Below are 57,185 nucleotides of genomic sequence, written 5' to 3' on the forward strand. Positions count from 1 at the left end.
GCCAGATCCCGAGGAAGCTCTGCCCGATGCCGATCTCGTTATGCAGCGTCAGCATCGGCACCAGCGCCAGTTGCAGCGGCACCACCAGCAGCCCGACGACAATGGCCACCAGCCAGCCGCGCCCCGGGAAATCCATCCAGGCCAGCGCGTAGGCGGCGAAGGCGGCAATCAGGATCGGGATCACAGTCGCCGGGATCGTCACCGTCAGCGTGTTGATAAAGGCCTGATCCATATTGTTCGAGGTCAGGATCGTCTCGTAATTCTGCAAACCGAAATCGGGCGGCTGTGTCGACACGACATAGAGCGCCGGCGCCCGCCTCGGCTCGCTGGCCTGCCGCCAGACGTAATCGCCATTGGGCTGCATGGTCAGCGCCCGGTCGATCGTATAGCTCTGCACCGCGCGCCCGTCCTCGTCGGTCTCGGGGATCTCGGGCGTGCCGTCCACGGGCCAGGCGGTCTCGTAATTCTCGGTATCCGGCTCGCCCTCCTCGTCCAGCACTTCGAGCTTCAGCCGGCCATAGGTCTGGCCCGCCTCCGCCGCGCCCGGGTCGCGCGAGGTGATCCCGAAGGCGGCGACAGACCCGCTGCCATCCGCACCAAAGACATTGCCCGAGACCACGTAGAGATCCCCCTCCTGCGTCACGTCGCCCATCTCGGGCGTGATGCGTACCGCCTGTTCCACCGGGAACAGCGCCAGCCACCAGCCGGTTTCCGAGATCTGGTCGCGGTCGCGGAAGGACGACACCAAAAGCCCGATGGTCGGGATCAGCCAGAGTACCACCAGCACCAGCACACTGAGATTGGTGACGATGGAGAGCCCGCTTTTCTTACCCGCGATATTGTCCATCTTTACAGCTCCCTGCGTGCCTGGCGGATGTTCCAGATCATCACCGGCGTGACGATCACCATGATCACAAAGGCCACAGCCGTGGCGCGGCCGTCATCGCGGAACATGTAATCCATCATGTAGCTGGGCAGGATCTCGGTATCGAAATTGCCCCCCGTCATCGTGTAGACGATGTCAAAGACCTTGAGCGTCAGGAAAGTGATGGTGGTCCAGACCACCACGATGGTGCCGGCGATCTGCGGCACCTTGATGCGAAAGAAGATCTGGAACGGGTTGGCGCCGTCGATGATCGCCGCCTCGATGGTTTCCTCGGGAATGCCGCGCAGCGCCGCCGACAGGATCACCATGGCGAAACCGGTCTGCATCCAGACCATGATGAACATGATGAAGAAGTTGTTCCAGAACGGGATCTGCATCGGGTCCACCGGGGCGGCGCCGAAATAGTCGCGGATGGCGTTGATGATGCCGATATCGGGATCGGCGGCATAGACGAATTTCCAGATCAGCGAGGCGCCGACAAAGCTGATGGCCATGGGCATGAAGATCAGCGATTTCGCGATATTGCCCCATTTCAGCCGGTCGGTGAGCTGCGCCACCAGCAGGCCGAAAAACGTCGCACCGGCGGGCACGAAGACCACCCAGAGGAAATTGTTGAAGAGAGCGACGCGGAACCCGTGCTCGGCAAACATCTGCACGTAATTGCCGAAGCCCACGAATTCATTGCCCGAGCGGTTGTAGAGCGAGCGCAGAAAGCTGCCCACCACCGGATAGACGAGATAGAGCCCCAGCGCGAGGATCGCCGGCAGCAGGAAGAGCCAAGGGCGCACCATGGTGGCGCGGCGGATATTGCGGCCCTGATCGTCGGTTTTCGGGGGAAAGATCACGCGGTCGAGCAGGATGTTCGAGGCGTAGAAATAGCCGATACAGCCGCCCACCCCGATAATGATGGTGAGAATGCCCTGAACGATTGGCGACATGCGCGATCTCCTCCCTGAGCCATGACCCGCGCCCCTTGGGAGCGCGGATCATGAAGCTTGAGTTAGTGCAAAGGCTTACTTGATCGAGTCCCAGCGCGCCTGAATTCCCGCAGCGACATCCTCGGCGGACTCGCCGGTGACGTAATCCACCATGCCGGTCCAGAAGGCGCCGGCGCCGATCTCGGCCGGCATCAGGTCGGAGGCATCGTAGCGGAAGGTCGTGGCATTCGCGATGATCTCGCCCATGGCGCGCTGCGCATCGGTGGCATAGACATCGAGATTGACGCCCGCATGCGCGGTCAGGAATCCGTCCTGCGCCATCCACAGCTCATGCGCGATGGGCAGCTTGAGGAATTCGAGCATCACATTCGTCGCCTCGGACGGGTTGGTGATCGAGAACAGCGTCCCGGCCCCCAGCACCGGGCTGCCGAGATCGTTTTCCTCGATCGCCGGGAAGTAGAAGAAATCCGCATCTGCGCCCAGTTCTACCTCGTCGGGGAAGAAGGCCGGAATAAAGCTCGCCTGGCGGTGCATGTAGCATTCCGGCGGCACCGCGAAGAGCCCGTTGGGGCTGTCGCGGAAATCGGTGGTTGCCACCGCCTGCGTGCCGCCCTGCACGAAATCGTCGTTGAGCGCGAACCAGCCGAACTCTTCGATGGCGCCGACCACGGCCGGATCGTCGAAGGGGATCTCGTTATCGACCCACTGGTCGTAGACAGACGGCTCCTGAGTGCGCAGCATCATCTCCTCGACCCAATCGGTGGCGGGCCAGCCGGTGGCGGCGCCAGAGCCCAGGCCGATGCACCAGGGCGTGCCGCCATCGTCGACGATCTGCTGGGTCAGCTCCTTCAGCTCCTCCATGGTCTCGGGGATCTCGTATCCCATCTCGTCGAAGGCGATGGGCGAGTACCAGACGAGGCTTTTCAGATCGACGCGGAAGAACAGGCCGTAGAGGTCTTCCTCCCCGTCCGGGCCCTCATAGGTGGCCAGATCGACCCAGCTGTCGCCGGCCGCGAAATTCTCCGCCACCCAGTCGCCCATCCCTTCGGGCATCGGCGTCAGAAAGCCCTGGCTGGCCATGTCGGCGGCGAGCCCCGGCTGCGGGAAGACCGCGAGATTGGGCGCGGTGCCGGCGCGGGCCGAGATCACGATATCCTGCTCGAAACTGTCGGAGCCGGAATAGTTCACCGTCGCGCCGGTGGCCTCCTCGAAATAGGAAAAGACCACATCGACCTTTTCCTTTTCAAAGCCGGTCCACGGGCCGGTGATCTCGACCGTCTGGCCGCTCAGATCGTAATTCTCGGCAAAGGCCTCGTAACCGTCCCAGTGAAAGCCGCCCTCGCCGGGCGTGAACATCATCTGTGCCTGCGCCGTGCCCGCCGTCAGGGCCATCACCGCGACACCGTTGAGAAAAGTCCGCTTCATGAAGTGCAATCCTCCCGTTGTGTGCGGCCGCGACCGCACCGGATTTCGCTCAAACACCGGTCAAACCTGTGTCAAAGCGCTTTGAAGATACCCGAGCGTCCCGCGATTCAAACCACATGTCAATCTGAACCCGCCGGTTTTTTCGTCATAAATTATGCTGCGCCGCAGCTTTTGCAGGCGCCCAGAAAACCCCTTTTCGCAGATCACCTTTTGCGGTTACGGTGCTTGACACCCGAAGCGCTTTGGACTCGCAGGACGATGAATCTCAAGATGCTCGCCGCCCATCTCGGTCTGTCTCAGACCACGGTCAGCCGCGCATTGAACGGCTATCCGGAGGTCAGCGAAGAGACCCGCAAGCGCGTGACCGAGGCCGCGCGTGAGCTGAACTATTCGCCCAATGCCCGCGCCAAGGGGCTGGCCACCGGACGGGCGATGGCGATCGGCCACGTGATTCCGATCTCGACCCAGCACGAGATCGTCAATCCGGTCTTCGGCGATTTCGTCGCCGGCGCCTCGGAGGCCTATCTCAAGGCGGGCTACGACATGACCCTGTCGCTCACCGGCGACGAGGACGAGGCGCAGAACTATCGCCGCCTCAAGGCCAAGGGCAATGTCGACGGCATCATCCTGCACGGCCCCAAGATGAAGGATGCGCGCATCCCCTTTCTGACCGGGCTCAAGATGCCCTTTGTGGTACATGGCCGTGCCTCGGAGCTCGACCAGCCCTATTGCTGGGTGGATGTGGACAATGCCGGCGCGTTCCGCCGCGCGACGAATTTCCTGCTCGATCTGGGTCATCGGCGCATCGGCCTGATCAACGGGCTGGAATTCATGGATTTCGCCCATCGCCGGCGCGAGGGCTATGAAGAGGCGCTGGCGGCACGCGGCCTTGCCCCCGACCCAGCGCTGGGGCGCAGCGGCGAAATGACCGAGCCCTACGGCTATCTCGCGGCCCACGACATGCTGGCGCTCGCCGACCCGCCGACAGCCTTTCTCACCGCCTCGCTGATCACCGCCATCGGGGTGCGCCGCGCCATTCACGAGACCGGTCGCGAGATGGGCCGCGATGTCTCGGTCGTCACCTATGACGACGATCTCAGCTATCTCTCGAACGGGCGCGACGTGCCGATCTTTACCGCCATACGTTCTTCGGTGCGCGATGCCGGGCGCATCACCGCCGAGATGCTGCTGCGCCATGTGGCGACCCCCGCGCTGCCGCCCGAAACCACGCTGCTCGAAGCGCAGCTGATCATCGGAGGCTCTACCGGGCCAGCTCCGGCAAAACATTAGGATCGAGCGACATGCAACTGAATCGCAAGGACTTCCCCGAAGACTTCCTCTTCGGAACGGCAACCTCGAGCTATCAGATCGAGGGGCACGCCTTTGGCGGCGCCGGGCGCACCCATTGGGACGATTACGCCGACACGCCGGGCAATGTGGTACGCGCCGAGAACGGCGCCACCGCCTGCGATCACTATCACCGCTATGCGGAGGATCTCGACCTCGTGGCCGCCGCCGGGTTCGACGCCTACCGCTTCTCGATCTCCTGGGCGCGGGTGCTGCCCGAGGGGCGCGGCACGCCCAACCGCGAGGGGCTCGATTTCTACGACCGGCTGACCGATGCCATGCTGGAGCGCGGACTGAAACCCTATGCCACGCTCTACCACTGGGAGCTGCCCTCGGCGCTTGCCGATCTCGGCGGCTGGCGCAACCGCGACATCGCGCACTGGTTTGGCGATTTCACCGAAACGATCATGCGCCGGCTCGGCGACCGGATAGACACCGTCGCCACCATCAACGAGCCCTGGTGCGTCGCCTGGCTCGGCCATTTCCTCGGCGGCCACGCGCCGGGGCTGCGCGACATCCGCGCCGCCGCCCGCGCCATGCACCATGTGCTGCTCGCCCATGGTCGCGCCATCGAGGTGATGCGCGGGCTGGGGATGGACGGGCTCGGCGGCGTCTTCAACCTGGAATGGGCGCATCCCGCCGATGACAGCGAAGAGGCCTATGAGGCCGCCGCGCGCTATGACGGGATCTACAACCGCTGGTTCATGGGCGGCGTGTTCAAGGGGCAATACCCGGATATCGTGCTGGAGGGGCTGGCGCCGCATATGCCCGAGGGCTGGCAGGACGACATGGGACTGATCTCGCAACCGCTCGACTGGTGCGGCATCAACTACTACACCCGCAAGCTGCTCGCCCCCGCGAAAGGCCCCTGGCCCTCGCTCCAGGAGGTGCGGGGCATCCTGCCCAAGACCTATATGGACTGGGAGATCTATCCCGAGGGGCTGCTGAACTTTCTCGAACGCACCGCAAGCGAATATACCGGCGATCTGCCGATCTATGTGACCGAGAACGGCATGGCCTCGCATGACGATCCGGTGGCGGGCGAGGTGCAGGACGAGCACCGCATCGCCTTTATCGAGGCGCATCTCGCCGATGTTCGGCGGGCGCTGGCGCGCGGGGTGCCGGTGAAGGGCTATTTCGTCTGGTCGCTGCTCGACAATTACGAATGGAGCTTTGGCTACGACAAACGCTTCGGGCTGGTGCATGTGGATTTCGACACGCTTGCACGCACGCCGAAAGCCTCCTACCACGCGCTGAAGAGAGCGCTAACAGGAGAGTAGGCATGAGCGACGGGATCACGGCGGTGCTGGCGGATATCGGCGGCACCAACACGCGCGTCGCGCTGGCGCATGGGGCGGATGTGGAGACCGGCAGCATCCGCCGCTTCCGCAATGCCGAACATGCCGGCATCGGCGATGTGCTGCGCGCCTATCTCGCCGAGGAACAGGTTGCGCCGCAGGCGGTCTGCGTCGCCATGGCCGGCCCGGTGCGCGACAGCGCCGGCACGCTGACCAATCTCGACTGGGAGGTGAACCGCGAGATCCTCGCCGAAGCCACCGGTGCCGAGACGCTGGCGGTGCTGAACGACCTTCAGGCGCAGGGCCATGCCTTGGGCCACATCGCGGCGGACAAGCTCACCACCCTCCTGCCCGGCCAGCCCGCCAGCCCGCAATCCGCGCGGCTGGTGATCGGCGTCGGCACCGGCATGAACGCGGCGCCGGTCTATCGCCTCGGCGACCGCACGCTGGTGCCGCCCTCGGAGGCCGGCCATGCCACGCTGGCGCTGCGTTCCGACGATGAGCTGCGGCTCTTTCAATATGTGTCGCGCAAGCATGACGGTGCCGGAGTCGAGCATTTCCTCTCCGGGCGCGGCTTCGAGCGGATCTGGAACTGGCTCTGCGACGAGGACGGCATCGAAGACGAGAAACCCGCCGCCGAGATCATGGCTCTGATGGAATCGGGCGACGCCCGCGCCACCCGCGCGGTCGAGACGTTCTCGATGCTGCTGGGCCGGGTCTGCGGCGATCTGGGGCTGGTCACCCTGCCCTTTGGCGGCATCTACCTCGTCGGCGGCGTCGCGGCGCATTTCGGCCCGCATCTGATGAAGTGCGGCTTTGCCGAGGGCTTCCGCGACAAGGGCCGGTTCAGCACATTCATGGATCAGTTTCCGGTGCATCTTGTGACAGACGACTATGCGGCGCTTACAGGATGTGCATGCCACTTAACCGAACAGATGCAAATGCAGGGCTAATACCGGTCCCAAACTTGCCTTTCATAAAATAAGCCTATTGATACCCTAACACTCACGCCAGAGTGCAAGATCCATAATCGAGCGAGTTCAGAACGATGCTTCAGATGAAGACACCGCCCCTCCGCGACGCCATTCTGCGCCATCTGACCTATTCCTTCGGCAAGGATCCCGAACACGCCATCCTCGAAGACTGGCGCATGGCGCTGAGCTATGCGGTGCGCGACCGGATTGTCGACGCCTGGTTCAAGGCCACGGGCACGACCTACGACACCGGCGCCAAGCGGGTCTATTACCTGTCGATGGAGTTCCTGATCGGACGGCTGCTCGAGGACGGCATCGTCAATCTGGAACTGGTCGACGAGGCCAAGGCCGCGCTGGCCGAGTTCTCCAAGGATTATCACGAGGTGCTGGCCGACGAGCCGGACGCGGCGCTCGGCAATGGCGGGCTCGGCCGGCTCGCCGCCTGTTTCCTCGAAAGCCTCTCGACCATCGGTTGCCCGGCGCATGGCTACGGCATCCGCTACGAGCATGGCCTCTTCAGGCAAAGCTTTGTCGACGGGCGCCAGGTCGAGCAGCCTGAGCTGTGGCTGGGCCAGCGCCACGCGTGGGAGTTCGAACGCCCCGAGGTGCGCTATCGCATCGGCTTCGGCGGCCATATCGACACCCGTGGCGAGACCGTGCGCTGGTATCCCGCCGAAGAGGTCGAGGCGGAGGCTTTCGACACGCCCATCGTCGGCTGGCGCGGGCACTGGGCCAATACGCTGCGGCTCTGGTCGGGCCGCGCCATCCACCCTTTCGATCTCGACGCGTTCAACCACGGCGATTACGCCCGCGCCGCCGCCCCCGAGGCGCTGGCGCGCACCATTTCGCGCGTGCTTTATCCCGACGACACCACCGAACAGGGCAAGGAGCTGCGGCTGAAGCAGGAGTATTTCCTGACCGGCGCCGCGCTGCGCGACATCCTGCGCCGCTTCAACAACCAGTTCGGCGATCTGCGCAAACTGCCCGAAAAGGTGGCGATCCAGCTCAACGACACCCACCCGGCCATCGCCGGGCCGGAGCTCGTGCGCATCCTGCACGACGAGCGCGGGATCGAATTCGACGAGGCGATGGAGATCGCGCGCGGCACGCTCTCCTACACCAACCACACGCTGCTGCCCGAGGCGCTGGAAAGCTGGGACGAGTCGCTCTTTGGCCGGCTGCTGCCGCGTCACATCCAGATCATCGACCGGATCGACAGCACGCATGCGCACAAGAACCCGTCGCGCACGCAGTCGATGCGGGCCGATCATCAGGTGAAGATGGGCCAGCTCTCCTTTGTCATGGCGCATCACGTCAATGGCGTCTCGGCGCTGCATACCGAGCTGATGAAGACCACCGTCTTCGAAGAGCTGCACCGCCTGCACCCCGAGCGCATCGTCAACGAGACCAACGGCGTCACGCCGCGCCGCTGGCTCCTGGCCTGCAACCCGCGCCTCGCCGGGCTGATCACCGAATCCATCGGCGAGGATTGGGTCGACGATCTCGAACAGCTCGAAAAGCTCGAACCCTATATCGAGGATGCCGGCTGGCTCGACCGCTACGCCCGGGTCAAGCGCGACAACAAGACCGAGCTGTCGAACTGGATGGGCCAGACCTACGGGCTGCATGTGAGCCCCGACATGATCTTTGATGTGCAGATCAAGCGCATGCACGAATACAAACGCCAGCATCTCAACATCCTCGAGACCATCGCCCACTGGCAGGAGATCCGCGACAATCCCGATGCCGGCTGGGTGCCGCGGCTGAAGCTCTTTGCCGGCAAGGCAGCGCCGGGCTATTTCTTTGCCAAGGACATCATCCGCCTGATCAACGATGCGGCGGCGGTGATCAATTCCGATCCGGTGACCAGCAAGTATCTCAAGGTCGCCTTCCTGCCGAATTACAACGTCTCGCTGGCCGAGCGGCTCATTCCCGCCGCCGATCTGTCGGAGCAGATCTCCACCGCCGGCAAGGAGGCCTCGGGCACCGGCAATATGAAATTCGCCCTGAACGGCGCGCCGACCGTCGGCACGCTCGACGGTGCCAATGTCGAGATCCGCGACCATGTGGGGGCCGAGAACTTCTTCCTCTTCGGCCTGACCGCCGAGGAGGTGGTCGAGCGCCGCAGCGTCGAAAACCATGCATGGAAAGCGGTCGTGGCCGATCCGCGCCTCAAGCGCGCGCTCGACGCGATCCGCGAGGGTCGGTTCTCGCCGTCGGAGCCCGAGCGCTATCATGGCGTGGTCGATAATCTGCAAGGCGCCGATTACTTCCTCGTCTGCTCGGATTTCAGCGATTACTGGCGCGCGCAGCGCGAGGTGGATCAGGCCTTTGCCGAGCCCACGGGCTGGGCGCGCATGGCCGCTTACAACACCGCGCGCTCGGGCTGGTTCTCGTCGGATCGCACGATCCGGGGCTATATGTCGGATATTTGGCAGGCAAAGAGCCTGCTCGACATCTAAGCCGCTAACAGGCGCCGCCGGGCATTGCAGCCCGCGCGGATCGCACTAAAGTCCGGGGCATGACCGATGCAAATCACCCCACCGCCCCGGACTTTCAACGCCTGATCAACGGGCATCACGACGATCCCTTCTCCATTCTCGGACCGCATTCGCAGGACGGTGCGCGCAGCGTCACCGCCTTCGATCCCGGCGCCGAGGAGATGTGGGCAGTGATCGGAAAAAAGGCCCACCCTCTGGCGCCCGTCGATGGCGCGCCAGGAGTGTTTCGCGGCAAGGTTCCGGGCGACAAAGCCTATTTTCTGCGCGGTGCCGCCGGCGGCAACAGCTGGGAATTCGAAGACGCGTACCGCTTCGGCCCGGTGCTCGGCGAGATCGACGAGTATCTGCTCGGCGAAGGCAGCCATTTGCGGATCTGGGAGGCGCTCGGCGCCCACGTGATCGAGCATGAGGGCGTGCGCGGCACGCAATTCGCCGTCTGGGCGCCGAACGCTAAGCGCGTCTCCGTCGTAGGCGATTTCAACTGGTGGGACGGGCTGCGCCACACCATGCGCCGGCGCGGCGCCACCGGCGTCTGGGAGATTTTCATTCCCGACGTCGGCGACGGCGCGCTCTACCGCTACGAAATCGTCGGGCCGGACGGCCAGCTCCAGCCGCGCAAGGCCGACCCGGTGGGCTTCGGCTCCGAACACCCGCCCGCAAATGCCTCCATCGTGCGCGACATCAATGGCTATGGCTGGTCGGATGGCGACTGGATGACCTCGCGCCAGGCGGCGCAGAACCGCGAAGCGCCGATCTCCGTCTACGAGGTCCACCTGCCCTCCTGGCGCCGCAAGGACTGGGGCCGCCCGATCTCTTACGTCGAGGCGGCGACCGAGCTGGTCGAGTACGTCAAGGAGATGGGCTTTACCCATATCGAGCTGCTGCCGATCAGCGAATACCCGTTCGACGGCTCCTGGGGCTATCAGCCCATCGGCATGTTCGCGCCCACCATCCGCTGCGGTCTGCCGCATGAGTTCCGCGATCTGGTCAATGCCGCGCACCGCGCCGGGCTGGGTGTTATTCTCGACTGGGTGCCGGGGCATTTCCCCTCCGACCCGCATGGGCTGGGCAAGTTCGACGGCACCGCGCTCTATGAGCATGCCGACCCGCGCGAGGGCTTCCACAAGGACTGGAACACGCTGATCTACAATTACGGTCGGGCGGAGGTGTCGAACTTCCTCACCGCCAACGCGCTCTACTGGCTGGAGGAATACCATGCCGACGGGCTGCGGGTGGATGCGGTGGCCTCGATGCTCTATCGCGATTATTCGCGCCAGCCGGGCGAATGGGTGCCCAACAAGGATGGCGGGCGCGAGAATTACGAGGCCATTTCCCTGCTGCAACGGATGAACACCGCCACCTATGGCGAAAATCCCGGCATCATGACCGTGGCCGAGGAAAGCACCGCCTATCCCGGCGTATCTCAGCCGGTCGATCAGGGCGGGTTGGGCTTTGGCTTCAAGTGGAACATGGGGTGGATGAATGACACCCTGGAATACGTCAAGAAAGACCCGATCTACCGCCAGTATCATCACCACCAGATGACCTTTGGCCTGGTCTATGCGTTTTCCGAGAATTTCATCCTGCCGATCAGCCATGACGAGGTGGTGCACGGCAAGGGCTCGATGATCGGCAAGATGCCGGGCAGCGACTGGGAGAAATTCGCCAATCTGCGCGCCTATTACGGTTTCATGTGGGGCCATCCGGGCAAGAAGCTGCTGTTCATGGGGCAAGAGATCGCGCAGTGGTCGGAATGGAACCACGACGACCAGGTCGACTGGGATTGCCTGCAAAACCCGGCCCATGCCGGCATGCAGGCGCTGGTGCGCGATCTCAACCATCTCTACCGGGACACGCCGGCGCTGCATGCCAAGGATTGCTATGCGGACGGGTTCCAGTGGATCTGCGGCGACGACGCGCAGAATTCCGTTTTCTCCTGGGTGCGACGGGGTGCGCCCGGAGATCCCGAAGTTGTGGTCATCTGCAACTTCACCCCGCAAGAGCAAGGGTCGTATCGCATGGGGATGCCTGCGACCGGACGCTGGCGCGAGGCTCTGAACAGCGATGCCGAGATCTACGGGGGCGGCAATCGCGGAAACTACGGCGCCGTCGAGGCGCATGCGGGGGACCATCACGGCCAGCCGGCCTATGCCGACGTGACGATCCCGCCGCTCTCGACGCTCTATCTGATACGGGACAGTTGATATAAGTTTTACAATCGGTTGTCAGAACTCGGGGCACGACAACCTCTCAACATGAAGAGGATCTGACATGCCATGGAGAAACCAGAGGCTTGCGGGGCGAAGCATGGCCTTCGTCCTCGCGGGCGGGCGCGGTTCGCGCCTGCACGAGCTGACCAATTACCGCGTCAAACCCGCCGTCTATTTCGGCGGCAAGACGCGGATCATCGACTTCGCGCTGTCCAACGCGATGAATTCCGGTATCCGCAAGATCGCGCTGGCCACCCAGTACAAGGCGCATAGCCTGATCCGGCACGTCCAGCGCGGCTGGAGCTTTTTCCGCGCCGAGCGTCACGAGTTCCTCGACATCCTGCCGGCCTCGCAGCGGGTTTCCGAGGGCATGTGGTATCGCGGCACGGTCGATGCGGTGGCGCAGAATATCGACATCATCGACAGCTATGACGTGGATTACATCGTGATCCTGGCGGGGGATCATATTTACAAGATGGATTACGAGCTGATGATCCGTCAGCATGTGGAGACAAAGGCGGATGTCACCGTCGGCTGCCTCACCGTCGACCGTCCCGAGGCCAGCGCCTTTGGCTGCATGGCGGTGGACGACAAGGACCGCATCACCTCCTTCCTGGAAAAGCCCGTGGATCCGCCCGGCCTACCCGACGATCCGGAAAAGACGCTGGTTTCCATGGGAATCTATGTGTTCGACTGGAAATTCCTGCGCGAGCGGCTGGTCGAGGATCTCGACAACGACGCCTCCAGCCACGATTTCGGCAATGACATGATCCCCGAGATCGTCGCCAAGGGCACCGCGCAGGCGCATCGCTTCGAGGATAGCTGCGTGCGCTCGCGCCCCGGCGCGCCGGCCTATTGGCGCGACGTCGGCACGATAGATGCGTTCTGGAAGGCCAATATCGACCTGACCGATTTCACCCCCGATCTCGATCTCTGGGATACGGACTGGCCGATCTGGACCTATTCCGAGCTGCTGCCGCCGGCGAAATTCATCCATGACGAGGAAGACCGGCGCGGCTCCGCCGTCAGCTCGCTGGTCACCGGCGGCTGCATCATCTCGGGCACCGAGATCCGCGAGTCGCTGCTCTCGACCATGTGCCACACCAATTCCTATGCCTCGCTCTATCGCGCCGTGGCGCTGCCCTATGTCTATGTCTCGCGGCACGCGCGTCTTAAAAACGTGGTCATCAATCGTGGGGTACATATCCCCGAGGGGCTCGTCGTCGGCGAGGATCCCGAAGAAGATGCCAAATGGTTCCGCGTCAGCCCCGGCGGCGTGACCCTGATTACCCAGCGCATGCTGGACCGGAGAGAAGCCGAAAAATGACAAGAGTCCTGTCCGTGGCCTCGGAATGCGTCCCCCTGATCAAGACCGGGGGGCTCGCGGATGTGGCCGGCGCCCTGCCCGCCGCGCTGGCGCCCCACGGGGTCGAGATGCGCACGCTGCTGCCGGGCTACCGCCCAGTGATGCAGGCGATCACGCGGAATCACCAGGTGGCCGAATGGGACGATCTCTTCGGCGGCTTCGCCCGTGTCTTTCGCGGCAAGCTCGGCGAGCAGGTGGTCTATGCGCTCGATGCACCGCATCTCTACGACCGTGACGGCGGCCCCTATATCGACGCGCAGGGCCGCGACTGGCCCGACAATCCCGAACGCTTCGCCGCGCTCTCCAGCGCCGCCGCGATGATCGCCGCCGACGGGATCGAGGGCTGGACACCGCAGATCCTGCATTGCCACGACTGGCAGGCGGGTTTTGCGCCGCTCTATCTGCGCGAGCTCGGCGCCGGCGACCGGGTCGCCTCGCTGATGACGATCCACAATATCGCCTTTCAGGGTATCACCCGCGCCTCGATGATCTCTGCGCTCGGCCTGCCGCGCTCCGGATTCAACGAGAAGGGTTATGAATTCTGGAACAATATCAGCGCCCTGAAGGCCGGTCTTGTCTATGCGGATAAACTGTCCACCGTCTCGCCCACCTACGCGTCAGAGCTGATGACGGAGGAGTTCGGCAACGGGCTCGACGGTCTGCTGCGCGAGCGGCAGGAGGATCTCGTCGGCATCCTCAACGGCATCGACGAGGCGCTCTGGACACCGCCCTACAAGACCCCCGTCGGCAAGGCCAAGCACCGCGCCGCCCTGCGCGAGGAGATGGGCCTGCCCGACTGGCCCGGCCCGGTCTGCGTGCTGATCTCGCGGCTCACCTCTCAGAAAGGCCTCGACATCCTGCTTCAGGCGCTACCCGCGCTGCTCGATCGCGGCGGTCAGCTGGCGCTGCTCGGCACCGGCGAACGCGAGCTGGAACGCGCCTTCATGGCCTATGCCGAGGCGCATCCGGGCGTCGCCGTCACCATCGGCTATGACGAGTCCCTGGCGCGGCGGCTGGTCGCCGGCGGCGACGCCATCCTCGTGCCCTCGCGATTCGAGCCCTGCGGCCTCACCCAGCTTTACGGGCTGCGCTACGGCACGCTGCCGCTGGTGGCGCTCACCGGCGGTCTCGCGGATACGGTGATCAACGCATCGCCTGCCGGATTGGCAGCGGGTGCCGCAACCGGGCTCCAGTTCCACCCGGTGACCGCGCAGGCCCTTGCGCAGGCCCTCATGAAACTGGTCAAACTTTATGAGGACCGTGCAACCTGGACCAAGATGATGAAAAACGCCATGGCAGCCCCGGTCAGCTGGGAGCATTCCGCCGCCGATTACGCGACGCTCTACCGCGAGATGGTCAAAGCTGAATGACCGGCCCCGAGATTCTGGCAGGACATGCCGCGCCGCTGGGCGCCACGTTCGACGGCGACGGGGTGAATTTCGCCGTCTTTTCGCAACATGCCGAAGCGGTGACGCTCTGCCTCTTCGACGAACACGGCACCGAAAGCGCCCGCCTGCCGCTGCCCGAACGCGACGGCGATATCTGGCACGGCCGGGTGCCGGGGCTGACCCCGGGCCAGCTCTACGGCTTTCGTGCCGACGGGCCCTTTGCCCCGCGCGACGGCCACCGCTTCAACCACGCCAAGCTGCTGATCGACCCTTACGCGCGCCGCCTCACCGGCCATCCGGTCTGGCACGATGCGCTGATGGGCGGGGCCGAGGCGCCGGACGAGCGCGACAGCGCCCGGTTCATGCCGAAATGCGTGGTCGAAGACCCGAGCTACGACTGGGGCCGCCACAGCGCGCCGGACTGGCCGCTTGAGGAAAGCGTGATCTACGAGGCCCATGTGAAAGGCCTGACCAAGCGCTTTCCTCGCGCCGACCATGCCGGCCATTTCCTCGCGCTCGCCTCCGACCCGGTACTGGAGCATCTGGTCAAACTCGGCATCACCGCCATCGAACTACTGCCGGTGCAGGCCTTTCTCAACGACCGCTTCCTGATCAAGAAGGGGCTGGTCAATTACTGGGGCTACCAGACGCTCGGCTTCTTCGCGCCCGAGCCGCGCTATCTCAGCCAGGGCCGGCTCTGGGAATTCCAGTATATGGTGGCGCGGCTGCATTCCGCCGGGATCGAGGTGATCCTGGACGTGGTCTATAACCATAGCTGCGAAGGCGACGAGAACGGCCCGACGCTCGCCTTTCGCGGGCTCGACAACCGCTCGTATTACCGGCTGCATGACGACAAGCGCTACTACATCAACGACACCGGCACCGGGAACACGCTGAACCTCGAACATCCGATGGTGCTGCGCATGGTGATGGATTCCTTGCGCTACTGGGCGACGACCATGGGGGTGGACGGGTTCCGCTTCGATCTCTGCTCGACGCTGGGGCGTACCTCCAACGGCTTCGATCCGAACTCCGCCTTCTTCAAGGCGATCCGGCAAGACCCTGTACTTGCGAGCAAGAAGCTCATCGCCGAGCCCTGGGATATCGGCCCGGGTGGCTATCAGCTCGGCAGCTACCCGCCGCCCTTCGCCGAGTGGAACGACCAGTATCGCGACAGCGTGCGCCGGTTCTGGCGCGGCGATGTCGGCCATGTTCCGGTGCTGGCCGACCGCATCACCGGCTCCGCCGGGCATTTCGATCATTCCGGACGCGCGCCCACCGCCTCGGTCAACCTGCTGACCGCGCATGATGGCTACACGCTCAACGATCTGGTGAGCTATGTTGAGCGTCACAACGAGGCCAATGGCGAGGACAACCGCGACGGGCACGGCGAGAACTATTCCGATAACTTTGGCGTCGAAGGCCCTACGGATAATGAGGAAATTCTCACCGCCCGCGCCTTGCGGCGACGCAACATGATGGCGACGCTGCTGTTCAGTCAGGGCACGCCGATGATCCTCGCGGGCGACGAGCTGGGCAATTCGCAGATGGGCAACAACAACGCCTATGCGCAGGATAACGAGATCGGCTGGATCGACTGGGAAAATGCCGACGAAAAGTTCATGGCCTTCACCCGCTGGCTGATCAGCTTCCGCAAATCGCACCCGATCCTGCGGCAAAAGCGCTATCTGCATTCGCAACCGCGCAAGGTCGATGGCGTGCCCGATCTGTTCTGGTGGCGCCCGGACGGCACCGAGATGACCCGCGCCGACTGGACCAACGGACATTTGCAGGTGCTCTGCGCCGAGCTCCGCATCGCCAGCGGCACGCCACGCTATGCCCAGCGGGAAGAGGCGATCTATCTCGCCTTCAACGCCGGTGACGAGGTGCAACTGACGCTGCCGGGCCTGCCCGCCGGCTTTCGCTGGGTGCGCCATGTGGACACCGCGCAACCGCTGGCACCGGCGGAGCCGGTGGGGCTGAGCATGACCATGGCGGCCAATTCCGTGCTGGCGCTGGTGGAGGAACCGGGATGAGCGACCCTACCCTCGACACCCGCGCCAGAAAAGCCGGAATCATTGCTGAATTCAGGGATTTGTTCGGCAATATTCAGGTCGCATCTGACGAAAGCAAATTGGCCATTCTCGCCGCGATGGGGCTTTCGGAGGCAGATGACATGCCCGAGCCCGCGCTGCCGCGCTGGCATGTGTGCTCCACCGATGAACCGCCCGCACTGGCGGTGCCGGGCGCGTGGCGCATCGTGCTGGAGGATGGCAGCGAGCGCGAGGGGCGCGGCCCGCTGCCGGCACTGCCGCTGGGCCGGCACCGGCTGGAGAGCGACGGCGCGCGCTGCTGGCTGCTCTCGGCGCCGCCCCGGCTGCCGCTGCCACGGCATCTCTGGGGGCTGATGGCACCGCTCGCCTGCCTGCGCAGCACCGCACAGGGCGGGATCGGCAGCTATGACGATCTCGCGCAGCTCGCCGAGGGGCTGGCGGCACAGGGCGCCGCCTTTGTCGGCGTGAACCCGATCCATGCGGGCTTTCCCGCCCATCCCGACGGGTTCAGCCCCTACACCCCCTCGCATCGCCGCCGCTTTGCGCCGCTCTACCTGCCCACCGCCGCGCGGGCGCCCGAGCCCGGACCGCTGCTGATCTTCTCCGAAGAGCTGCCCGCGCGCATGCAGGCGCTGGAGGAGGAGTTTCGCGCCGCCCCGCCGGGCGCCGCCTTTGAGCGCTATCTCAGCCACGAGGGCGAGGCGCTGCACCGTTTCGCCACCCATCAGGCGCTGTCGGAAAAGCTCGGCGCCTATTGGGACAGCTGGCCCGCGGCCTATCACGATCCGCAAAGCCCCGAGGTGGCGCAGGCGGCGCATGATCTGGCCGAACGCGTGCGCTTTCACGCCTGGCTGCAATACAAATCCGAGGGCGCTCTGGCCGAGACCCAGAGCCGCGCCAAAGGTGCCGGCATGGATCTGGGGCTCTATCTCGACCTCGCGGTCGGCACCCATCCGCATGGCGCCGAGACCTGGGACGACCGGCAGAGCTTTGCCTTCGGCGCCAGCCTCGGCGCGCCGCCGGATGCCTTTGCGCCGCAGGGGCAGAACTGGCATCTGGCGCCCTTCAACCCCGCGCATCTGATCGACACCGGGTTCGAGGCGCTGGCGCTCACCCTGCGCCAACAACTGCGCTTCAGCGGCGCGCTGCGCATCGACCATATCCTCGGCTTCGAGCGGGCCTTCTGGGTGCCCGATGGCGACCTGCCCGGCGCCTATGTCGCCATGCCGCGCGAGGCGATGCTGGCGGTCGCGCGGATGGAGGCGGCGCGCGCCGGCGCCGTCATCGTCGGCGAGGATCTGGGGGTGATCCCCGACGGGCTCCAGCAGGCGCTGAGCGACAGCGGCATTCTCGGCTGCCGGCTGATGTGTTTCGAGCATGATGGCGATCCGCCCTGGTATCGCGCGCCCAAGGACTATCCCGAGGGGGTCATCGCCAGCTTCTCCTCGCACGATCTGCCCACATGGAGGGGCTGGCGCGAGGGGCGCGAGATCCTGCTGCGCCGCGAGATCGGCATCCTCCCGCCGGAGCATGTGGACGGCATGCTCTCGTGGCGCGGTCGCGAGGTCGAGGGGATGGACGGCGCCACTTCGCCCTATCGCAATGGCTATGGCCCCGAGGCGCCCGAGGCGATGGCCGCGCTGCTGGCGGAAACCGCCGCCTGCATGACGGCGTTACAGGTCGAGGATATTCTGGGCATGGACAATCAGCCGAACCTGCCGGGAACGGTGTCCGAATATCCGAACTGGCGCCAGCGCCTGCCCGTCTCGCCGGAAGAGATCGCCGCCTCGCCGGTGCTTGCAAACGCCGCCCGGATCATGAAACGTGCCGGGCGATAGGAGACCTGACTTATGACCACCATTCGTACCGTCCCGACAGAGCCGATCGAGGGCCAGAAACCGGGCACTTCGGGGCTGCGCAAGAAGACTCCCGTCTTCCAGACCCACCATTATCTTGAAAATTTCATTCAAAGTATCTGGAACGGCATCGGCGGCGTTGCGGGCAAGACGCTGGTTCTGGGCGGCGACGGGCGGCATTTCAACAGCCAGGCGGCGCAGGTGGTGCTGCGCATGGCCGCCGCCGGCGGCGCGAAAAAGGTGATCGTCGGCAAACGGGCGATCCTGTCGACCCCCGCCGCGTCGAACCTGATCCGCACGCGCGGCGCCGATGGCGGCATCATCCTCTCGGCCAGCCACAATCCCGGCGGACCCGAAGGCGATTTCGGGGTGAAATACAACACCGCCAATGGCGGCCCGGCGCCCGAGGGCGTGACCGCAAAGATCTTTGACGCGACCAAAGAGATCGCCGAATTCGCCATCACCGAGAGCCAGGATATCGGATTGCGCATGACCGATACGGTGAGCCTGGGCGAGATGGAGATCGAGATCGTCGATCCGGTCGACGATTATGCCGCGCTGATGGCGAAGCTTTTCGATTTCGACGCCATCCGCGCGCTGTTCCGCTCCGGCTTCCGCATGCGGTTCGACGCGATGCACGCGGTGACCGGCCCCTATGCGACGCGCATCCTTGAGGAAGTGCTGGGCGCACCGCCGGGCACGGTGATCAACGCGATCCCCCTGCCCGATTTCGGCGGCGGCCACCCCGATCCGAACCCGACCTGGGCCAAGACGCTCTGGGATGAGATGATGAGTGAGACCGGACCGGATTTCGGCGCGGCCTCCGATGGCGACGGCGACCGCAACATGATCGTCGGGCGGCAATGCTACGTCTCGCCCTCCGACAGCCTCGCGGTGCTGGCGGCGAATGCCACGCTGGTGCCGGGCTACAAGGACGGGCTGAAAGGCGTCGCGCGCTCCATGCCCACCAGCGCCGCCGTGGACCGGGTCGCCGAAAAGCTCGGCATCGACTGTTACGAGACGCCCACCGGCTGGAAGTTCTTCGGCAACCTGCTGGATGCGGGCCGCGCCACGCTCTGCGGCGAAGAGAGCTTTGGCACCGGCTCCGACCATGTGCGCGAAAAGGACGGGCTCTGGGCGGTGCTGTTCTGGCTGAACGTGCTGGCGGTGAAAAAGCTCTCGGTCGCCGAGCTGATGGTGGCGCATTGGGCCGAATACGGGCGCAACTACTATTCCCGCCACGATTACGAGGCGGTCGACAGCGACGCCGCCAGCGGGCTGATGGAGCATGTGCGCGGCCAGCTCGCCACCCTGCCCGGCCAGAGCTTTGGCGCGCTCACCGTCGAGAGCGCCGACGAGTTTGCCTATGACGATCCGGTGGACGGCTCGCGCGCCGAGGGCCAGGGCCTGCGCGTGGGCTTTGAAGGCGGCGCGCGGCTGGTGCTGCGGCTTTCCGGCACCGGCACCGAGGGCGCGACGCTGCGGGTCTATCTCGAAAAGCTCGAAAGCGATCCGGCGGCCTTCGGCCTCGATCCGCAGGAGGCGCTGGCCGAGGTCATTGCCGCCGCCGAGGCCATCGCCGAAATCACATCCCGCACCGGACGCGACGCGCCCGACGTCATCACCTGATCGCGCATGGACACGCTTCGCGCCATTCTGCTGATGGTGCTTGCCATGGCCTTGCTCGCCTGTAGCGACGCCTTTCTCAAGCTCGCGTCGCAACACGCCCCTGTCGGGCAGGTCATGGCGATGCTCAGCCTCGGCGGCACTGCGCTGTTCATCGTCTTCGCCCGGCTGCGACGGGTAAAGCTGCGCCTTGCGGAGGTGTTCGAGCGAATCGTGATCCTGCGCAACGCCTTCGAGATCATCGGCGCCGCCGGCATGATTGTAGGACTGTCGAAGATCCCGCTGTCGCTGATGGCGGCGATCATGCAGACCGCCCCGCTGGTGGTGACCGTGGGCGCCGCGATCTTCCTCCGCGAGCCGGTAGGCTGGCGCCGCTGGACCGCGATCGGCGTCGGGCTGGCGGGCATGCTGATGGTGATCCGCCCCTTCGGCGCCGAATTCACCGGCTGGGAGATCTTTCCGGTGATCGGCGTCACAGGGCTCGCCGCGCGCGATCTGGTGACGCGCATGGTGCCGCAGCGCATCCATTCGCTGGCGGTCTCGACCTATGGCTTCGCCGCGATCTTCCCGGTGGGGCTCGCGCTGATGCTGATCTCTCCCGCGCCCTTCGCGGCCTCGCCGCCGGTCTTTCTCTACATGGCCGGGGCCATCGCGGTGACCACGGCGGGCTATCTCTCGGTGACCACGGCGATGCGTATGGCGACGGTCTCGGCAGTGGCGCCGTTCCGCTATACGCGGCTGATCTTTACCACCGGGCTGGGCATGGCGATCTTTGCCGAACGCCCGGACGGATGGACGCTGGCGGGATCGGCGCTGATCCTTGGCGCGGGGCTCTACAGCTATCTGCGCGAACGCCGGCTGAGCCGCGCCGCCATGCTGTAAGTCGCCCGGCTCAGTGTGCCGGCCCGTTCAGAACCGCGATCCCCGGCGGCATCTGCCGATCACTGCCATCGACCGAGACCGTCTCGCGCATGCGCGGCAGCGCCTGCGGCATCTCACGTTGAACCCAGGCGATGAGCTTTTCGCGGATCTCGCAGCGCAGCTCATAGGTGACCGGCGCGTTCCCGGCCGAGGCCAGCACCCGCACCTCCATCACCCGCTCGCGGAAATCGGTGACCTGCACCGCAAAGACCTCGCCATCCCAGCGCTCCGAGCCCTCGACCACCCGTTTCGCCTCTTCCCGAAGTGCCGAAATATCGGCCGTGTGGTCGAGATAGAGCATCACCACCCCGATCAGCGACGAGGTGTCCCGCGTCCAGTTCTGAAACGGCTGCTCGATGAAATACGAGAGCGGCACCACCAGACGGCGCCAGTCCCAGACCTTGATCACCACATAGCTGCCGGTGATCTCCTCGACCTCCCCCCACTCGCCCTCGACGATCACCGCGTCACCGATGCGGATCGGCTGCGTCACGGCAAGCTGCACCCCGGCGATGAGGTTCTTCAGCACCGGTTGCAGCGCGAAACCGACAACAATGCCGGCAGCCCCCGCCGAGGCCAGCAGCGACACGCCCCATTGCCGCACGCCCTCGAAGGTCATCAGGATCGCCGAGGCCGCGACCACGGTGATGATCCAGCCCACCAGCCGCACCAGGATGCGGCTTTGCGTGACATGTTTGCGGGCGAGGTAACTGTCCTCCGCCCCCAGCGTGAACTTGCGCAGATGCACCGTTGTCCAGATATGCAGCGCCGTGTGCAGCACCCAGGCGACCAGCACCATGAAGGCGATGAGCAGCGCGTGCTGCGCCAGATCCGCGCCGTCCGGATCGAGCGGCGCCACCGCCACGCCCACGGTCAGCGCCGCGACCACCAGCCCCAGCCGCAAGGGCCGGCGGGTGCGTGCGACGAGGCTGCGCCAGAACAGATCCTTCTTGGCCACCGTCCGGGTGAGCAGCGCAAAGACCACGCGAAAGGTCATCACCCCGACCAGAAAGGCCAGCCCCAGCACCGCCAGCGGCATCGCCCAGTCCGGCAGCACCGGCAGCAGCCGCTCGATATCGCTGGTGATCACCTCGACCTGCTGTTCGAGCTGTTCCAGTTCCTCTTCCATGACGCCTCCTGTCCCGGCGGCGCCCCTTGGGCGGCCGGCGGATCCGATCCGTTGTCATTCCTGCGTTGCAAAAGAGTTAGCTGCGCTGCGGCATTTGGCAAAGCAAACCGTGCGCACCCTGCCTCTGTTAGCGCAATCTGCTGCCAGTCCGGGCCGTTAGCGCCAGCGCAAGTTTACATTCGTGCCCTGCCTGCTATAGCTCGCCAGAACCTATGCTGGACCTAAGGGACGGACCTTCATGAGCACCATCATCGACATTCACGCCCGCGAGATCCTCGACAGCCGGGGCAATCCCACCGTCGAAGTCGACGTCACCCTGGAAGACGGCGCCATGGGCCGTGCCGCGGTGCCCTCGGGCGCCTCGACCGGCGTGCATGAGGCGCATGAGCGCCGCGACGGCGACAAATCGCGCTATATGGGCAAGGGCGTTCTCGAGGCGGTGGCCGCGGTCAACGGCGAGATCGCCGAGGCGCTGGTGGGCTTCGACGCCACCGAGCAGCAAGCCATCGACGGCGCAATGATGGAGCTCGACGGCACCGACAACAAGGGCCGGCTCGGCGCCAACGCCATCCTCGGCGTGTCGCTGGCGGTGGCCAAGGCGGCGGCGGAATTCACCGCGCAGCCGCTTTACCGCTATGTCGGCGGCACCTCCGCCCGCGTCCTGCCGGTGCCGATGATGAACATCATCAATGGCGGCGAGCATGCCGACAACCCGATCGACATCCAGGAATTCATGATCATGCCGGTGGCGGCGGAGAACATCCGCGAGGCCGTGCGCATGGGCTCGGAAGTGTTCCACACGCTGAAGAAAGAGCTTTCGGCGGCGGGCATGTCCACCGGTCTCGGCGACGAGGGCGGCTTTGCCCCCGAGCTGGGCTCGACCCGCGACGCGCTGGATTTCATCCTGAAGAGCATCGAAAAGGCCGGCTACAAGCCCGGCGAGGACATCTACCTGGCGCTCGACGCCGCCTCGACCGAGTATTTCAAGGACGGCAAATACGAGATGAAGGGCGAAGGCCTGTCGCTCACCTCTGCCGAGAATGTCGATTATCTCGCCAAGCTCTGCGCCGATTACCCGATCATCTCCATCGAGGACGGCTGTGCCGAGGATGACTGGGACGGCTGGAAGATCCTCACCGAGAAGCTGGGCGACAAGGTGCAGCTCGTGGGGGACGACCTCTTCGTGACCAACCCGGCGCGTCTGGCCATGGGCATCGAACAGGGCGTGGCCAACTCCATGCTGGTCAAGGTGAACCAGATCGGCTCGCTGTCGGAGACGCTGAAGGCGGTCGATATGGCCCATCGCGCGCGCTACACCAATGTGATGTCGCACCGCTCGGGCGAGACCGAGGACGCCACCATTGCCGACCTCGCCGTCGCCACCAATTGCGGGCAGATCAAGACCGGCTCGCTGGCGCGCTCGGACCGGCTGGCCAAGTACAACCAGCTGATCCGCATCGAGGAACTGCTGGGCGACGTGGCCGAATATGCGGGCAAGTCGATCCTGCGCTGAGGCCGGGATCAAATCTCTTCGAAGAGATTTGCAAATTCCTTCCAAGGAATTTGCGCGGGGCGGCGACCGAAAGGCGCCGTCCCGATGCGTTTACGAGGCCGCCTTTTCTTCGACAGCCTCCGCCAGCGCCTCGGCCCGCGCCGCCATCTCGGCCAGGGTTTCCGTCACGCTCGCGGGAATGACCGGCACCTCAATCCGCTCCGGCTCCGGCGCCGGACGGTTGCGCAGGTCGCGCAATTCCTCGGCCATTTCGCCCAGCTTGTCCTCGGCGGCGCGCAGCCGGTCCTCGAGACCCGCCGTCTTGTCTGCCAGCATCAGCCCGGCCATCAGCAGCATACGCGATTCCGGCATGCGCCCGATCTGCCCCACCAGCACCTGCGCCTCGGTGTCGAGCATCCGCGCGGCGGTGAGCAGATACTGCTCCTCGCCCTGCTGACAGGCGACATCGAATGTCCGGCCGCCGATGGTGATCTGCACTTCGATCTGGCTCATTGTACCGCCTCCTCACCCGATGCCGCATCCATACCGGCGGCCTCCGCCAGCACCGGCTCCAGCGCGCCCAGCACGGCGCGCATCTCGGCCTCCTCGGCGGCACGCGCGGCGCGCAGCGCCTCCAGCTCCGCCAGCATCGCTTTGTTGATCAGATGCGGCTCGCCGAGATTCGCCTCGAGCGCCGCGCGCATCTCTTCGTTGGTGCGGCGCAGCATGTCGTTCGACAGGCGCAGCCGCTGCAATTCCGTGTCGAGCTCGGCCATCCCCTCGCGCTGCGCAGCAAGCTGTTCCTGAAGCGCCGCATCCGGGGCGGGCGCCGGCGTCGCCTGCTCCTCCAGCCGGGCATGCAACATCTTCACCCGCTCCTCGAGCTGGGCATTGGCCATCTTCTCCTCATCGAGCGACAGCTGAAGAGCGGCGATCTCCGCCTCAGCCGCGCCACTATCGGCAGCCTCTTCAGGCGTTTCCGGCACGGCGTCAGGAGCCGGCACGGATGCGGCGGACAAGCCTTCCACCCCCTGCGAAATACGGTCCAGCGCCCGCGTGATGCGCGACTGCAACTCGTCGATCTGGGTCATCTTGCCCTCTCTGCTATCTGCCCTCAGGGCCTGTCTCGCCGCCAGATACGAATCGGCACCGCCCCGTTTCCGTCCAGTTTAGCAAGCGCAATCAAAAATTGCGCCCCCTTATGTTCCAAGGTGTTATAGGGCAGAGTTCATCCGATGCCAGTGCAATGATTGCGCAATAGCTTGAACTTCGGGGGAACGCTGCTATTAGCCCGGAAACGCCTATGGGAGAGAGAGGACGCCCCCGTGGATATCACTGCCCTTCGCGACGCACATCCCGATCACTGGATGCGCGCAACCGCCATCCGCGCGCTGACGCTCGACGCGGTGGCCGCGGCCAATTCCGGCCATTCCGGCATGCCCATCGGCATGGCCGACGTGGCCACGGTTCTGTGGTCCAAGCACCTGAAATTCGACGCGAAAAACCCGGCGTGGCCGGATCGCGACCGGTTCATCCTGTCGGCGGGCCACGGCTCGATGCTGATCTATTCGCTGCTCTATCTCAGCGGTGACGAGCAGATCACGCTCGACGAGGTCAAGAATTTCCGCCAGTGGGGCTCGCGCACCGCCGGACACCCGGAAAACACCCATGCCGCCGCCATCGAGATGACCACCGGCCCGCTCGGTCAGGGCATCGCCACCTCGGTCGGCTTCGCCATGGCCGAGGAAATGCTGCGCGCCCGCTTCGGCAAGGGCGCGGTCGATCACCATACCTATGTGATCGCCGGCGACGGCTGCCTGATGGAAGGCGTCAGCCAGGAAGCCATCGGCATCGCCGGGCGCTACGGGCTCGGCCGGCTGATCGTGTTCTGGGACAACAACGACATCACCATCGACGGCAAGGTTTCGCTCTCCGACCGCACCGACCAGGTCCAGCGCTTCAAGGCCGCCGGCTGGCATGTGCAGGAGATCGACGGCCACGATCCCGAGGCCATCGACGCCGCCATCGTCGCGGCCAAGGCCGCCCGCGATGTGCCCTCGATGATCGCCTGCAAGACCCATATCGCCCTGGGCCACGCCGCGCAGGACACCTCCAAGGGCCATGGCGCGCTGACCAATGCAGAGCAGAACGCCGAGGCCAAGGCGCTCTGGGGCTGGACCACCGGCCCGTTCGAGGTGCCCGCCGAGATCAAGTCCTGGTGGGAAGAGGTCGGCAGCCGCGGCGCCACGGCGCGCGGCGAGTGGGAAACCCGCCTCGCCGCCCTGTCCGAGCGCAAGCAGGCGGAATTCGCCCGCGTCACCGCCGGTGAGGCACCGAAAAAGCTCTCCTCGGTGATCCGCGCGCTGAAGAAGCAGAACTCCGAAGCCGCGCCCAAGGTGGCGACCCGCAAGGCCTCGGAAATGGTGCTGGAAGTGGTCAACCCGGTGATGCCCGAGACCGTGGGCGGCTCTGCCGATCTCACCGGCTCGAACAACACCAAGACCGGCGACATGGGGGTGTTCGACACCACCGATCGCAAGGGCCGGTATGTCTACTGGGGCATCCGCGAGCACGGCATGTCAGCGGCGATGAACGGTCTGGGCCTGCATGGCGGGCTGCGCCCCTATGGCGGCACCTTCATGGCCTTCACCGATTACGCCCGCCCGGCGATGCGCCTCGCGGCGCTGCAAAAGACGCCGACGGTGTTCGTCATGACCCACGACAGCATCGGGCTCGGCGAGGACGGCCCGACGCACCAGCCGATCGAACATCTGGCAATCTCGCGCGCCACGCCGAACATGCTGGTCTTCCGCCCCGCCGACGTGATCGAGACCGCCGAGGCCTGGGAGATCGCGCTGACGCAGACCGAGACGCCTTCGGTGCTGTCGCTGACGCGGCAGAACGTGAAAACCGTGCGCACCCAGCACAAGACCAACAACCTCGTCGAGAAAGGCGCCTATGTGCTGGCCGATGCCGAGGGCAAGCGTCAGGTGATCCTGATGGCCACCGGCTCCGAGGTCGAGATCGCGCTGGCGGCGCGGGATCTGCTTCAGGCCGAAGGCATCGGCACCCGCGTGGTCTCGATGCCCTGCTGGGAGCTTTTCGAGGCGCAGGACGAGGCCTATCGCAAGCGCGTGCTGCCGGGAGGCCCGGTGCGCGTGGCGGTCGAGGCCGCGGCGCGGTTCGGCTGGGACAAATGGCTGCTCGGCGAGCGCGGGCGCGAGGCCAAGGCGGCGTTTGTCGGCATGGAGAGCTTCGGTGCGTCGGCGCCTGCGGATGTGCTCTACGAAAAGTTCGGCATCACTGCCGAGGCCGTGGCCGAGAAGGCCAAGGCGCTGCTCTGAGCTCTGAAAGCAGCCCCCGGGAATCTTCGGGGGCTGCCTTCATTGCGAGATCAATCCCCTCTCCACTGGCCCGGAATCAAGGGCGTAGCCCGCCGGGCCCAGCGGTTGCCCGTCCCGGCGGGCTGCCGCTTTGGTGAAGCTGGTGCTCGGCTGAGAGATCTTTCGGATCTGGCAGGGATAAATCAAGGAATTCAGACACTCGGTGCGGCACCCCACGGGCAGCCGCCGGGCCTGGCTTGCGCTGCGCTCATAGTCTCTGAGGGCAACTTCCAATAGAGATGCCGCATCCGTGCGGTCCAAGAGTGCAAAGGCGGCTGGTGTGACCGCCTGTTTCATCGATCATGTGACCATCAATGCGCCGCGCGCTTCCCGGCAAAGAGCGGCATCACCAGCTTGGTCACCACCGGCACCAGCACCACACCCCAGATCAGCCCCAGCACCCCGTCAATCGTGGCCGTGGTCGTCCAGAGCGCCGCGCCTTCGAGCTCCGACCCCACCAGATGCGCCACCGCCTCGGCGGCGTGGTGGATCGTCTCCTCCGGCAGGTGCCAGCCCATCTGCGCCAGCGAATGCACGATGATCGAACCGCCGACCCAGAGCATCGCCACGGTGCCCACGGTTGAGAGCAGTTTCATCACCCAGGGCATGCCCTTGACGATGCCGCGCCCCAGTGCCCGCGTGACGCCCAGCCGACCCACCTGGGTCAGCCACAGCCCGACATCGTCCATCTTCACGATCACCGCCACCGCGCCATAGACCAGTGCCGTGATGCCGAGCCCCACAAGCGCCAGAACCACCGCCTGAATCCAGACCTCGCCGCTCTCGATGGTCGAGAGCGCCAGTGTCATGATCTCCGCCGACAGAATGAAATCGGTTTTGATCGCGCCCTTGACCCGCTGTTCCTCGAGATGCGCCGGATCGCCGACATCGTGGCTGCCATCGGGTCCGCCGGAATGGTCGTCATGCGGCATCAGCACATGCAGGATCTTTTCCGCCCCCTCGAAACACAGGTAGGAGCCGCCCATCACCAGCAGCGGCGGCACCAGCCAGGGCGCGAAGGCCGCCATCAAGAGCGCCGCCGGCAGCAGGATCACCAGCTTGTTGAACACCGAGCCGCGCGCGATGCGCCAGATGATCGGCAGCTCGCGCGCCGCCTCGAAGCCATGCACGTATTTCGGCGTCACCGCCGCGTCGTCGATCACCACGCCAGCGGCTTTGGAGCCGGCCTTGGCGGCATGTGCCGAGATATCGTCGACCGAAGCCGCCGCGATCTTGGCGATGCCCGCCACGTCGTCGAGAAGCGCCAAAAGCCCGCTCATGCCTGTCTCCTGTCCTGCACCGGCCAAAGCCTAGCGCGCCCCGGCAAAGCTGCAAGCCATGGTCCGGAACGCGGGCCAGATATCCCGCGTCCGCGATGTTATCGCAACCCCTGCCCGCCTGCTGCGCAACCGTTAGCGCAACCCTTAATATTTATCGCTAACATACTGTCATGGAACGGCTTTTATGGATTGGAATCTTGGCATACGTCCGTATACACAGCGCAGCGAACGGATAATCTAGGAGACCCGCCCATGACCGTCACCGTCGGAATCAACGGGTTCGGCCGTATCGGCCGCTGCACTCTGGCCCATATCGCCGAAAGCGCGCGCAACGATGTGCAGGTGGTGCGGATCAACGCCACGGGCCCGATCGAGACGGCGGCGCATCTGATGCGTTACGACAGCATCCACGGGCGCTTTGCAGGCGAGGTCAAGGTGGTGAACGGCAGCGCGCTCGATCTGGGCCGCGGACCGATCGACGTGATGTCGACCTATGACACATCCGAGCTCGACTGGTCGGGCTGTGACGTGGTGCTGGAATGCACCGGCAAGTTCAACGACGGCAACAAGGCGGTGCAGCACATCCATCAGGGTGCCAAATCGGTTCTGATCTCGGCCCCTGCCAAGAACGTGCAGAAAACCATCGTCTACGGCGTCAATCACCGCGATCTAGTGCAGGGCGACGTGATGATCTCGAACGGCTCCTGCACCACCAATGGGCTCGCGCCGCTGGCCAAGGTGCTCGACGAGGCCATCGGCATCGAGAGCGGCGTGATGACCACGATCCACAGCTATACCGGCGACCAGCCGACGCTGGACCGCCGCCACAACGATCTTTATCGCGCGCGTGCCGCCGCCATGGCGATGATCCCCACCTCCACCGGTGCTGCCAAGGCCATCGGCGAGGTGCTGCCCAATCTCAAGGGCAAGCTCGACGGCTCGGCGATCCGCGTGCCCACCCCGAATGTCTCGGCTGTTGACCTGACCTTCCAGGCCTCCAAGGACGTGACCGTCGAGGACGTGAACGAGGTTGTGCGCGAAGCCGCTGCCGGTCGCATGGGCATGGTGCTGAGCTACGACCCGGAGCCCAAGGTCTCCGTCGACTTCAACCATACCACGGCAAGCTCGATCTTTGCGCCCGACCAGACCAAAGTGGTCGGCAAGCGCACCGTTCGCGTGCTCGCCTGGTATGACAATGAGTGGGGCTTCTCCGCCCGTATGGCCGATGTGGCCGCGGCCATGGGCCGCCTGCATCACTGACCCGAACGGGTCCGGGCCCTGTCCCACCCTGAGAGGCGGCGGAGGGGAGACCGCCGCCTCTTTTCCGTTTCACGACAGCTTGTCGATCCAGGCATCGAAGCTGGCCATGAAGTTGGCGAGAAACGCCTTGGTGTCGGCATTCGTCACATTGCCGCTGTCGTCGAAGAGATCTGCCAGCCTGCCGATATAGGCTTCGGGCTGATGCATCGGCGCGGCGTTCAGAAACACCAGAGACTGACGCAGATGGTGGTTGGCGCCAAAGCCGCCGATGCCGCTGGGCGAGCCGGTGGCGATGGCTGTGGGCTTGCCGTCCCAGACGCTTTCGCCATAGGGGCGCGAGCCGACGTCGATGGCGTTCTTCAGGCTCGCCGGCACCGAGCGGTTGTATTCCGGCGTCACGAACAGCACCGCATCTGCGCGCGACACCGCATTGCGGAACGCCGTCCATTCCTCCGGCGGATTGCCGTCGAAATCCGGGTTGTAGAGCGGCAGTGCACCGGTGCCCACAAAGGTGAACTCCATGCCCTCGGGCGCGAGCCCGGCAAGCGTCTGGGCGAGTTTGCGATTGTCCGAGCCCTCGCGCAGAGAGCCGACGATCACGGCGATATGTTTCGACATTGTAGCCTCCAAAGTCCGATGCACAAAACATGGCCCCAAGGCGCCGTGCCGGGTAGGCCGATCCGCGCACCGGGTCTGTGCGTCATGTGACCGAACGCCTGGACGCCGGGCGCGTTCCACGCCACCCTTCTGCGCGCGATGCACAGCCTGTCGGGCCTGCGATACAATTCGGGCTGGACGGCGCACGCGCCCTTGGATAGATCAACCGGCATGTCGCGAGCTCATTGGCCAACGACATGTGCGGGCGTGGCGGAACCGGTAGACGCGTCGGATTCAAAATCCGGTTTCCGAAAGGAAGTGTGGGTTCGAGCCCCACCGCCCGCACCATTATTATGGGCCTACCGCCTTCGGCTACTTGAGGCTCGTATAGCAGGCCTATCGCCTTCGGCTGCTTGAGGCCGGTCGGTCGCTCATAGCTTTTCGAAATCTGAAACGGGTCGAGTGAGCTGCTCCCGACCAGCGCGCGGTTTTGCCCCTCATATGCCGAAGAGCGCGGAGGCGCCTCCGCGAAAGCGTTATTCCGAGGTTTCGACGATCAGCAGGTCGCGCTCTGAGGCGTCGCGCGCATGGCTCAGCGCTTCCTGATATTCCGGCGAGTGATAGCAGGCCTCGGCGGCCTCGACGCTGTCGAACTTCGCCACCACGTTGCGCGGCCGGTCGGTGCCTTCGAGCTGCACATAACGCCCGCCGCGCGCGATGAAACGCCCGCCATGTTTGGCGATGGCCGGGCCTGCGAGCTTGGCGTATTTACCATAGGCGTCTTCGTCGGTGACGCTCACATGGGCGATCCAGAGTGCCGGCATGATCAGATTCCTTCTACGATGACGATATCCCGCGTGCTGGCACGCAGGGCGATGGGCAGGATCGCCTGATAGTCGGGCGAGTCGTACCAGGCCCGCGCGGTCGCCGCGTCCGGAAAGGCGATCACCACATGACGGCCCGGCCCCTCGCCCTCGACAAAGCTCTGCGGCCCGCCTTTCACCAGAAACCTCCCGCCCGCCTTTTCGGCGAGCGCGACTGTCTGCGCGGCATAGGTCGCGTAATCCTCCGGATCGGTAACCTCGATGCGGGCGATCAGATAGGCGGTCATGCGCTCAGCCCGCCAGCACGGCTTCCGCCGCCGCGATCGCCGCATCTGCCTCCGCCGCATCCTTGGCACCGCCCTGCGCCAGATCCGGACGACCGCCGCCGCCCTTGCCGCCAAGCGCCGCAACCGCCGCCTTGACCAGATCCACCGCCGAAACCTTGTCGGTCAGATCCCCGGTCACGCCGGCGGCCACCGCCACCTTGCCGCCGGTATCGGCAATCAGCAGTACCGCGCCTGAGCCCAGCCGCGCCTTGTGCTCGTCGATGAGCGGCGGCAGATCCTTGCCCTGCACGCCGGTCAGTACCTGCGCCACGAAGGGCACACCGCCGACCTCGCGCGCCTCGGCGCCGCCGCCCTGCCCCGGCCCGCCGGCCATGGCCAGATCGCGGCGCAGCTGCGCCACCTCGTTGTCGAGCTTGCGGCGCTCGTCGAGCAGCGAGGCCACACGCGACACCGCCTCGGGCCCGTGCGCCTTGAGCAGCGCCTCGATCTCTCCCAGCGCCTTGTCGCGGCTGCGCAGCTCGGCCATGGCGGCCTCGCCGGTCAGCGCCTCGATGCGGCGCACGCCGGCGGCAGATGCGCTTTCCGAGGTCAGCGCAAAGGTGCCGATATCGCCGGTCTGGCGCACATGGGTGCCGCCGCAGAGCTCCAGCGAATAGGTCTGCCCGTCGGCGCCCTTGCCCGAGCCCGCCAGCGTGCCCATCGAGACCACGCGCACCTCGTCGCCGTATTTCTCGCCGAAGAGCGCCTGCGCACCGATGGCGCGGGCATCGTCCGGCGTCATGATCCGCGTCGACACCGGGCTGTTCTGCCGGATGAACTCATTCACCTCACGCTCGACCTGCGCCCGCTCCTCCGCCGTCAGCGCCTTGGCGTGGCTGAAATCGAAGCGCAGCCGGTCGGGCGCGTTCAGCGAGCCGCGCTGCGCGACGTGATCGCCGAGCGCGCGGCGCAGCGCCTCGTGCAGCAGGTGTGTGGCGGAGTGGTTGGCGCGGATCGCCGCGCGGCGCTTGTGATCCACCTCCATCGCAACCGCGTCGTTCTTGGCGAAACGGCCCTGTTTCACCGTGACCTGATGCGCGGAGATCTTGCCGTCGCCCATCTTCTGGGTGTCGGTGACCTCGGCGATGTCGTCCTCGTCCTCCAGCCGGCGCAGCCAGCCGGTATCGCCGACCTGGCCGCCGCTCTCGCCATAGAACGGCGTCTGGTTCAGCACGATCCAGCCGCTCTCGCCTGCCTCCAGTGCGTCGACCTCCTTGCCGTCGCGAACCAGCGCCAGCATCTGGCCCTCGGCGCTCTCGGTGTCGTAGCCGAGGAAATCGGTGGCGCCATGGGTCTCGGCAATGTCGAACCAGAGCGCCAGATCGCCGGCCTCGCCGGTGCCCGCCCAGGCGGCGCGCGCCTTGGCCTTCTGCTCGGCCATGGAGGCATCGAACCCGTCGGTATCGACCTCGCGGCCCCGTTCGCGCAGCGCATCCTGCGTCAGATCGAGCGGGAAGCCATAAGTGTCATAAAGCTTGAACGCCGACTCGCCGGGCAGTTTCGTGCCTTCGGGAAGCCCCGAAAGCTCGTCATCCAGCAGCTTCAGCCCGCGGTCGAGCGTCTGCTTGAAGCGGGTTTCCTCCAGCTTCAGCGTCTCTTCGATCAGCGGCTGCGCGCGCACCAGCTCCGGATAGGCCGCGCCCATCTGGCGCACCAGCGACGGCACCAGCCGGTGCATGACCGGATCTTTCGAGCCCAGCATATGCGCATGGCGCATCGCCCGGCGCATGATCCGCCGCAGCACATAGCCGCGCCCGTCATTGCTCGGCATTACCCCGTCGGCGATCAGGAAGGAGGTGGAGCGCAGGTGGTCGGCGATCACCCGGTGATGGGTCTTGCCCGGCCCGTCCGGGTCGCTGCTGGTGGCATCGGCGGAGGCCTCGATCAGCGCGCGGATGAGGTCGGTGGCGTAGTTGTCATTGGTGCCCTGAAGCAGCGCCGCCACCCGCTCGATCCCCATGCCGGTGTCGATCGACTGCATGTCGAGCGCCCGCATCGAGCCGTCCTCGAACTGCTCGTTCTGCATGAAGACGAGGTTCCAGATCTCGACAAAGCGGTCGCCATCCTCTTCCGGCGATCCCGGAGGGCCGCCCCAGTATTTCTCGCCGTGATCGAAGAAGATCTCGGTGCAGGGGCCGCAGGGGCCGGTGGGGCCCATCATCCAGAAATTGTCATTGGTGGCGATGCGGATGATCCGGTCCTCGGGCACGCCGACACTCTTCCAGATCTCGGCGGCCTCGTCATCGGTGTGATAGACCGTGACCAGCAGGCGTTTGGCGTCGATGCCCAGCTCTTTCGTCACCAGCTCCCACGCGAAGGGGATGGCATCCGATTTGAAATAATCGCCGAAGGAGAAATTCCCCAGCATCTCAAAGAACGTATGGTGCCGCGCCGTATAGCCGACATTGTCGAGATCGTTGTGCTTGCCGCCGGCGCGCACGCATTTCTGCGCGGTGGTGGCGCGCTTGTAGTCGCGGTGCTCGACCCCGGTGAACAGGTTCTTGAACTGCACCATGCCCGAATTCGCGAACATGAGCGTGGGGTCGTTGCGCGGCACGAGCGGGCTCGAAGGCACCACCTGGTGGCCCTGTTTCTCGAAATAGCCCAGAAAGGTTGAGCGGATGTCGTTCAGGCTCTGCATGATCGTCCTTGAAAAGCTGGCGTCTCAGCGGTCCGCGCAGGTGTATCGCCCTGCTCCGCCCCTGTCCATAAGCCGCAACAGAAAAGCCAGAGGGCCGTTCCTGTCTAAAAATACGCACCGGCACGACAGTCGGGCCTGCGCCGCGGCCGTGGGGTCTGCGGGTCTCATCCGCCGCCCCGAAACGCAAACGGGGCGCCCCACCCGGAGCGCCCCGTCTGAAATCCTGTCACAGAGCCTCAGCTCTCCATCACGTCGCCATCGTCGTCGCGGCCTTCGCGGTCGTCCTCGGACATGTGGAACTCCAGCCCGTGTGCGGCACGGATCTTGTCCTCGATTTCCAGCGCGACGCGGGAATTCTCCTTGAGGAAGGTCTTGGCGTTCTCGCGACCTTGGCCGATGCGCTCGTCGCCATAGGAATACCAGGCGCCGGATTTGTCGACCACGCCGGCCTTCACCCCCAGATCCAGCAGCTCACCGGTCTTGGAGATGCCCTCGCCATACATGATGTCGAATTCCACCTGTTTGAAAGGCGGCGCCACCTTGTTCTTGACCACCTTCACGCGGGTGGAGTTGCCAACCACCTCGTCGCGGTCCTTGATCGCACCGATGCGGCGGATATCGAGACGTACGGAGCTGTAGAATTTCAGCGCATTGCCGCCGGTGGTGGTTTCGGGCGAACCGAACATGACGCCGATCTTCATACGAATCTGGTTGATGAAGATCACCATGCAGTTCGAGCGGCTGATCGAGCCGGTGAGCTTGCGCATCGCCTGGCTCATCAGGCGGGCATGCACGCCGACACTCGAGTCGCCCATATCGCCCTCGAGCTCGGATTTCGGCGTCAGTGCCGCCACCGAGTCGACCACGACCATGCTCACCGCGCCGGAGCGCACCAGCGTGTCGGTGATCTCCAGCGCCTGTTCGCCGGTGTCGGGCTGCGAGATCAGCAGCTCGTCGAGATCGACACCCAGCTTCTTGGCGTATTGCGGGTCAAGCGCGTGCTCGGCGTCGACAAAGGCGCAGACACCGCCCTTTTTCTGCTCCTCGGCCACCGCGTGCAGCGTCAGCGTCGTCTTGCCCGAGCTTTCGGGCCCGTAGATCTCGATGATCCGGCCCTTGGGCAGGCCACCGATCCCCAGCGCGATATCGAGCCCCAGCGATCCGGTCGACGTGGCCTCGATATCCTTCATGGCGTTGTCGCCGCCAAGCTTCATGATCGAGCCTTTGCCGAATTGCCGCTCGATCTGGGCCAGCGCCGAATCGAGCGCCTTTTGCCGGTCTGCGTTTTTCTTGCTGTCCATTGTCAGAAGATCTGCCGTTGCCATGCGTTTCGATCCTTATTTCACACCCCATCCGGGGCGGCAATCGCTGCTTTCGTTCGCCTCTTGTTCTCATCCTGTATGAGATCAAAAAGAGAACATTTCAAGGTTAATTTTCATGGACCACTCTTCCGGCTCAGGGTTAAAGAGTGGTTTACGAGGGTGGAAAATATGAGGTGCGGGCGGATGCTGGTATTCTGGAAAGCGCGGCTGGTGCTGCTGGCGGTGCCCAAGACGGGCAGCTCGGCCTATGAGCGGGCATTGGCGCCACATGCGGCGATGAGCGTGCTCGACCCGCCGGAGCTGAAACATGCGCCGGTCTATCGCTACAACCGCTTCTTTCGCCCGATGTTCGAAAAGATGGGCGTCGAGCATATGGAGCTGATGGCGGTGATCCGCGAGCCGATCTCCTGGCTGGGCTCGTGGTACAGATACCGCCAGCGCGGCTTTCTCGAAGGCCGCCCGACCTCGACCCGGGGCATCAGTTTCGACGCATTCGTCGATGCCTATGCGCGCGGCGAGCGCCCGCCCTATGCCAATGTCGGCAGCCAGGCGAAATTCGTCGAGCCGCGCCCCAACGGCACCAATGTCACTCAGCTTTTCCGCTACGAGAACCAGGCGGGAATCATCGGCTTTCTCGAAGAACGGCTCGGGGTGACGCTGGATCTTCCGCGCGAGAACGTCTCGCCCCGCGCCGATCTGGCGCTGTCGCCGGCGACCGAGGCCAAGCTGCGGCGCAAATGCGCTGCCGATTTCGAGATCTGGGAGTGCGCGCAATAGCCCCACGCGCTCAGTGTAGCTGCCGCTGCACCGTCTCGGTCAGCTGGTTGAGCGAGAAGGGTTTCGGCAGGAAGACCGAATTCGGCACTTCGTCCTCGCCCTCGGCAAAAACATCCTCCGCATAGCCCGAGACGAAGACCACCCGCGTACCAGGTCGCGCCTCCAGCGCCTTGCGCACCCAGGTCGGCCCGTCCATGCCGGGCATGACCACATCGGTGACGAAGATATCCACGCGGACCATATCGTCGGCCAGCGTGTCGAGCGCATCCTCGGCAGTGCCCGCCTCGATCACCGTGTAGCCGCGCAGCCGCAAGGCACGGGCGGCGAAGGCGCGCACCGGCGCCTCGTCCTCGACCAGAAGCACCACGCCGTTGCCCTGCTGCGCCCGCTTGCGCGGCGCCTCCCGGTGCTGTGCCGGGGGCAGCTCTGCCGGCGCGTCATGGGCGGGAAAGAGCAGCGTGAAACAGCTGCCCTGCCCGATCACGCTGTCGACGAAGATGAAGCCGCCGGTCTGTTTGACGATGCCGTAAACAGTGGAGAGCCCGAGCCCGGTGCCCTCGCCGGTGCGCTTGGTGGTATAGAACGGCTCGAACACCTTTTGCAGCTTGTCCTGCGGGATCCCGGCGCCGCGGTCGATCACCTTGACGGCGGCATATTCCCCGGGCTCGACCAGCGCGCGGTCGCGCTTGAGCGGGTCGAGCAAGGTGCGGCGCTCGGTCTCGATGGTGATCTCACCGCCCTCGGGCATCGCATCGCGGGCATTGACCACCAGATTCATCATCACCTGTTCCAGCTGCCGGCGGTCGCCGCGGATCGTCGGCAGAACCGGGTCGTGACTGAGCGTGAGCTGGACCTTTTCGCCGACCAGCCGGTTGAGCAGGTGAGTGAGATCGGAGAGCGTGTCGCGCAGGTCGAGCACCTCAGGGCGCAGGGTCTGCTTGCGCGAAAAGGCCAGGAGCTGACCGACCAGCGCCGCCGCGCGGTTGGCGTTCTGGTTGATCTGCACGAGATCGCCGTAATCGGGATCACCCTGATCGTGACGCAGGAGCAGCAGGTCGCAATGGCCCGATATCGCGGTCAGCAGGTTGTTGAAATCATGCGCCACGCCACCGGCGAGCTGACCGATCGCCTGCATCTTCTGACTTTGTACGAACTGCGCCTCGAGCGTCTTGAGTTCGGTCGCGTCGTTCAGCACCGCCACGAGCTCGGCATGGCCATTGCTGAACACCCGGTTCAGCGTGACCTGCACAAAGATCTCGCGATCTGCGCGGGTCAGTCGCAGGAACTCCGACCGGTGCAGGCCGCGCCCCGCCGCCGCCTCGCTGAGCCAGTCGGTGATCGAACGGCCCAGCCCCTCCATATAATCGGTGATACTGCCGCCATCGGTGCGCTCCACCGCGAGGAGCCGGCAAGCCACGGCGTTGGCGCGCAACACCGTGCCGTCGGCAGCAAGCCGCAGCAGCGGCACCGGCAAAGCATCGAATCCGGCCGTGTCGGGTGCCGCAGCCCCGGCTGGTTCGAGCGGCTGAAGGACAAGCTCCTGCCGGCCGATCCCGGCATCGGCGCAGCGCACCCGGAAGCCGCGATGCCCATCCGGAGTGACAAAGCGATGGACCGCCCCAGGGGTGAGCGGCGGATCCTCGAGCACATCCTCGATGCGTTTGACTCGCCGGCCCAGAACCGCGCGGGCGCGCCCGTTCATATAGAGCACAGCCCCGCTGCGCCCCAAGGTGAGCAATGGCAGCTCTTCCTCTGCCTCGGAACTTTCGGAGAGGCCGGGACCGGCGCGGGGGTCGACCCGCCAAATCGCCCGCGCGCCGAAGCCCAGATGCAACGACAGCCGGAACCGCCCGGCATGGGTGGCGACATCCTCACGCGCGGTGCCGCTGTCGCGCGCGGCGAGCTTCAGCCGGTGCATCACCCCCTCGGCGCTGGCGATGCTGGCATTCAGCACTGCGGCGAGCGGGCGCTGCTCCGCCTCGCCGAACCGGTCGCAGGCGGCGGCATTGGCGAAAATCACAGTCTCATCGGCATCGGTGGCAAAAATCGGCGTGGGCACATCCTGCGAAAACCGCACGATGGCGGCGAAATCCCGCGCCGCGCGCCGTCGCCGGCGCAGAAGGCCGAGCGCCACAAGCGCCGCCAGAGTGGCAAAGGCCGCCCCGGCCGCAAGAAGGGCAATCCGCCCCGCCCCGAGGGGCAGCAGCAGGACCAGACCGAAACAGGCCAGCGCGAGACCCAGCATGACCGCGACGCCCCGCATATAGCCGGGTGCCCATGCCGGGCGCCACCGCGCTGTCGCCGAACCCTCCGCCACTTGGCCCCCTTTTTCGCCGGTCACATCTCTTCCCCCGATGTGACATGACAGGGTTTAACCAAAGGTAAACCAATTCAAAGATAGCCTCAAAATTCGAAAAAGGCGAGCTTATCCGGCCGGGCGCGTCAGGCAGGCGAGGTAGAACCCGTCACCACCGTCACGCGGCAGGAACTGCCGCTCGGTTCCGCGTTGCCAGCCGGGATGCTCGGCGAGGAACGCCGCAACCTGCGCGCCGTTTTCCGGCGTGAGCATGGAACAGGTGGCATAGGCCAGCGTGCCGCCCGGTGCCACCAGCGCGGCGGCGACGGTCAGGATCTCCGCCTGTGTCCGGCAGAGATCGTCGAGCCCGGCCTCTGTCAGCCGCCATTTGCCCTCGGGCGCCCGGCGCCAGGAACCGCTGCCGGAACAGGGCGCGTCGCAGAGCACGAGGTCATAGGGCCCCTTGGGATCGGCGATGCGGGAGATCTCGGCGCCGGCGCGGGCGGCGCGGGCCGGCAGATCGGACATGCGGGCGGGGTTGGCGTCATGCGCCGCGACCGGCCCGGCGATGCGCGCCGCCATTGCCAGCGCCTTGCCGCCGCCGCCGGCACAGTAATCGAGCAGGCGCATGCCGGGTGCCAGCGGCAGCGCCGCCACCACCGCCTGGCTGGCGGCGTCCTGAAGCTCCACCAGCCCCTCGGTAAAGGCGCGCGAGCGGGCGATGCCGCGCGCGCCCTCGGTGACCTCGAGCGCGGTCTCGGCCAGCGGATGCGGGCGGGTCGCGATGCCCTCCTCGGCCAGCGCCGCGCGAGCGCTGTCACGCGTGGCGCGCAGGCTGTTGACGCGTAGAAAGACCGGCGCGCGGTGGCGCAGCTCCTCGGCCGCTTTCGCCGCCTCCTCGCCCAGGGAGGCGCGCCAGAGCGACCAGAGCCAGTTGGGCAGATCCAGCGCCTCGGCGCCCTCGGGCACGTGGCCCGCGCCGCGTTCGGCCTCGGAAAGCGGCGCCGGCGCATGGCCGGCGCCGGTGAAGAGCGTGTCGGGATCGGTGCCCGCCTGTCGCAAAAGCCCCAGCATCCGCGCGCGACCGCTCTCGCCGCCCCCCATGGCGGCGGCGGAGCGCCAGCGGCGCAGCGCGTCGAACACATGGTCGCGCACCGCCGCCCGGTCCTTGGAGCCGGCAAAGCGCGAGGCGCGCGCCCAGCGGAGCAGCGCCTGCTCCGCCGCCCGGCCGCCGGCAATCTCGTCGAGAATACCGGCGGCGGCGGCAATGCGCGCGGCGGGGGTCATCCGGCGCGGTAGTTGGGCGACTCGCGGGTGATCGTCACGTCATGCACATGGCTTTCCTGCAACCCCGCATTGGTGATCTTCACGAAACGGCAATTGCGGCGCATCTCCTCGACGGTGCCGTTGCCGGTATAGCCCATCGCCGCGCGCAGCCCGCCCACGAGCTGGTGGATCACCGCGCCCGCCGGCCCCTTGTAGGGCACCTGCCCCTCGATCCCCTCGGGCACCAGCTTGTCGGAGGCGGCGTCCTTCTGGAAATAGCGGTCGGCGGAACCGCGCGCCATGGCGCCGAGGCTGCCCATACCGCGATAGGCCTTGAAGGTCCGCCCCTGGTATAGGATCACCTCGCCCGGGCTCTCGTCGGTGCCGGCGATCATGCTGCCGACCATGGCGCAGGAGGCGCCGGCGGCGATGGCCTTGGCGAAATCGCCGGAGAACTTGATGCCGCCATCGGCGATGACCGGCACGCCGCCCGCCGCCTGGGAGCATTCCATGATCGCGGTGAGCTGCGGCACGCCGACCCCCGCCACCATGCGGGTGGTGCAGATCGAGCCCGGCCCGATGCCGACCTTGACCGCATCGGCGCCGGCCTCGATCAGCGCCTTGGTGGCTTCGGCGGTGGCGACGTTGCCGGCGATCACCTGCACCTCGTTCGACAGCCGCTTGGCGCGACTCACCGCATCGACCACACCGCGGGAATGGCCATGCGCGGTGTCGATCACCAGGATATCCACCCCGGCATCGACCAGCGCCTCGGAGCGCTCGAACCCGGCCTCGCCCACGCCGGTGGCCGCGGCGACGCGCAGACGTCCCAGATCGTCCTTGCAGGCAGTGGGATTCAGCACCGCCTGTTCGGTGTCCTTCAGGGTCAGCAACCCGGTGAGCTTGCCGCTCTTGTCGGTGACCAGCAGCTTTTCGATGCGCCGCGCCTTCATCAGGCTGATCGCCTCGTCACGGTCGGCGGGCTCGCGCAGGATGGCGAGATTGTCCGAGGTCATCATCACCCGCACCGGCGTATCGTCCTGCTGGGCAAAGCGCATGTCGCGGTTGGTGACGATGCCGACAACGCGGTGATCACTGTCGACCACCGGGAAGCCGGTGAAGCCGTAGCGCTCGGTCAGCGCCTTGGCATCGGCGAGGGTCTGATCGGGGGTGAGGGTCACCGGATTGTAGACAATGCCGCTCTCGAAGCGCTTGACCCTGCGCACCTGGCGGGACTGCTCCTCGACGGAGAGGTTCTTGTGGATCACCCCGATGCCGCCGGCCTGGGCCATGGTGATCGCCATGCGCGCTTCGGTCACCGTATCCATGGCGGAACTTAGCAGCGGAATGTTCAGGGCGATGGACTTGGTCACGCGGGTGCGCGTGTCGGCGGTGCTGGGCAGCACGCTGGACGCGCCGGGGACGAGAAGAACGTCGTCGAAGGTTAAGGCCTCGCGAATCTCCATGGGGCAGCTCCTTGGGAGGGGATCGGTTGGCACGTCCCTATTGCATGGATGCGCGGGAGGGGAAAGCCCCCCTCTTCACGGCGGTCGTGGCCGGGCAGGCACAGCTCTCCCGGGCTCGGCGCCGGTGGCCGAGGAGGCTTTGGCGTATTTGGAAAGAGAAGAAGCGCATGCTGCGGGAATGACCGGACGCCTCGCGCGGGCGGTTGCGATTCTGCGGGGCGCGGCGCAGGCTGGCGCGATCACAGGCGACAAGGAGCGCGGCGCATGGCGCATGGCTATCAGACGGGGCGGCTGAACCTGCCCTTCACCGGGATCTGCACCTTTGCCAAGAAGCCCCATGTGCAGGACTGGAGCGCGCTGGAGGCGGATGTGGCGGTGCTGGGCGCGCCCTTCGATGCAGGCACGCAGTGGCGGGCGGGCGCGCGGTTCGGACCGCGCTCGGTGCGCGAGGCTTCGACGCTGTTTTCCTTCGGCCACGCAGGCGCTTACGATCACGAGGACGATGTCACCTATCTCGGCCCGGAGGTGCGGATCGTCGATATGGGCGACGCGGATATCGTGCATACCGACACGCTGGCGAGCCATGCCAATATCCGCGCCGGCGTGGAGGCGGCGCTGAAGGCCGGCGCGCTGCCAGTGGTGATCGGCGGCGATCACTCGGTGAACATCCCCTGTATCGAGGCCTATGAGGGGCGCGCGCCGTTCCACGTCCTCCAGATCGATGCGCATCTGGATTTTGTCGACGAGCGTCACGGGGTGACGCGCGGCCATGGCAACCCGATGCGGCGGGCGGCGGAGAAACCCTGGGTCTCGGGGCTGACACAGGTGGGGATCCGCAATGTCAGCTCCACCGCGAAGGAGGGCTATGACGACGCACGGGCGATGGGCTCGGATATTCTGTCGGTGCGCCAGGCGCGCGGGCTGGGTGCGGCGGGCGTGGCAGCGCGGGTGCCGAAGGGCGCTCCGGTCTATCTCACCATAGATATCGACGGGTTCTGCCCCTCGATCGCGCCGGGCACCGGCACGCCGTCGCATGGCGGGTTTCTCTATTACGAGGTGCTGGAGATCCTCCAGATCGTCGCGCGAGAGCATGAGATCGTCGGCGTGGATCTGGTGGAGGTGGCGCCGGATTACGACCCGACGGGATCGACCGCGATCCTGGCGGCGCAACTGCTTATGAACCTGCTGGGGTTTGTCTTTCACGCGCGCGGACTGTGACGCCCCTGCGCGGCGCTCGTAGGCTCAGACCTTGCGCAGCGCCAGCACCGCGTTCAGGCCGCCAAAGGCGAAGGCATTGGACAGCACCGCCGAAACATCCGCCTCGCGCGCCTCGTTCGGCACCACGTCGAGCGCGCATTCCGGGTCGGGCTCTTCATAGCCGATGGTGGGCGCGATCACCCCCTCGCGCAACGCCATGATGCAAGCGAGCAGCTCCACAGCCCCGGTGCCGCCGATGCAGTGCCCGTGCATCGCCTTGGTCGACGAGATCATCAGCCGGTCGGCCTGCGGCCCCATCGCATCGGCCACCGCGGCGCATTCGGTCTTGTCATTCGCCGCCGTGCCGGTGCCATGAGCGTTGATATAACCCACCTCTTCGCGCGCGAGTTTGCCGTCGCGCAGCGCGCCGGTGATCGCCCGCGCAGCCCCCTGTTTCGACGGCATGACGATGTCGGAGGCGTCGGAGGTCATGGCAAAGCCCACCACCTCGGCAAGGATCTCGGCGCCGCGTGCACGGGCATGCTCGTATTCCTCGAACACATAGACGCCCGCCCCCTCGCCCTGCACCATGCCGTTGCGGTTGGCCGAGAACGGGCGGCAGGCGTCCTTGGACATCACCCGCAGCCCTTCCCAGGCCTTCACCCCGCCGAAACACAGCATGGATTCCGAACCGCCGGTGATCATCACCGAACAGCTGCCCGAACGCACCATCTGGAAGGCGAGCCCCATGGCGTGGTTCGAGCTGGCGCAGGCGGTCGCTACCGTGAAGGTGGGCCCGCGCAGGTTCATCTCCATGCTCACATGGGAGGCGGCAGCGTTGTTCATCAGCTTCGGCACAACGAAGGGGTGAACGCGGTTCTTCCCCTCCTCATAGACCGAGCGGTAATTCTCGTCCTGCGTGGTCAGCCCGCCGCCGGAGGTGCCCAGCACCACGCCCGAGCAATCCGCCAGATCACCGTGAAAGCTGAGGCCCGATTGCGCGATGGCCTCGCGCGCGGCGATCAGCGCGAATTGCGTGAAACGGTCGTAAAGAGCAAGTTGCTGGCGGTTGAAGGCCGCCTCGGGCTCATAGCCCTTGACCTGCCCGCCGATGCGGATGGAGAGCCGCTCCACATCGCGGAATTCCAGCTCGGAGATGCCGCAACGGCCCTCGCGCATCGCCTCCAGCGTCGCCGGCACGTCGCGCCCCAGCGCGTTGACCGTGCCCGCGCCGGTGATGACGACCCGTTTCACTTGGCCTGCTCGGCGATGAGCTTTTCGATCCCGGCGACGATGGTGGCCACCGAGGAGATGTCGAAATCGCTCTGCTCGGGTTCGTTGGCGTTGAACGGCACCGAGATGTCAAAGGCTTCCTCGATGGCAAAGATGCTCTCCACCAGGCCGAGACTGTCGATGCCCAGATCCTCCAGCGTGCTGTCCATCGTCACATCCGATGGTTCCAGAACGGCCTGTTCGGCGATAATCGCGATCACCCGGTCCTTCACACTCATGGCGGCGCTCCCTATTCGTCGCTCGATGCAGGGCCCGTCTACTCATTCCCCGCGAGCTTGGAAACCGCTTTCTTCAGCTCCGCGACATCGCGGAAGAGACGCGGCAGACGGCGCAGACCCTTGTAGCTTTCCACATGGCTGTCCATCTTGGTCGCCGGGTAGCCCAGCATCGCCCGCCCCGCCGGCACATTGGCCATCAGCATGGTGCCGGCACCGGTGATGACGTTGTCGCCGACAAAGATATTGTCGACCACGCCGGTCTGCCCGCCCAGCACCACGTTGTTGCCGAGCCGGGTCGAACCCGCGATGCCCACCTGACCGCAGAGCAGGCAGTTTTCGCCCACCACAACGTTGTGGCCGACCTGCACGAGATTGTCGATCTTGGTGCCGGAGCCGACCCTCGTGTCGCGCACGGTGCCACGGTCGATACAGGCGTTGGCCCCTACCTCCACATCGTCGCCGACCGTGATCCCACCCAGCGAATGGATACGCGCCCAGACCTGCGCCTGCGCGTCGCCTTCCTTCCCCAGCGTCTCGCGCACCTTCTCGACGCCGGAGGGCTCGGGCGTGACAAAGGAAAACCCGTCGCCCCCCAGCACCGCACCCGGCTGCGCGATGAAGCGCGCGCCGATGGTGACGCGGGCGCCGATGGTGACGCCGGAATGCAGCAGCGCGCCCTCGCCCAGCACGCTGTCCCAGCCGATATGGCATTGCGGCCCGATCACCGAGCCCGCGCCGATCCGCACCCCGGCGCCGATCACCGTGAAGGGGCCGACAGAGACCCCCTCGCCCAGCTCGGCGGAGGGGTCGATCACGGCCGAGGGGTGAATACCCGCCGCATAGCCGGCGCCCGGGTCCATCATCGCCGAGAGGCCGGAAAGCGCGTGCCGGGGACGCTTGGCGAGAATCGCGGCGCGCAGCCCGTAGCTCTGCCAGTCGGCACCGTCCCAAAGCATGGCGGCGCGCGCCTGCCCCTGCCCGATTTGTGCGGCGAAATCCGGCTTCATCGCCAGTGCCAGCTGCTCCGGCGCCGCCAAGGCGGGCTCGGCCACGCCGCTCACGCGAAGATCGGTCTCGCCCTGCGCCTCCAGCCCGAGCGCTGCGGCGATGTCTGCGATGCTGTGCGACATGAAAGCCTCCGGGATCGTTCCCGGTAGGACTTAACTCTGCGGAGCTGCCAGCGCCACCCCTGCGGCAGAAAGCGCATTCCAGAGCTTGGCGTCGCGTCCGTACATGTCGTCGCGGTAATTCACCTTGCCCTTCGGCTGGGTAAAGGCGGTTCGGTAGATCAGATGCACCGGTACGGGTTCGTCGAGATTTACCCGGCTTTCGCTGCCGGTCCGCAGCCGCGCCTGAAAGAAGCCCACCGGATCGTCGGTCTGCCGCGCCAGCAACGCATAGGCGAAATCCTGAGGATCTCCGAGCCGGACGCAGCCATGCGAATAGGTCCGCTGCGTGCGATCGAACAGGCTTTTCGACGGCGTATCATGCAGATAGATATTGTACTTGTTGGGAAACATGAACTTCACCTGCCCCAGCGCATTGCGCGGCCCGGGCGGCTGACGCATGGCAAAGGGGAAGCTCGCGGCGGTGTATTGCGAGAATCCCCGGCCGCGATTGACCCGGCGCCCCCGGCTGTCGGTGATCTCCAGATGCCCCACGGCACCGGGGTTGCGGCGCAGCAGCGGCAGGTATTCGTTCACGATGATCGAGCGCGGCACATACCAGGACGGGTTGATCACCATGAATTCCATCACGTCGGAAAACTCCGGCGTGCGGCGGTCGGGATCCTGATGGCCGATCACCGAGCGGGTCTCGAAGCTGACCTTGCCGTCATCGATGATGCGGGCGTGGAAATCGGTAAGGTTGACGAGGACATGCCGCTGGCCCAACCCGTCGGGCAGGTTCATCCAGCGCTCGCGCTCCATCGCGACGATGACCGATTTCAGTCGTTCCTCGGGACCGATATTGATGCTGGTGAGGGTCGAGGCACCGGCAACGCCGTCGGTTTCGAGCCCGTGATCCTCCTGAAAGGCCGTCACAGCCGCACGCAGCGGTTCGTCATAGCTGGCCGAGAGCGTGGGCGCGAGATAGCCCATCGCCACCAGCCGGTCGCGCAGCGCCACGACCGGAGCGCCGCTCTGCCCCGGCTCGATCTTGCCGGCACGGATCGCCGGGCCCCAGCCGCCACGGGCGATGCTCCGTTGCAGCACCATCTTTTCCCGCATCAGCCGGGCGTATTCCGGGCTCTGCGGCGCCAGATCGCGCAGCACCGCACGCGGCTCGCCAGCAGCCAGACGCTCGAGCAGCACCTGCGAAGACAGCCGTTGCGGCGGGCGCTTGATGCCGGAATCGACCCGGCGCCCGTCGAGCAGGCCGCCATTCAGGTCGTGAGCGAATTGCAGATAGGCACGGCTCAGCGCCACCTCCGCGAGGCCGCGCGCCCGGTCGCCGCGCACCGTCCGCAGCTTGGTCATAAGCCCGTCCACGTCGTAGCGCTGCGTCGGAAGCCCGTGCAGATCGGCGAGCGACAGCGCCTCGATCAGCGCCGCGCGGCGCTCGGTCGCTTTGGCATCGGCAGAGGTCCAGAGCGGTTCGAATCCCCGCGCGCGGTAGAACGCAGCCAGCCCCTCGTCTTCGGAAAGCGACTCGGCCACCGCCTGCTTGTAAGCGGTCAGCGACAGCGTTTGCGCTGACGCGCCGCCGGGCACCGCCGCCGTCATCCAGCCGGCGGCAAGCGCCACCGCCAACCCGGCCTTGATCCCCGTTGCGAACTGCCTGCGCGAATATGTCATACCTATCCCCGAAAATACCGTTTTAAGAGCCAAACTATTCTTGTTCGTCAAATGCCTAGACTGTCTACTCACTTTTCCGCCAAATGCAAAGTTTCCCGCCGCGCGCGGCGGTGCTGCATCGCCGCGTGACGCTCGGCGCAAACGCGCCACAGGTCGCTGGAGATTTGCGCAGGAATTCGCCGAAACCTCTTGATAGTTACGATTCGTCCTAAAAGCGCCTTTCGGCACGATTCGAGTTGTGGCATATACTAAGTGCATCTGGGGAAAGATGGCAGGGTCGTCCAACGAGGCGGCGCAACAGGTACAGCGACTAACGGGACAGGCGCTTTCATATGACAGAACAAACTGCAGGCGGCCTCACGCGCCGCGGCCTTCTTGGCGCATTCGCAGCCACACTCGTCACAGCAGCTCCGACTTACGGCAATGCCGCAGGCTTCCTGCGCGGCGCTGGCGATATCCGACGGATCAAGATGTATTCTTCCCGCACCGGCGAGAAGCTCGATATGATCTATTGGATCGAGGGTGAGTACATTCGCGAATCCCTCAAAGAAATCAACTATTTCATGCGCGATTGGCGCACCAATGATATCAAGAACATCGACGCCCGCACCGTCGATATCATGACCGCCGCGCACAATCTTATGGACTGCTCAGAGCCCTATATGCTGATCTCGGGCTATCGCTCGCCCAAAACCAACGCAATGCTGCGCGCCCGCAGCTCAGGCGTGGCAAAAAATTCCCGCCACCTGCGCGGTGAGGCGGCCGATCTGCATCTCAACTCGCGCTCCGTCAACCAGATGGCCCGGGCCGCACAAGCCTGTCGCGCCGGTGGCGTCGGTCGCTACACCAGTTCGAGCTTCGTTCACATGGATTGCGGGCCGGTTCGCAGCTGGGGAAGCTAAAGTCCGGCCTTCTTGTTCCAACATCCTATCACAGAACGCTCCGAAAGGCGTCCGGTTCCGGGCGCCTTTGGTTTTTTTGATGGGAAGAGCATTTGAGTGGAAGAGTGATCGGATCCGGCCGGCGCCACGCGTTACGGCCGGACAGGCCTCAGCCCATGCGGCGCAAGTAGGTCCAGGTCGGCACCTTGGCGTTGCGCGCCACCGAAAACGCCTCGGCATCGCCGATATATTCGAAACCGCAATTCGTCAGCACCCGCGCCGAGGCCGGGTTGTCCTGAAACACGCTCGCGAACATCGTGGCCGAGCCGTAGGGGTTCGCCTCGACCAGCGCGCGCAGCGCCTCCGAGGCAAGCCCGGTGTTCCAGTAAGGCGGCGCGACCCAGTAGCCGATTTCGCTCTGGTTGCGATCCATCCGCTCCAGCGAGATCACCCCCATCACCTCGGCCCCGTCATGCGCCGAGGCATCCATCGCCCAGACCTCTTCGCTGCGCTTGGGATCGGCGGCACGCGCAATATAGGCCTCGGTCGCGCCCGGCGGCAGTGGATGCGGAATGGCCGTGGTCATGCGCGCGACACGCACATCGCCGCTGTAATGCGCGAGCAGCCCGGCATCGGAGCGGCGCAGTGGCCGCAGCGAAAACCGCTCGGTAACAATCACCGGCGGCGGCGCAGAAGGTTCCGGCGCGGCGGCCGGCGGTTGCTTCATCTGGTCGAGAATCATGTGCACGCTCCTCTTATGCACTTACTCGGATGGATCGGCTCCACTCCCCCTGAAACGCCGAAGGGGACCGGCTTTTCGCCGATCCCCCATGTTTCGCATCTTGCGAGGTCGGCTTATTCAGCAGCCTCCGCCGCCGGAAGCACGGATACGAAGGTGCGGCCCTTCAGGCCCTTGTGGAAGGTCACGGAACCGGTATCGGTCGCAAAGATCGTGTGATCCTTGCCCATGCCCACGCCCTCGCCCGGCCAGAACTTGGTGCCGCGCTGACGGATGATGATGTTGCCCGGGATGGCCGCCTGGCCACCGTAGAGTTTCACGCCAAGACGGCGACCTGCGGAGTCGCGGCCGTTACGGGACGAACCGCCTGCTTTTTTATGTGCCATGGGTCAGTCTCCTTTGTCTCAGTTACCGGCCAGGTCTTTGGCCTGGTCGATCCAGCCTTCGCGCTCGATACGGCCCTTGAAGGACAGTTTCTCGTCCATCTCGGCAATATCGGCTTCGGTCCAGGCGGCGATCTGCGCAAAGCTGGTCACACCGGCCTCGTGCAGTTTTTTCTCGAGCGCCGGGCCCACGCCCGACAGTTTCTTGAGATCGTCGGCGCCGGCAGCGGCGGTCGTGGCTTTCGCCTTCGGAGCAGCAGCGGCAGCGGCGGGAACGGAGCCCGCGCCGGCAGCGGCCTTGACGCCGGTGGCGTCGGCGCCCGAGGCGAGGATCTCGGTCACGCGCAGCAGGGTCAGCTGCTGGCGATGGCCCTTGGTACGCTGCGAGCTGTGCTTGCGGCGACGCTTGACGAAGTTGATGACCTTGTCACCCTTGATCTGGTCGATCACCTCGGCCTGCACGGCGGCACCTGCCACCAGCGGCGCACCCACGGTAACGCTGTCGCCACCGAGCATGAGGATATCGTTGAACTGAACGGTTTCACCCGCGTCTGCGGCCAGCTTCTCCACGCGGAGCGTATCGCCCGCCTGGACTTTGTACTGTTTGCCGCCGGTTTTCATCACCGCGAACATCTGCGTCTTCCTTCGTTTCCCGCGTCCTGTGGCGCCCTTTCGGGGCTTTCCTGGGCCCTGTGCCCGCCTCGGACAGCGCGCCCTTTCGGGGCTGTCGTTGATATATGAATCGAAATCGGGGCCGCAATAGCCCCGTTACGAGCCGCGCTTATCGGAGGATCGCCGCCATTTGTCAACCGGAGCTTTAGACGGCGCTACAATTCCTGCGCCATCATCTGCTCCGCGGAGGCGAGCCCCAGAGCATAAGAGATCTCGTCATACATGGCGTTGAACCCGGCAAAGAGCGCGCGGTTCATCGCCCTGCCCTCCGGGCTCACCGACAGCGCCACATAGGTTTCGAGATCTTCCTGCGCCACCGGCCCGAGGGCCATCAGCAGAAACCCGTAGAGCCATTCGCGGGTGTCGGCGCGGGTCTCGGCCTCCTGCGACCAGACCTCGGTGAGAATCTCGCGCTCGGTCATCTCCAGCGCGCCGCCATTGGTCAGCCCGAGATAGAACTGATAGCTGGCATTGAGCGCCCCGACCACATTGGCCTCGACAAGATCGTTTTCCTGCACGAATTCCGTGATCATGGCGAGCCGCGGATCGGAGGAGCCGTCAAGGCCGCGGAACGCCTCGCGCGCGGCGGCTTCCACATCGTCATCGACCATCGCCCGGCGCGCCGAAAGCTCGACCTCGACGATACGGCTGCCGGTCTCGCCGGTGAAGAAGTTCAGCAGCGGTGTGGCATCGGTCTCACCGAAGCTTTCGGCGAACTGCGAGCGCACGATGTCTTCCATGACATCGGTGTCGTAGATCGTCGAAACCGACTCCTCCCAAGCCGGCGTCACGCCGCCGGGCAGCAGGTCGGCGGCCATTTCGCGCCCGTAATCCATGCCCTCCTCACGCATGATCTGCACGATTTTCGGCAGGCCGAGTGCATCGAGCAATGCAGCCGCCGGGTTTTCCGGATCGGCGGCGGCGGGCCAGGCCACAAGAGCGGCGGCGAGGAAGGCAGCGACAAAGCGCAAGAACATATGAGAGATTCTCCGGGTCTCTGGTCTCGCGCAGACTAGGCGCGATGCTACGTTTTTCCAAGGGCGCAGCGGGTCCGGTACGCAGCACGGCGGGTTGTGACACAATCGGGGAAATTTCCCTGTTGCACCGCCCCGCGCATCCCGCTAAACGGCCCTCCACGACCCCCGCGGAGAGGTGCCGGAGTGGTCGAACGGGGCGGTCTCGAAAACCGTTGACCCTTCACGGGGTCCCAGGGTTCGAATCCCTGTCTCTCCGCCATTTACCCCTGATTTCATGGGTAAAAGCGATTTCCCGATATGGCTATACCGACCTCCCACCTGTCCAGGCGTGGGGTATTGCATCGCGACGACCGATCTCACCGATCATACCGGAGAACGCGTTCTGCCAAACGCCAAAGACCCCGCGAGGCGGGGCCTAAATTTCAGGCAAACGTGATTTTCCGTCGCGGCGAACCGCTCAGAGCTCGACGTTCGTGCGCGCGGTCTCGGCGGATTGCGCCGCAGTGGCATGTGCCGCCGCGTAGCTCTCGGCACCGCGCCGCATGCGCGTGGCCAAATCGCCCTCCTCGCCACCGCGTTCGAGCTGCGTAACGATCAGCGAGGACAAAAACGCCTGCTGCGCGGCAATCGCCTGAGCGCGCGCGTCGGACGATGCCGGCTCCCGGCTCTCTGGCGTTTCAACCAGGACAGAGGACGACGCGGCCGGTGTCTCGGGCGCGGGACGCGCCGATGTGGCGGTGCTCTCTTCGCTCGCGGCAACCGGCGGCGTTTCGGGCTCCTGAGAGTTGGCCGGGGGCGTTTCAGCACTTGCGCCGGGCGCCTGGGTTTCTTCGCTCTCCGTGGACGTGCCGCTGCTCTGGGTCGAGCCGCCGCCGGAGGATGTACCCCATCCGCTGAACCCGCCCGTGATCAAACCTATCATCAAGATGAACCTTTCCTTATGGACGGCCCCTTTTCGTTAAAGATGAAGGAAAAAATACGGCACACCCGGGGAGTCTCCGCGGCAATCACGGCACCGGTCGGGCCGGCAACCCACGAGAAAGACCGGCAATTTCAACCTCTAGGCGTATGAGACGCGCAACCAAGCGCAAAACACGAGAGCCGGGTGACCGGCTCAGCGCTCGGAAAGCCCGTCGCGCAGCACCCCCAGCACCGCCTCGCGCGGCACGTCAGAGGTCACGAAGGCCTCACCGATACCGCGCGCCAAGATAAAGCGGATCGCGCCATCGACCACCTTCTTGTCCTGCCCCATGAGGTCGAGCAGCGCCTCGGCGCCGGGCAGATCGCCGGGAATGTCGGCGAGATCGGCCTTCATGCCCATCTCGCGCAGATGCGCGCGCAGCCGCGAGGGGTCTTCCTGCGCACAGAGCCCCAGCCGCGACGACAGCTCGAAGGCCAGCGCGCAGCCGATGGCCACCCCCTCGCCATGCAACAGGCGGTCGGAATAGCCGGTCGCGGCCTCCAGCGCGTGACAGAAGGTGTGGCCGAGGTTCAGCAGCGCGCGGTCGCCCTGCTCGGTCTCGTCGCGCACCACGATCTCGGCCTTCATCTCGACCGAGCGCTTGACCGCATAGGACAGCGCCGCGCGGTCGCGCGTCGCCACGGCGCCGGCATTGGCCTCCAGCCAGTCGAAGAACGCCGCATCGCCCAGCAGCCCGTATTTCACAACCTCGCCATAGCCCGCGCGAAAATCGCGGTCGGTCAGCGTGTCGAGCACGCCGATATCGGCGAGCACCAGCGAGGGCTGGTGAAAGGCGCCAACGAGGTTCTTGCCGGCGGGAGAGTTGATCCCGGTCTTGCCGCCGACCGAGCTGTCGACCTGCGCCAGAAGCGAGGTCGGCACCTGCACGAAGCGCACGCCGCGCCGCAGGATCGCGGCGGCAAAGCCCACCAGATCGCCGATCACCCCGCCGCCGAGCGCGACCACCACGTCGCGGCGTTCGACCTTCTGCGCCAGCAGCCATTCGACCACATGCTCCAGCTCGCGCCAGCATTTCGTGGCCTCGCCGGGCGGCAGTTGCAGCGCCTCCGACGCGATGCCCTCTGCCGCCAGCGCCGCCTGGAAGGCCTCCAGATGTGCGGCGGCCACGGTGGAATCGCTCACCACCGCCACACGCTTGCGGCGCAGCAGCGGCGCGATCTCGGCCCCGGCCCCGGCCAGCAGCCCCGCGCCGATGCGCACATCGTAAGCCCGCTCTCCCAGCGCCACATGCACCGTTTCGGTCATTCGCTCAGTCCTCTGTCAAAACGTCCGGGCGTGTCTTCAGCGCCGCGATCACCCGTGCCGCCATCGTGTCGACGGCAATCCCCTGTTCGGATTTCACCGAAAGATCCGACAGCGCATAGACCGGCACGCGCTGCGCATAGATCTCGCGCAGGGTGGCCTTCGGATCGGCGGTGCGCAGCAGCGGGCGGGTGTTCTTGTGCTTCACCCGGTTCCACAGCACCGGCAGCTCGGCATCGAGCCAGACCGCCACGCCGCGCTCGGTGATCATCGCGCGATTCTGCGGACGCATATAGGCGCCGCCGCCGGTCGAGAGCACCGCAGGCGCGCCGTCAAGCAGCCGCGCGATCACCTGGCTTTCCTTCTGGCGAAAGAACGGCTCGCCGTCGCGGGCAAAGATCTCGGCGATGCTCATGTTGGCGGCCCGCTCGATCTCGGCATCCGAATCGCGGAACGGCACGCGGAGGGCGGCGGCAAGCGCCCGTCCCACGGCGGTTTTGCCCGCGCCCATCATGCCCACCATCACCACGGTCTTCTTGAGCTTCAACGCCTGCACGCTTGTATCTCGGCCATCCATCGCCAATTCTGCTTTCCGGGGCCGTGAATGACGTGAGTTTGCCGAAAAGGCTAGGTATAAGTTCTGAAAAACACATGAGGCAGGACACACGACCGTATGGGACGTATCATCAAATGGCTGTTCATCCTTCTGATCCTGGGCGGGATCGCGCTGGTGGGCTATGCCTATCTGGGGCCGTTCTTCGGCGCCGACTTCTCTCCGCCCCAGACAGAGATTCGCGAGCCCGTGGAGCTCGATGCGCAATAGAGCCGCCCTTCTCGCCTGTCTGAGCCTCGCCGCCGCGCCGCTTTCGGCGCAGGCGCCGATGTCGGCGATCGACTGGCTGAACGCCGGCAACAGCACCAATGCGCCCGCCGTGCTGCGGCCGCTGCCCGATCGCGGCAGCGGCACGGCATTGCCGCGTCGCGTCGAGCCGCCGGTGGCCAGTTCCGGCGCCAGCCCCGAGGTCGAGGTCATGCCGCTTGGCGCGCCCTCCGCCGAGGCGGTGGGGCTGCTGCCGATGTCGGCCACGGGCCTGCCGCGCAGCCTCTGGTCGGCCAGCGAGGCGCGGCGGCTGGTGCCGCTGATCGGCGAGGTGGATCCGGCGGTGCCGGCGCTTTCGGCGCTGCTCTTCACGCTGCTGCTGGCCGAGGCCGACGCGCCGCGCGGCGCGGGCGGCGGCGCACCACTGCTCACCGCGCGGCTCGACCGGCTGCTCGCCGAGGGCGCCGTCGATCCGGCGCTGGCGCTGCTCGACCGGGCCGGCCCCGCCACCAGCCCGGCGCTTTTCGCGCGCTGGTTCGACCTGTCGCTGCTGGCCGGCACGTCCGAGGCCCCCTGCCAGGCGCTGCAACGGCAGCCGGAGCTCTCCGACGATCTCGCCACGCGAATCTATTGCGACGCCCGCCAGGGCAGCTGGGATCACGCGGTGACCGTTCTGGGCACCGCCCGCGCGCTGGGGCAGCTCGACGCGCGCGACACCGAGCTGCTGAGCCGGTTTCTCGACCCCGCACTGGCCGATGGCGCGCGCCCGGTGCCGGTGCCGCCGCGCCCGACGCCACTGCAATTCCGGCTCTTCGAGGCGGTGGGCGAGGCGCTGCCCACCCAGCCCCTGCCCCGCGCTTTCGCCGCCGCCGATCTTTCCGGCATGAGCGGCTGGCGCGCGCAACTCCTTGCCGCCGAACGGCTTGCGCAGCGCGGCGCGCTGTCGGAAAACCGGCTGCTGGGGATCTATTCCGACCGCAAACCCGCCGCCTCGGGCGGTGTCTGGGACAGGGTCGCGGCGGTGCAGGCGCTGGAATCCGCGCTGGACAGCGGTCGTGCCGATCTCGCCGGGCCGGCACTGCTCAAGGCCTGGCCGCAGATGCGCAGCGCCGGCCTGCTGGTGCCGCTGGCCAAGCTCTTCGGCGACCGGCTCTCGGGGCTTGCGCTCGACGGGCGCGCCGCCGCGCTGGCACGGCGCGCGGCACTGCTTTCCGACGAATACGAGGTCGCGGCGCGCGAGATGACCGCGCCCACCGGCCTGATGGGCACGGTTGCCGCCATTGCCCAGGGCGAGGCCCCCGCGAGCCTGCCCATCCCCGCACGGCAGCAGGCCGTGGCGCGTGCCTGGTCCGATGCCACGCCGCCGCCGACGCTGGCCGAGATGCTGCGCGAGGGCCGGCTCGGCGAGGCGATCCTTCACGCCATCGCGCTGTTTTCGGACGGCGCCGAGGGCAACCATGCGGATCTCACCGACGCGCTGGCGACGCTGCGCGCCGTGGGACTGCAGGACACCGCCCGGCGCGCAGCGATCCAGCTGCTGATTCTCGACGACGAGGGGGCGCTGCGATGAGCGATCGCAACTGGATCAGCGGGTTTCTCGAGGCGCAGGCCGCCGAGCGGGGTGCCGCCGACAACACCACCGCCGCCTACGCCCGCGATCTCGCCGATTTCTCCGGCTGGCTGGCGGCGCGCGGGCAAGGGCTCGACACCGCGCAGCGCCACGATGTGGAGGATTACCTGGTGCATTGCGAGGCGCAGGGGCTGGCGGTCTCCACCCGGGCGCGCAGGCTCTCGTCGATCAAGCAGCTCTACCGTTTCACCTTCGAGGAGGGGCTGCGCGCGGACAATCCGGCCGTGCAGATCGCCGGGCCCGGCAAATCCAAGCGCCTGCCCAAGACGCTCTCCATTGAAGAGGTCGACCGGCTGCTCGCCGCCGCCGAGACGCATGGCCGCAACGCCGATGACCGGCTGCGCAATGCCTGCCTGATGCAGCTGCTCTACGCCACGGGCATGCGGGTGAGCGAGCTGGTCACCCTGCCCGTCTCGGCGGCGCGCGGCGATCCGCGCATGCTGCTCATTCGCGGCAAGGGCGGCAAGGAGCGCATGGTGCCGCTGTCGCCGCCGGCACGCGAGGCGCTGGCCAACTGGCTCGCCCGCCGCGACGCGCTGGACGAGATGGGCCGCGCCAGGGGCAAGCCGGCCTCACCGCATCTCTTCCCCTCGCGCGGCAAGGCGGGGCATCTGACGCGCCACGCCTTCTATTTGCTGATCAAGGACATCGCCGTCTCCGCCGGGGTCTCGCCCGCCAAGGTCACGCCGCACACGCTGCGCCACGCCTTCGCCACGCATCTGTTGCAGAACGGCGCCGATCTGCGGGCGATCCAGACCTTCCTCGGCCATGCGGATGTGGCCACGACCGAGATCTACACCCATGTGCTGGAGGAGCGGCTGAAGGAGCTGGTGCTCGATCACCACCCGATGGCCCGCGACTGAACCGCGCAGCAAATTCCTTCGAAGGAATTTGCAAAAGTTTTCGAAAACTTTTGCCGCACCGTCCCGCCGTGACGCCCCGGGGCGGAGCGCGCCCTTGATCCCGGACGGCCCCGCCCCCATAACCACCGGGACCGTCAGAAAAAACACGAGCACCATGGACGCGACCACCGCCGCCACCGACGCAACCCTCTGGATCACCGCCGGCGCCATTCTGGTGCTGATCCTCCTCTCCGCCTTCTTCTCGGGCTCGGAGACCGCGCTCACCGCCGCCTCGCGCGGCAAGCTGCGCGCCGCTCAGGATCGCGGCTCCAAGGGTGCCGATACCGCGCTCAGGATCACCGAGGACAATGAGCGACTGATCGGCTCGGTGCTGCTCGGCAACAACCTGGTCAATATCCTCGCCACCTCGCTGGCCACCGCGCTCTTCACCTCGCTCTTCGGCGACAGCGGCGTGGCGCTGGCGACGCTGATCATGACGCTGCTGGTGCTGATCTTTGCCGAGGTGCTGCCCAAGACCTACGCCATCACCAATCCCGAGCTCGCCGCCAGCCGCGTCTCGGGTCCGATCTCAATGGTGATTCTGGTGTTCTCGCCCGTCGTGGCCGCCATCCGGGCCTTCGTGCGGCTGATGCTGCGCATTTTCGGCGTGCAGACCGATCCGGACAGTCAGATCCTCGCGGTGCGCGAGGAGATCGCCGGAGCGCTGCAACTGGGCCATTCCGAGGGCGTGGTCGAGAAGGAAGACCGCGACCGCATCCTCGGCGCGCTCGATCTGGCCCAACGCACGGTCGAAGAAATCATGCTGCATCGCTCGAATATCGAGATGATCGACGCGGCAAACAGCCCCCGCGCGATCCTCCAGCAATGTCTGGAGAGCAACCACACCCGCCTGCCGATCTTCCGCGACGATCCCGAGAACATCATCGGCGTCGCCCATGCCAAGGATCTCATGCGCGCCATGTACGAGACCATGGCCAAGGCCGGCGACCGCGGCTTCGAGGCGCTGGACGATTTCCGCATCGCCGATGTGATGATGAAGCCCTATTTTGTGCCCGACACCACCACGCTGGCCGATCAGATGCGCAATTTTCTGCGCAAACACACGCATTTCGCGCTGGTGGTCGACGAGTATGGCTCGCTCGAAGGGCTGCTGACGCTGGAGGACATCCTCGAAGAGATCGTCGGCGAGATCACCGACGAGCACGACCCGGATGCGGAACATCAGGTCAAGGCGGGCGACGATGGCTGGTACTGGCTCGACGGCGCCATGACAATCCGCGACCTCAACCGCGCCACCGACTGGTCGCTGCCCGACGACGAGGCCAACACCATCGCCGGGCTGGTGATTCACGAGGCGCAGATGATCCCCACCCCGGGCCAGCGCTTCAGCTTCCACGGCTTCCGCTTCGAGGTCATGGAGCGCGAACACAACCGGATCACCAAGCTGCGGGTACGGCCTCTGACTCCGGTCGCGGCCTGAGGGCGGGCAGCGCGATCAGCCGTCGCAGGCACAGCCCGCGCCCTTGCGGCAGTTTTTGTCGCGGCTGATGCAGCTGTCGCCGCAGGCCTTGCCCTTGCGGCAGATCTTGCAGCAGGCGGCGAGCAGCGGCTTGCCGGTGCCAAGCATCTCGATCCGCTGCGACA

The 57,185-nt window shown here is 65.8% G+C and carries 48 protein-coding genes and 2 tRNA genes (2 of these 50 only partly in view); 23 read left to right on the forward strand and 27 right to left on the reverse strand.

Annotated elements, in window-relative coordinates; translation table 11 throughout:
• The 3 genes from I6N89_RS04425 to I6N89_RS04435 form a co-directional block, all read right to left on the reverse strand.
• Positions 1-847, reverse strand: partial view of a carbohydrate ABC transporter permease gene (locus tag I6N89_RS04425; RefSeq protein WP_207017007.1) — the 5' portion only. The gene continues 407 nt to the left of window position 1, outside the view; the window shows 847 of its 1,254 coding nt (coding positions 1-847); the start codon lies at positions 845-847; the stop codon falls past the left edge of the window.
• A 2-nt stretch (positions 848-849) separates the two neighbouring features.
• Entirely contained in the window at positions 850-1,824 is a 975-nt protein-coding gene (locus tag I6N89_RS04430) for a carbohydrate ABC transporter permease (RefSeq protein ID WP_207017008.1), read from the reverse strand.
• A 75-nt stretch (positions 1,825-1,899) separates the two neighbouring features.
• Positions 1,900-3,249: an ABC transporter substrate-binding protein gene (locus I6N89_RS04435; RefSeq protein ID WP_207017009.1), complete on the reverse strand. Its 1,350-nt coding sequence runs from the start codon at positions 3,247-3,249 to the stop codon at positions 1,900-1,902.
• Positions 3,250-3,507: 258 nt separating this feature from the next.
• On the opposite strand from I6N89_RS04435, the gene I6N89_RS04440 reads away from it, so the two are divergent.
• The 11 genes from I6N89_RS04440 to I6N89_RS04490 all read left to right on the forward strand — a co-directional run bounded on the left by I6N89_RS04440 (position 3,508) and on the right by I6N89_RS04490 (position 20,751).
• On the forward strand, positions 3,508-4,539 hold the full coding sequence (locus tag I6N89_RS04440) for a LacI family DNA-binding transcriptional regulator (protein WP_207017010.1): 1,032 nt from the start codon (positions 3,508-3,510) through the stop codon (positions 4,537-4,539).
• 11 nt (positions 4,540-4,550) lie between these two features.
• Positions 4,551-5,876, forward strand: coding sequence for a GH1 family beta-glucosidase (locus I6N89_RS04445; protein WP_207017011.1), 1,326 nt, complete (start codon positions 4,551-4,553; stop codon positions 5,874-5,876).
• Between the two features lie 2 nt (positions 5,877-5,878).
• On the forward strand, positions 5,879-6,847 hold the full coding sequence (locus tag I6N89_RS04450; RefSeq protein WP_207017012.1) for an ROK family protein: 969 nt from the start codon (positions 5,879-5,881) through the stop codon (positions 6,845-6,847).
• A 95-nt stretch (positions 6,848-6,942) separates the two neighbouring features.
• Complete coding sequence (locus tag I6N89_RS04455; protein WP_207017013.1) at positions 6,943-9,330, forward strand: glycogen/starch/alpha-glucan phosphorylase; 2,388 nt, start codon at positions 6,943-6,945, stop codon at positions 9,328-9,330.
• 59 nt (positions 9,331-9,389) lie between these two features.
• The gene (gene glgB / locus I6N89_RS04460; protein ID WP_207017014.1) at positions 9,390-11,573 is read left to right on the forward strand and encodes a 1,4-alpha-glucan branching protein GlgB; all 2,184 of its coding nucleotides are present in this window, start codon (positions 9,390-9,392) and stop codon (positions 11,571-11,573) included.
• 67 nt (positions 11,574-11,640) lie between these two features.
• Positions 11,641-12,906, forward strand: a complete 1,266-nt coding sequence (gene glgC, locus I6N89_RS04465; protein ID WP_076704855.1) for a glucose-1-phosphate adenylyltransferase — start codon at positions 11,641-11,643, stop codon at positions 12,904-12,906.
• Positions 12,903-14,315 carry a glycogen synthase GlgA gene (glgA, locus tag I6N89_RS04470; protein WP_207017015.1) on the forward strand — a complete coding sequence of 471 codons (1,413 nt, stop codon included), beginning with the start codon at positions 12,903-12,905 and terminating at the stop codon, positions 14,313-14,315. Before glgC ends, glgA begins: the two co-directional genes overlap by 4 nt.
• Positions 14,312-16,369: a glycogen debranching protein GlgX gene (gene glgX / locus I6N89_RS04475; RefSeq protein ID WP_207017016.1), complete on the forward strand. Its 2,058-nt coding sequence runs from the start codon at positions 14,312-14,314 to the stop codon at positions 16,367-16,369. Before glgA ends, glgX begins: the two co-directional genes overlap by 4 nt.
• Entirely contained in the window at positions 16,366-18,225 is a 1,860-nt protein-coding gene (malQ, locus tag I6N89_RS04480) for a 4-alpha-glucanotransferase (RefSeq protein ID WP_207017017.1), read from the forward strand. Before glgX ends, malQ begins: the two co-directional genes overlap by 4 nt.
• Positions 18,226-18,237: 12 nt before the next feature.
• Entirely contained in the window at positions 18,238-19,872 is a 1,635-nt protein-coding gene (locus tag I6N89_RS04485) for an alpha-D-glucose phosphate-specific phosphoglucomutase (RefSeq protein ID WP_207017018.1), read from the forward strand.
• Positions 19,873-19,878: 6 nt separating this feature from the next.
• Positions 19,879-20,751 (forward strand): DMT family transporter, encoded by an 873-nt coding sequence (locus I6N89_RS04490; protein WP_207017019.1) that lies wholly within the window; start codon positions 19,879-19,881, stop codon positions 20,749-20,751.
• 10 nt (positions 20,752-20,761) lie between these two features.
• Here the strand turns inward: I6N89_RS04490 and I6N89_RS04495 are convergent, their stop codons facing one another.
• Positions 20,762-21,919, reverse strand: coding sequence for a mechanosensitive ion channel family protein (locus I6N89_RS04495; RefSeq protein ID WP_207017020.1), 1,158 nt, complete (start codon positions 21,917-21,919; stop codon positions 20,762-20,764).
• Positions 21,920-22,157: 238 nt separating this feature from the next.
• On the opposite strand from I6N89_RS04495, the gene eno reads away from it, so the two are divergent.
• Entirely contained in the window at positions 22,158-23,432 is a 1,275-nt protein-coding gene (gene eno, locus I6N89_RS04500) for a phosphopyruvate hydratase (protein WP_207017021.1), read from the forward strand.
• A 90-nt stretch (positions 23,433-23,522) separates the two neighbouring features.
• Here eno and I6N89_RS04505 read toward each other — a convergent pair whose 3' ends face one another.
• Both I6N89_RS04505 and I6N89_RS04510 read right to left on the reverse strand, forming a co-directional pair.
• Complete coding sequence (locus I6N89_RS04505; RefSeq protein ID WP_207017022.1) at positions 23,523-23,924, reverse strand: cell division protein ZapA; 402 nt, start codon at positions 23,922-23,924, stop codon at positions 23,523-23,525.
• Entirely contained in the window at positions 23,921-24,502 is a 582-nt protein-coding gene (locus tag I6N89_RS04510) for a hypothetical protein (protein ID WP_207017023.1), read from the reverse strand. The genes I6N89_RS04505 and I6N89_RS04510 overlap by 4 nt, the downstream gene beginning before the upstream one ends.
• A 234-nt stretch (positions 24,503-24,736) precedes the next feature.
• Here I6N89_RS04510 and tkt point away from each other — a divergent pair, with 234 nt between their 5' ends.
• Positions 24,737-26,755 carry a transketolase gene (gene tkt / locus I6N89_RS04515; RefSeq protein WP_207017024.1) on the forward strand — a complete coding sequence of 673 codons (2,019 nt, stop codon included), beginning with the start codon at positions 24,737-24,739 and terminating at the stop codon, positions 26,753-26,755.
• 350 nt (positions 26,756-27,105) lie between these two features.
• Here the strand turns inward: tkt and I6N89_RS04520 are convergent, their stop codons facing one another.
• Positions 27,106-28,074 (reverse strand): DUF808 domain-containing protein, encoded by a 969-nt coding sequence (locus tag I6N89_RS04520; RefSeq protein WP_207017025.1) that lies wholly within the window; start codon positions 28,072-28,074, stop codon positions 27,106-27,108.
• Between the two features lie 252 nt (positions 28,075-28,326).
• On the opposite strand from I6N89_RS04520, the gene gap reads away from it, so the two are divergent.
• On the forward strand, positions 28,327-29,334 hold the full coding sequence (gene gap / locus I6N89_RS04525; protein ID WP_207017026.1) for a type I glyceraldehyde-3-phosphate dehydrogenase: 1,008 nt from the start codon (positions 28,327-28,329) through the stop codon (positions 29,332-29,334).
• Between the two features lie 69 nt (positions 29,335-29,403).
• On the opposite strand, the gene I6N89_RS04530 is transcribed toward gap, so the two are convergent.
• Positions 29,404-29,952, reverse strand: a complete 549-nt coding sequence (locus I6N89_RS04530) for an NADPH-dependent FMN reductase (protein ID WP_207017027.1) — start codon at positions 29,950-29,952, stop codon at positions 29,404-29,406.
• Between the two features lie 240 nt (positions 29,953-30,192).
• Between I6N89_RS04530 and I6N89_RS04535 the strand changes: the two genes are divergently transcribed.
• Positions 30,193-30,279: transfer RNA gene (locus I6N89_RS04535), tRNA-Leu, on the forward strand.
• 188 nt (positions 30,280-30,467) lie between these two features.
• Here the strand turns inward: I6N89_RS04535 and I6N89_RS04540 are convergent.
• From I6N89_RS04540 to recA, 4 genes are all read right to left on the reverse strand, one after another.
• Complete coding sequence (locus tag I6N89_RS04540; protein WP_207017028.1) at positions 30,468-30,755, reverse strand: DUF1330 domain-containing protein; 288 nt, start codon at positions 30,753-30,755, stop codon at positions 30,468-30,470.
• A gap of 2 nt (positions 30,756-30,757) precedes the next feature.
• On the reverse strand, positions 30,758-31,042 hold the full coding sequence (locus tag I6N89_RS04545) for a DUF1330 domain-containing protein (protein WP_207017029.1): 285 nt from the start codon (positions 31,040-31,042) through the stop codon (positions 30,758-30,760).
• 4 nt (positions 31,043-31,046) lie between these two features.
• Positions 31,047-33,722 (reverse strand): alanine--tRNA ligase, encoded by a 2,676-nt coding sequence (gene alaS, locus I6N89_RS04550; RefSeq protein ID WP_207017030.1) that lies wholly within the window; start codon positions 33,720-33,722, stop codon positions 31,047-31,049.
• A 236-nt stretch (positions 33,723-33,958) separates the two neighbouring features.
• Positions 33,959-35,047 (reverse strand): recombinase RecA, encoded by a 1,089-nt coding sequence (gene recA, locus I6N89_RS04555; RefSeq protein WP_207017031.1) that lies wholly within the window; start codon positions 35,045-35,047, stop codon positions 33,959-33,961.
• A gap of 180 nt (positions 35,048-35,227) precedes the next feature.
• Here recA and I6N89_RS04560 point away from each other — a divergent pair, with 180 nt between their 5' ends.
• Positions 35,228-35,821, forward strand: coding sequence for a gamma-glutamyl kinase (locus tag I6N89_RS04560; RefSeq protein WP_207017032.1), 594 nt, complete (start codon positions 35,228-35,230; stop codon positions 35,819-35,821).
• Positions 35,822-35,831: 10 nt separating this feature from the next.
• Here the strand turns inward: I6N89_RS04560 and I6N89_RS04565 are convergent, their stop codons facing one another.
• From I6N89_RS04565 to guaB, 3 genes are all read right to left on the reverse strand, one after another.
• A complete protein-coding gene (locus I6N89_RS04565) occupies positions 35,832-38,066 on the reverse strand; it encodes a hybrid sensor histidine kinase/response regulator (protein ID WP_236016428.1) in 2,235 nt (744 codons plus the stop codon).
• A gap of 180 nt (positions 38,067-38,246) precedes the next feature.
• Positions 38,247-39,404 carry an RsmB/NOP family class I SAM-dependent RNA methyltransferase gene (locus tag I6N89_RS04570; protein ID WP_207017034.1) on the reverse strand — a complete coding sequence of 386 codons (1,158 nt, stop codon included), beginning with the start codon at positions 39,402-39,404 and terminating at the stop codon, positions 38,247-38,249.
• Complete coding sequence (gene guaB, locus I6N89_RS04575; RefSeq protein ID WP_207017035.1) at positions 39,401-40,849, reverse strand: IMP dehydrogenase; 1,449 nt, start codon at positions 40,847-40,849, stop codon at positions 39,401-39,403. The genes I6N89_RS04570 and guaB overlap by 4 nt, the downstream gene beginning before the upstream one ends.
• 264 nt (positions 40,850-41,113) lie before the next feature.
• Here guaB and speB point away from each other — a divergent pair, with 264 nt between their 5' ends.
• Positions 41,114-42,067, forward strand: a complete 954-nt coding sequence (speB, locus tag I6N89_RS04580; RefSeq protein ID WP_207017036.1) for an agmatinase — start codon at positions 41,114-41,116, stop codon at positions 42,065-42,067.
• Between the two features lie 24 nt (positions 42,068-42,091).
• Here the strand turns inward: speB and I6N89_RS04585 are convergent, their stop codons facing one another.
• The 4 genes from I6N89_RS04585 to I6N89_RS04600 are packed head-to-tail and all read right to left on the reverse strand — an operon-like array spanning position 42,092 to position 46,352.
• On the reverse strand, positions 42,092-43,300 hold the full coding sequence (locus tag I6N89_RS04585) for a beta-ketoacyl-[acyl-carrier-protein] synthase family protein (RefSeq protein WP_207017037.1): 1,209 nt from the start codon (positions 43,298-43,300) through the stop codon (positions 42,092-42,094).
• On the reverse strand, positions 43,297-43,557 hold the full coding sequence (locus tag I6N89_RS04590; RefSeq protein ID WP_076704895.1) for an acyl carrier protein: 261 nt from the start codon (positions 43,555-43,557) through the stop codon (positions 43,297-43,299). The genes I6N89_RS04585 and I6N89_RS04590 overlap by 4 nt, the downstream gene beginning before the upstream one ends.
• 38 nt (positions 43,558-43,595) lie before the next feature.
• Entirely contained in the window at positions 43,596-44,687 is a 1,092-nt protein-coding gene (gene lpxD, locus I6N89_RS04595) for a UDP-3-O-(3-hydroxymyristoyl)glucosamine N-acyltransferase (RefSeq protein ID WP_207017038.1), read from the reverse strand.
• Positions 44,688-44,717: 30 nt separating this feature from the next.
• Positions 44,718-46,352: a L,D-transpeptidase family protein gene (locus I6N89_RS04600; RefSeq protein WP_207017039.1), complete on the reverse strand. Its 1,635-nt coding sequence runs from the start codon at positions 46,350-46,352 to the stop codon at positions 44,718-44,720.
• 332 nt (positions 46,353-46,684) lie between these two features.
• On the opposite strand from I6N89_RS04600, the gene I6N89_RS04605 reads away from it, so the two are divergent.
• Entirely contained in the window at positions 46,685-47,254 is a 570-nt protein-coding gene (locus I6N89_RS04605; protein ID WP_207017040.1) for a YcbK family protein, read from the forward strand.
• 148 nt (positions 47,255-47,402) lie between these two features.
• Here I6N89_RS04605 and I6N89_RS04610 read toward each other — a convergent pair whose 3' ends face one another.
• The 4 genes from I6N89_RS04610 to I6N89_RS04625 form a co-directional block, all read right to left on the reverse strand.
• Complete coding sequence (locus tag I6N89_RS04610) at positions 47,403-47,975, reverse strand: GNAT family N-acetyltransferase (RefSeq protein ID WP_207017041.1); 573 nt, start codon at positions 47,973-47,975, stop codon at positions 47,403-47,405.
• Positions 47,976-48,088: 113 nt separating this feature from the next.
• Positions 48,089-48,358: a 50S ribosomal protein L27 gene (gene rpmA, locus I6N89_RS04615; protein WP_207017042.1), complete on the reverse strand. Its 270-nt coding sequence runs from the start codon at positions 48,356-48,358 to the stop codon at positions 48,089-48,091.
• Between the two features lie 18 nt (positions 48,359-48,376).
• Positions 48,377-48,988 carry a 50S ribosomal protein L21 gene (locus I6N89_RS04620; RefSeq protein WP_207017043.1) on the reverse strand — a complete coding sequence of 204 codons (612 nt, stop codon included), beginning with the start codon at positions 48,986-48,988 and terminating at the stop codon, positions 48,377-48,379.
• 194 nt (positions 48,989-49,182) lie between these two features.
• Positions 49,183-50,004, reverse strand: coding sequence for a DUF2059 domain-containing protein (locus tag I6N89_RS04625; protein ID WP_207017044.1), 822 nt, complete (start codon positions 50,002-50,004; stop codon positions 49,183-49,185).
• A 169-nt stretch (positions 50,005-50,173) separates the two neighbouring features.
• Here I6N89_RS04625 and I6N89_RS04630 point away from each other — a divergent pair.
• Positions 50,174-50,263, forward strand: a tRNA-Ser gene (locus I6N89_RS04630).
• 198 nt (positions 50,264-50,461) lie between these two features.
• Here the strand turns inward: I6N89_RS04630 and I6N89_RS04635 are convergent.
• From I6N89_RS04635 to I6N89_RS04645, 3 genes are all read right to left on the reverse strand, one after another.
• On the reverse strand, positions 50,462-50,929 hold the full coding sequence (locus tag I6N89_RS04635; protein WP_207017045.1) for a hypothetical protein: 468 nt from the start codon (positions 50,927-50,929) through the stop codon (positions 50,462-50,464).
• Between the two features lie 189 nt (positions 50,930-51,118).
• A complete protein-coding gene (gene aroB, locus I6N89_RS04640; protein ID WP_207017046.1) occupies positions 51,119-52,231 on the reverse strand; it encodes a 3-dehydroquinate synthase in 1,113 nt (370 codons plus the stop codon).
• Between the two features lie 4 nt (positions 52,232-52,235).
• On the reverse strand, positions 52,236-52,805 hold the full coding sequence (locus I6N89_RS04645) for a shikimate kinase (RefSeq protein ID WP_207017047.1): 570 nt from the start codon (positions 52,803-52,805) through the stop codon (positions 52,236-52,238).
• 96 nt (positions 52,806-52,901) lie between these two features.
• Between I6N89_RS04645 and I6N89_RS04650 the strand changes: the two genes are divergently transcribed.
• From I6N89_RS04650 to I6N89_RS04665, 4 genes are all read left to right on the forward strand, one after another.
• The gene (locus tag I6N89_RS04650) at positions 52,902-53,051 is read left to right on the forward strand and encodes a hypothetical protein (RefSeq protein WP_198039753.1); all 150 of its coding nucleotides are present in this window, start codon (positions 52,902-52,904) and stop codon (positions 53,049-53,051) included.
• On the forward strand, positions 53,041-54,618 hold the full coding sequence (locus I6N89_RS04655) for a hypothetical protein (RefSeq protein WP_236016429.1): 1,578 nt from the start codon (positions 53,041-53,043) through the stop codon (positions 54,616-54,618). Before I6N89_RS04650 ends, I6N89_RS04655 begins: the two co-directional genes overlap by 11 nt.
• A complete protein-coding gene (locus I6N89_RS04660; RefSeq protein WP_207017048.1) occupies positions 54,615-55,541 on the forward strand; it encodes a site-specific tyrosine recombinase XerD in 927 nt (308 codons plus the stop codon). The genes I6N89_RS04655 and I6N89_RS04660 overlap by 4 nt, the downstream gene beginning before the upstream one ends.
• Before the next feature lie 154 nt (positions 55,542-55,695).
• Entirely contained in the window at positions 55,696-57,021 is a 1,326-nt protein-coding gene (locus I6N89_RS04665) for an HlyC/CorC family transporter (RefSeq protein WP_207017049.1), read from the forward strand.
• Between the two features lie 15 nt (positions 57,022-57,036).
• Here the strand turns inward: I6N89_RS04665 and I6N89_RS04670 are convergent, their stop codons facing one another.
• On the reverse strand, positions 57,037-57,185 hold the 3' portion of the coding sequence (locus I6N89_RS04670) for a hypothetical protein (protein ID WP_207017050.1). Its footprint extends 85 nt past the window's final position; only the last 149 of its 234 coding nucleotides appear in the window; the start codon falls outside the window, past its right edge — the gene reads right to left on this strand; it ends in the stop codon at positions 57,037-57,039.

It is taken from the genome of Salipiger abyssi, assembly GCF_017311415.1.
Taxonomy (GTDB): Bacteria; Pseudomonadota; Alphaproteobacteria; order Rhodobacterales; family Rhodobacteraceae; genus Salipiger; species Salipiger abyssi_A.

Coding starts and splice junctions, on each gene's coding strand:
- I6N89_RS04565 (WP_236016428.1), bottom strand. CDS start 38,066: ATGCTGGGTCTCGCGCTGGCCTGTTTCGGTCTGGTCCTGCTGCTGCCC.
- I6N89_RS04625 (WP_207017044.1), bottom strand. CDS start 50,004: ATGTTCTTGCGCTTTGTCGCTGCCTTCCTCGCCGCCGCTCTTGTGGCC.
- I6N89_RS04605 (WP_207017040.1), top strand. CDS start 46,685: ATGACAGAACAAACTGCAGGCGGCCTCACGCGCCGCGGCCTTCTTGGC.
- rpmA (WP_207017042.1), bottom strand. CDS start 48,358: ATGGCACATAAAAAAGCAGGCGGTTCGTCCCGTAACGGCCGCGACTCC.
- eno (WP_207017021.1), top strand. CDS start 22,158: ATGAGCACCATCATCGACATTCACGCCCGCGAGATCCTCGACAGCCGG.
- speB (WP_207017036.1), top strand. CDS start 41,114: ATGGCGCATGGCTATCAGACGGGGCGGCTGAACCTGCCCTTCACCGGG.
- I6N89_RS04455 (WP_207017013.1), top strand. CDS start 6,943: ATGCTTCAGATGAAGACACCGCCCCTCCGCGACGCCATTCTGCGCCAT.
- glgB (WP_207017014.1), top strand. CDS start 9,390: ATGACCGATGCAAATCACCCCACCGCCCCGGACTTTCAACGCCTGATC.
- guaB (WP_207017035.1), bottom strand. CDS start 40,849: ATGGAGATTCGCGAGGCCTTAACCTTCGACGACGTTCTTCTCGTCCCC.
- I6N89_RS04490 (WP_207017019.1), top strand. CDS start 19,879: ATGGACACGCTTCGCGCCATTCTGCTGATGGTGCTTGCCATGGCCTTG.
- I6N89_RS04485 (WP_207017018.1), top strand. CDS start 18,238: ATGACCACCATTCGTACCGTCCCGACAGAGCCGATCGAGGGCCAGAAA.
- recA (WP_207017031.1), bottom strand. CDS start 35,047: ATGGCAACGGCAGATCTTCTGACAATGGACAGCAAGAAAAACGCAGAC.
- glgX (WP_207017016.1), top strand. CDS start 14,312: ATGACCGGCCCCGAGATTCTGGCAGGACATGCCGCGCCGCTGGGCGCC.
- I6N89_RS04435 (WP_207017009.1), bottom strand. CDS start 3,249: ATGAAGCGGACTTTTCTCAACGGTGTCGCGGTGATGGCCCTGACGGCG.
- I6N89_RS04620 (WP_207017043.1), bottom strand. CDS start 48,988: ATGTTCGCGGTGATGAAAACCGGCGGCAAACAGTACAAAGTCCAGGCG.
- I6N89_RS04505 (WP_207017022.1), bottom strand. CDS start 23,924: ATGAGCCAGATCGAAGTGCAGATCACCATCGGCGGCCGGACATTCGAT.
- I6N89_RS04510 (WP_207017023.1), bottom strand. CDS start 24,502: ATGACCCAGATCGACGAGTTGCAGTCGCGCATCACGCGGGCGCTGGAC.
- I6N89_RS04520 (WP_207017025.1), bottom strand. CDS start 28,074: ATGAGCGGGCTTTTGGCGCTTCTCGACGACGTGGCGGGCATCGCCAAG.
- I6N89_RS04570 (WP_207017034.1), bottom strand. CDS start 39,404: ATGACCCCCGCCGCGCGCATTGCCGCCGCCGCCGGTATTCTCGACGAG.
- I6N89_RS04560 (WP_207017032.1), top strand. CDS start 35,228: ATGCTGGTATTCTGGAAAGCGCGGCTGGTGCTGCTGGCGGTGCCCAAG.
- lpxD (WP_207017038.1), bottom strand. CDS start 44,687: ATGTCGCACAGCATCGCAGACATCGCCGCAGCGCTCGGGCTGGAGGCG.
- I6N89_RS04450 (WP_207017012.1), top strand. CDS start 5,879: ATGAGCGACGGGATCACGGCGGTGCTGGCGGATATCGGCGGCACCAAC.
- gap (WP_207017026.1), top strand. CDS start 28,327: ATGACCGTCACCGTCGGAATCAACGGGTTCGGCCGTATCGGCCGCTGC.
- glgC (WP_076704855.1), top strand. CDS start 11,641: ATGCCATGGAGAAACCAGAGGCTTGCGGGGCGAAGCATGGCCTTCGTC.
- I6N89_RS04655 (WP_236016429.1), top strand. CDS start 53,041: ATGCGCAATAGAGCCGCCCTTCTCGCCTGTCTGAGCCTCGCCGCCGCG.
- I6N89_RS04590 (WP_076704895.1), bottom strand. CDS start 43,557: ATGAGTGTGAAGGACCGGGTGATCGCGATTATCGCCGAACAGGCCGTT.
- I6N89_RS04645 (WP_207017047.1), bottom strand. CDS start 52,805: ATGGATGGCCGAGATACAAGCGTGCAGGCGTTGAAGCTCAAGAAGACC.
- I6N89_RS04545 (WP_207017029.1), bottom strand. CDS start 31,042: ATGACCGCCTATCTGATCGCCCGCATCGAGGTTACCGATCCGGAGGAT.
- I6N89_RS04430 (WP_207017008.1), bottom strand. CDS start 1,824: ATGTCGCCAATCGTTCAGGGCATTCTCACCATCATTATCGGGGTGGGC.
- I6N89_RS04495 (WP_207017020.1), bottom strand. CDS start 21,919: ATGGAAGAGGAACTGGAACAGCTCGAACAGCAGGTCGAGGTGATCACC.
- I6N89_RS04600 (WP_207017039.1), bottom strand. CDS start 46,352: ATGACATATTCGCGCAGGCAGTTCGCAACGGGGATCAAGGCCGGGTTG.
- I6N89_RS04440 (WP_207017010.1), top strand. CDS start 3,508: ATGAATCTCAAGATGCTCGCCGCCCATCTCGGTCTGTCTCAGACCACG.
- glgA (WP_207017015.1), top strand. CDS start 12,903: ATGACAAGAGTCCTGTCCGTGGCCTCGGAATGCGTCCCCCTGATCAAG.
- I6N89_RS04650 (WP_198039753.1), top strand. CDS start 52,902: ATGGGACGTATCATCAAATGGCTGTTCATCCTTCTGATCCTGGGCGGG.
- I6N89_RS04530 (WP_207017027.1), bottom strand. CDS start 29,952: ATGTCGAAACATATCGCCGTGATCGTCGGCTCTCTGCGCGAGGGCTCG.
- aroB (WP_207017046.1), bottom strand. CDS start 52,231: ATGACCGAAACGGTGCATGTGGCGCTGGGAGAGCGGGCTTACGATGTG.
- alaS (WP_207017030.1), bottom strand. CDS start 33,722: ATGCAGAGCCTGAACGACATCCGCTCAACCTTTCTGGGCTATTTCGAG.
- I6N89_RS04660 (WP_207017048.1), top strand. CDS start 54,615: ATGAGCGATCGCAACTGGATCAGCGGGTTTCTCGAGGCGCAGGCCGCC.
- I6N89_RS04540 (WP_207017028.1), bottom strand. CDS start 30,755: ATGCCGGCACTCTGGATCGCCCATGTGAGCGTCACCGACGAAGACGCC.
- I6N89_RS04665 (WP_207017049.1), top strand. CDS start 55,696: ATGGACGCGACCACCGCCGCCACCGACGCAACCCTCTGGATCACCGCC.
- I6N89_RS04445 (WP_207017011.1), top strand. CDS start 4,551: ATGCAACTGAATCGCAAGGACTTCCCCGAAGACTTCCTCTTCGGAACG.
- malQ (WP_207017017.1), top strand. CDS start 16,366: ATGAGCGACCCTACCCTCGACACCCGCGCCAGAAAAGCCGGAATCATT.
- I6N89_RS04610 (WP_207017041.1), bottom strand. CDS start 47,975: ATGATTCTCGACCAGATGAAGCAACCGCCGGCCGCCGCGCCGGAACCT.